Source organism: Aliiroseovarius sp. S253 (assembly GCF_049800855.1).
Taxonomy (GTDB): Bacteria; Pseudomonadota; Alphaproteobacteria; order Rhodobacterales; family Rhodobacteraceae; genus Aliiroseovarius.
The window spans coordinates 394,404-450,980 of the sequence record NZ_JBNAFW010000002.1; the positions used below are offsets into that span (position 1 = coordinate 394,404).

Here is a 56,577-nt window from a genome sequence, read left to right on the forward strand (position 1 = left end):
GTCACCCGCGACAAGCCAGACCACACGACGGCCATTGTTCGCCATCCCGGCATAGTCGGTCAGCGCGGCGTCATCTGCAGACATCCGAGTCGCATCTCTGCGGGTCAGCGCCAGAATGTCAGCGTTGGCCGAGGCATCGTGGATGATCACATCGGCACGCTGCATCACCGACAGCGCGCGAAAGGTCAGTAGATCCTGTGCGCCTGATCCGATGCCCACCAGCCAGATCCCGCCCTTCTGATCCGGGTCTTCGCCAGTCAAAGACTGGTCGATCAGCTCTTCGGCTCGGACCTCGTCGCCCGCCAGGAAGGCATCGCCAATCGAGCCTTCGATCATCTGTTCCCAGAACCGACGACGGGCGCGGCCTCCGGTTACATGTGTCTCTATCTTGCCCCGAAAGCCGCTAAGAAAGCTCGCAAGACGGCCATAGCCGGAGGGCAGAAGCGACTCGATCCGAGCACGTAGGATACGAGCGATGACGGGCGCGGCGCCTCCAGTCGAGATGGCGATCGTAACGGGGCTGCGATCTACAATGGATGGCGTGATGAAATCGCACAAAGGCTTCACATCCGCCACGTTCACCAGCGCACCTTCAGCCTTGGCGGCGGCGTGAAGGAACTCGTCCCGCTCGGGAATGTCGGACGCGCCATAGGCGATGATGCAGCCTTTGAAATCGTCCTTTCGCGGCAGACGCGCATGATGCGTCACACCCGGTCGCTGCAGCAATCCCAGAAGTTCATCCTGCGGGTCTGGTTCAAAAACATGCACCACAGCTCCGGCGTCCAAGGCACGTTCAACACGCCGAGCAGCGGTTGTACCGCCCCCGTCTATGACCACTTTTCGGCCCTTTATATCCAGAAATACTGGCAGATGATCCATATCGCGCCTCCGATGAGTTGCGTGTGATATGCACCTACTTGGGAAATATTTCCATAGATTCGCCAAAACTGACCCCCCGAAAAGGACAGGACATCCACTGATCCGCATATGGAGGGTCGTTGTTCCAATATAGGCAAATTTTATGGTCTGTTTTTGCGGTGCTTCAGAGGGCATCGCCGAGTCGCCAGCACCCAGAATCTGGATATAATCGCAAGAGCTTCTGGACCTACCGCACCCCCGGTCCAAATCGGCATTTTAGGAATAAGACCAACAGGATCGCGCCAAAGACGCGTCAGCCAACCAAGCCGCAAAAACGGCCAAGGAAAAGCAACACGTGATGAGTAAACCGGAAAACATCCAGATCGACACTTCTCCGACCGTCTCGGACGAGGTACGCAAGACGACCTGCTACATGTGCGCCTGCCGATGTGGGATCAACGTACACATGAAGGACGGCAAGGTCGCCTATATCGAAGGCAACCGCGATCACCCTGTGAACAAGGGCGTTTTGTGCGGCAAGGGATCGTCCGGGATCATGCAGCATTACGCGCCATCGCGTCTGCGGGCGCCGCTGAAGCGGGTTGGCCCGCGCGGATCTGGCGAGTTCGAAGAGATCTCGTGGGACGAAGCGCTAGAGATGGCCGTTGGCTGGATGGGACCGCTGCGCAACGAAGACCCGTCGAAACTGGCGTTCTTCACCGGGCGCGACCAAAGCCAAAGCTTCACCTCGTGGTTCGCACAAAGCTATGGCACGCCGAACTACGCGGCGCATGGTGGATTCTGTTCCGTCAACATGGCGGCCGCGGGTATCTATACGATGGGCGGCGCGTTCTGGGAGTTCGGCCAGCCCGACTGGGACCGCACCAAGCTGTTCATGTTGTTCGGTGTCGCGGAAGACCACGACTCGAACCCGATCAAGATCGGTCTGGGCAAGCTGAAAGAGCGCGGCGCGCGTGTGATTGGCGTGAACCCGATCCGGTCGGGGTACAACGCGATTGCGGATGAATGGGTGGGGATCACCCCCGGCACGGACGGGCTGTTCATTCTTGCGCTGGTGCACGAGCTGTTCCGTGCAGGTCAGGTCGATCTGAACTATCTGTCGCGCTATACCAATGCGGGCTTCGTGGTGAATGAAGAGCCTAATACGGCGGAAACCGGCCTTTTCTTACGTGGCGCAACAGGCAAGCCTCAGGTCATCTGTCGCGAGACCGGAAAGCTTGCGGACTACGACACGCCCGGCGTGATGCCCGACCTTGCCGCCACCTATCGCCACGCAGGCCAAAGCCATCGCCCGGTGTTCCAGCTGATGGCCGAACGCTATCTGTCAGAGGAATACGCCCCCGACGCCGTGGCCGATCGCACCGGCATTCCCGCAGACAAAATACGCTCTATCGCAGCAGAACTTGCCCATGTGGCCTTCGAGGAAGAAATCGTTCTGGATCAGCCTTGGACCGATTGGAAGGGCGAGAAACACGACAAGATGATCGGCCGGCCGGTCAGCTTCCACGCGATGCGCGGGATTTCAGCGCATTCGAACGGGTTCCAGACCTGTCGCGCGCTGCACGTGCTGCAAATCCTGCTGGGATCGGTCGAGGTACCGGGCGGTTTCCGCTTCAAACCGCCCTACCCCAAACCCTATGACGCCCACCCCACCCCGCATGTCGGGGTGACCGTTGGTGGGCCGCTGGACGGGCCGCATCTGGGATTTGTGCGCGGGCCCGAGCATCTGGCGCTGAAAGACGACGGCAGCCCAGCGCGAATCGACAAGGCGTTCACGTGGGAGAACCCGATGTCCAGCCATGGGCTGATGCATATGGTGATCTCGAACGCACATGCCGGTGATCCGTACAAGATCGACACTCTGTTTCTGTACATGGCCAACATGGCGTGGAACTCGTCTATGAACTCGTCCGAGGTGATGCGGATGCTCACCGACAAAGACGATAACGGTAATTACGTCATCCCGCATATCATCTATTCCGACGCCTATAGCTCGGAAATGGTGGCCTATGCGGATTTGATCCTTCCGGATACGACCTATTTGGAGCGTCACGACTGTATCTCTCTGCTGGATCGCCCGATCTGTGAAGCGGATGGAGCAGCCGATGCAATCCGCTGGCCGGTGGTCGAACCCGACCGCGACGTGCGCGGGTTTCAGACGGTTCTGATCCAACTCGGCGTCAAGATGGGTCTGCCCGGTTTTGTGAATGAAGATGGGTCCGCCAAGTACGAAGATTACGCCGATTACATCGTCAACCACGAGCGTCGCCCAGGCGTCGGACCGCTGGCCGGATGGCGCGGACCGGACGGCAATGGAAAGGGCCGAGGAGAGCCTAATTCAGCCCAACTCGATAAATATATCGAAAACGGCGGCTTCTGGGTTAACCACGTCCCCGAGAACGCCAGCTTCTATAAACCGTGGAACAAGCACTATCAGGAATGGGCGGTGAAGCGCGGGATTTTCGACGTGGAATCGCCCTATGTCTTCAGCCTGTATGTCGAGCCGATGCGCAAGTTCCAGCTGGCAGCCGAAGGTTTCGGAGACCGCCAGCCCCCTGATAATCTGCGCGCGCGGATCGGCGAGACGATGGATCCGCTGCCGATCTGGTACGAACCGTTTGAAGAGGGCAACGTCGACATTGACGAGTACCCGATCCACGCCCTGACCCAGCGGCCGATGCATATGTATCACTCGTGGGGCACGCAGAACGCGTGGCTGCGTCAGATTACGGGTAAGAACTTCCTGTATCTGCCCACCAAGATCTGGAAGGAACATGGATTCAAAGACGGCGACTTTGCCACCGTGTCGTCCGTGCATGGCTCGATCACGGTGCCCGTCGCACATCACGCGGGGCTGAACGGCAACACGATCTGGACGTGGAACGCCATTGGCAAGCGCAAGGGCGCTTGGGCGCTGGACGAAGACGCGCCCGAGGCCAAGGATGGCTTCCTTCTGAACCACCTGATCAGCGAGCTTCAGCCGCCCAAGGGCGACGGTCTGCGCTGGACGAACTCGGATCCGATTACGGGGCAGGCGGCGTGGTTTGATCTGCGGGTGAAGATCGAAAAATGTGAGACTAAACCAGCGGAATCCCAGCCTGCGCATCCGCCGATCAAGTCCCCGGTCGGCAAAGGCCCCAAGACAGTGGCGAGGAAGATCTGATGACTGCTTTGCCTGAAAAAACCAACAAAAAGCTGGGTCTGGTCATCGACCTTGATACCTGTGTGGGCTGCCATGGTTGTGTGACCGCCTGTAAGGGCTGGAACACGCAGAACTATGGCGCGCCGCTGTCCGATCAGGATGCCTATGGCGCGGATCCATCGGGCACATTCCTGAACCGCGTGTTCAGCTATGAGGCCGAGAAATCCGGCTGTGCGTCGCAAACCGTGCATATGCCGCGATCCTGCTTGCACTGTGAAGACGCACCTTGTGTGACTGTGTGCCCGACCGGCGCCAGCTATAAGCGCGAAGAAGACGGGATCGTCTTGGTAAACGAAGATCGCTGCATTGGCTGTGGCCTTTGTGCTTGGTCCTGCCCCTATGGCGCGCGCGAGTTGGATCGCGACGCGGGTGTCATGAAGAAATGCACCCTGTGTGTGGACCGGATCTATAACGAAAACCTGCCCGAGGAAGACCGCGTGCCGGCCTGTGTCCGTACCTGCCCTTCTGGCGCACGCCATTTCGGAGATCTGGGCGATCCGGACAGCGACGTGTCGAAACTGGTTGCAGATCGCGGCGGGTTTGACTTGATGCCGGATCTGGGCACTAAGCCCGTAAACAAATACCTGCCACCCCGCCCCAAGGATCAGCTGGAAACAGCCCCCCTGAACGCGGTCGCGGATGAACCCAAAGGGTTCCTTGGCTGGCTGGACAAAGCGCTCGACAAGCTCTGACGGAGGAAACGGATGCATCCCGCACCCAGTGTTATCATTTTTACTACTTTTTCCGGGCTTGGCTTTGGGCTTTTGGCCTGGATGGGCCTTGGCATTCCCGAGGTCGGCGGCATGACGTTGCTCGCATTCTTTGTGATTGCATATGTGCTGGCGGCGGGTGGGCTTCTAGCCTCGACCTTCCATCTGGGTAACAAGAAGAACGCGATCTACGCCTTTAGCCAATGGCGAACCTCATGGCTAAGCCGCGAGGGCGTGGCTGCAGTTGTGACCCTCGTTCTCTTCGGTCTGATCGCTCTGGCGCGGATCTTTGTCGGCGCTGAGATGGCATTTTCCGGTGCAGTAGGCTCTGTTTGTGCGATCATCACGGTCTTCACGACGTCGATGATTTACACCCAGCTCAAGACGATCTCGCGTTGGAATCAACCTCTGACACCCGTTCTATTCCTGCTGCACGCCATCGGCGGCGGAGCCCTTCTGGCTGGCGAAGCTACGATTGCCGGGTTCCTGTTGGCCGCACTAGCCATGGTCATGTGGCTGCACTGGCAGCAAGGTGACGCACGCGCGGCCAATCGTGGCACGCTGGGCGATGCCACCGGACTGGGCCATTTGGGCGAAGTCCGTATGTTCGAAAGCGGCCACACCGGCGGCAACTATGTACTGGACGAGATGGTCTATCGCGTCGGTCGCAAACACGCGCAGAAGCTACGCATGATCGCGCTGGGTCTTGCCGCGGTTCTGCCTGCTGCCATCCTATTGCTCACCCCAGCCGGGCACGTCACCGCCTTCATCGCGCTTGCCCTGCATATCGCGGGCGCAATCGTGGGTCGTTGGCTGTTCTTCGCCGAAGCCGAGCATGTTGTGGGCCTTTATTACGGCAAGTAAGCCTTTTCATTGAACCTTCATCCCCGTGGGCCTATCACGGGGAAAAGCATTAATGAGGGCGATATGGCCAACCATCTTTACAAGCGCGACCTTCCCGATGGGCTGGACCTTGGTCCGGTCGTAGCCATCGACTGTGAAACCATGGGTCTGAACCCACATCGCGACCGTCTGTGTGTGGTGCAGATGTCGGGCGGGGACGGCAACGCCCATATGGTGCAGGTCGAGAAAGGCCAGACCAGCGCGCCCAACCTTGAGCGGATGCTGACCGACCCCAATGTGCTGAAGATTTTCCACTTTGGCCGCTTCGACATTGCCGCCATGCTGAACGCGTTCGGCGTGATCACAGCGCCTGTCTATTGCACCAAGATCGCCTCGAAACTGGTGCGGACCTATACGGATCGCCACGGGCTGCGGAACCTGCTGGATCAGCTATTGAAAGTGGATATCTCGAAACAGCAACAGATGAGCGACTGGGGCGCGGTAGAGCTGACTGAGGCTCAGCTGGATTATGCTGCATCGGACGTATTGCACCTGCACCGCCTGAGGGAAGAGCTGGACATGCGCCTGGCCCGCGAAGGTCGGACCGAAATGGCGCAGGCCTGTTTCGACTTCCTGCCGATGCGCGCTCAGCTAGATCTGGCCGGTTGGCCCGAACAGGACATCTTTGCGCATTAAGCGGCTGACTTGGAATCTGGCGTATTCGCGCTAGATAACAAACAACCCCAACGGAAGGCCCTGCATGTCCGGCACCGGCATCACATATACCCGTCTTGTGAACTGGCTGAAGATCATTCTGCCGGCCGCTGCGCTTGTGCTGTTGTCGTTGATGTTTCTGGTATCGAAATCCGTCGATCCGACCACGTCGCTGACTTATGCTCGGATCAATCTGGAAGAGCTGACGGGCGAGCAGAAGATCACCAATCCAAAGTTCTCGAGCGTGACCGAGGACGGCGCAGCGATCCAATTCAAGGCCGCCAGCGCGGCACCAGATGCCGAACGCGCCAACCATTTCAAAGCCTTAGAGCTTGTGGCGGATATCGAAACTCCGGACGGTGCGCAGGTGAACATCAAGGCTGCTCAGGCAGATATTGATGGGGAAGAAAACCGGATCGATCTGTCGGGTGGCGTGTCTTTGCACACCTCGACCGATTACTGGATCTCGACCGAAACGCTGACCACCTCGATGGATTCTACCTATATCGCCAGCAACGGACCCGTCGAAGCGACCGGCCCAATGGGTGATCTGTCGGCAGGCGATGCGGTCATTTCCCAGTCGGAAGGTGAAGGCGGCGGATATGTTCTTGTTTTCAAGGACGGGGTGAAGCTGGTATATGATCCGAAAGACAAGGGGGAACCCCGGTGATCAAACGCAGCACTTTCTATGCGCTTCTAATGGCGCTTTGCCTGCCTGTCGCGGCTTTCGCGCAGGCCAATGTGGCGTTTGGCGGACTGAAGCATGACAGCAGCTTGCCAATCGAGATCTCGGCCGACCAACTGACCGTGGATCAGGCCAGTGGGGCTGCGACATTCCAAGGCAACGTGGTGATCGGTCAAGGCGACATGCGGCTCAGCGCGGGTAAAGTGCGCGTTGAATACGTGACCGGAGCCGACACAACTGGCGAGATTTCGCGCCTTCATGCGACCGGCGGCGTAACCCTTGTGAACGGTGCGGAAGCTGCTGAGGCGCGCGAAGCGGTCTATACAATTTCCACTGGCATGGTCGTGATGACCGGTAACGTGATCCTGACACAGGGCCAGAATGCGCTGTCGTCTGACAAATTGACCGTGAACCTGAATACGGGCGCAGGTCAGATGGACGGACGCGTAAAGTCGATCATCCAAACCGGGGCGAACTGATGACCGCCCCCAATCTGACAGTTGAACAAGGCGATGCCGGACTGCGCATCATCGGATTGCGAAAAAGTTATCGCAAGAAACCGGTGATCCGCGAGGTAAACTTGGAACTGCACCGGGGCGAGGTCGTTGCTTTGCTGGGACCAAACGGTTGCGGCAAATCCACGACGTTTTACGCGATCGCTGGGCTGATCACACCCGAAGCCGGACAGGTCATCATCGACGGACATGACGTAACGCTTTTGCCGATGTACCGCCGCGCACGCCGAGGTATCGGATACCTTCCGCAGGAAATGTCGATCTTCCGCGGAATGAGCGTCGAGGACAACATTCTGTCGATCCTCGAGATCTCGACCAAAGACCGACACAAGCGCCGTGAGCGGCTAGAAGAGCTGCTGAACGAGTTCTCGATCAGCCACCTGCGCCGCACGCCCGCGATGGCCCTGTCAGGCGGTGAACGCCGCCGCTGTGAAATCGCTCGACTCTTAGCATCGAATCCCAAGTATTTGCTGCTGGACGAACCCTTCGCGGGCGTCGATCCCATCGCGGTCGGCGAGATTCGCACGCTGGTTCATGACCTGAAAAACCGTGGCATCGGCGTGTTGATCACCGACCACAACGTGCGCGAAACGCTGGAAATCGTGGATCGCGCTTATATCCTGCATGACGGTCATGTTCTGATGAGCGGAACCACCGATGAAGTGGTGAAGGATGAAAACGTCCGCCGCGTCTATCTGGGACAGAATTTCTCGATCAACTGACGAAATTGACTCCCGGTCGCTTGACAATCCCCACCGACTCGTCGCCAAATGAAGGTGATGCATGAACACGCAACCCTTCGTTCGTGCCGCGCCCATCTTGGGCTCGCACATTTGATCGCCCCGGACCTTATCGGGCGGACAAATCTCTGCAAAAACAAAACATCCCTATGTTTTAAAACGTTTTTCTCGTCTTACGCACCTGTTGCGTAGGGCTTTAATTCCTACAACGACCAAAGGAGATAGGATGCAATATCAAATCAGTGGCAAGCAGATCGACATTGGTGAAGCCCTTCAGGTTCACGTGAAAGAAGAACTTGGTGGCATTGTTCAAAAGTATGCTGAACGCCCCACCGATGCGCAGGTCATCTTCTCGAAAAGCGCACATGAATATGTCTGTGAAACCATTGTTCACCTGTCCACTGGGCTGACGGCTCAGGCAAAGGGTCACGCGACCGAAATCTATGCGGCATTCGACCAATGTGCCGAAAAAATGGAAAAGCAACTGCGCCGTTATAAGCGTCGGTTGAAAGACCATCACCGTGACCGCGTCGATCCGGTTGAAGTTTTCGGAGGATCCTCGTATATCCTCGCCAAAGAAGAAGGCCAGGAAGAGGCAGCGGACGCTACGCTCCAACCCATGATCATCGCCGAAATGGAAACGCGCATCCCGTCGCTTTCCGTTGGCGAAGCCGTCATGCAGATGGAGTTGGCCCACGCCCCCGTACTGGTTTTCAAGAATGAGAAAACTCAGGGCATGAATGTCGTCTACCGTCGTGAAGACGGAAATGTCGGCTGGATTGATCCGGTAAACAACGAAGCGTAGGCCCCCCGCCTTGGCGGGCGGGAAATTGGTCAAAAATGGAACTTGCGAACATTTTGGCGCCGTCCGCCGTAAAGGTTATTTCGATGGTGTCGTCCAAGAAGCGCCTATTTCAGGACTTGGGCGACATCGCCTTTGACTGCTACGGCATCAACTCGGAAGATGCCTTTGCAGCCCTGTCCGAGCGTGAAAACCTTGGACCGACAGGTGTGGGGCGCGGTGTTGCGCTGCCTCATGCGCGTCTTGCCGGTGTCTCGGAAGTGACGGGGTGTTTCGTGCGTGTCGAGAAGCCATTTGAATTCGACGCAGTAGATCGCCAACCGGTGGACCTGATTTTTGCGCTGTTCGCGCCCGAAGGATCTGGTGTGGACCATCTGAAAGCGCTGGCATTGGTGTCTCGATCGATGCGGGATGCGTCGATTTGTGCGAAACTCCGCGCGAATACGGATACCACCGCCCTGCACGCGCTTTTGACCGATAGCCTGTCAAACAAGGCAGCTTGATCGCAAGCCGTCAGCGTTTGTCCCAAGGCTTGAAGCCGAACATCATATAATCCCGCTGATGAGCCGCCTTCACCGCGGCTTCGACGTCATCATCATAGATCTGAGCAAGTTCGAACGGCGTGTCGATTTGAGGCGCTGGCATGTTGGGTGCGGCGAGGCCCACATCCTCTGCAAGCGAGGCCAACCCGCCTTCAAGCTCTTCTTCCCGAACGATACGGTCGGGCAACTGAAACTCTGAGAACCCTTTGATAACAGACGATTGGGTCGCCCAGGTTGCATCAACACGAATGCCGGTTTGACCTGCCAGATTTCGTCTTACGAAATCCGCGAAGGCAATAAAGGCTGTGCGATGTGCAGCTTTGTCCCAATCAGCCCCGGGCAGATGTTCGGGCAGGGGTATGTCGTAGTTCTCGCGCAATGCAGTCTTGATCTCCCAGTACGTTTCGGGACCATCTTGCAGAAAATGCGTGCAAAAAGCCGCATGAAGCCGCGCAACGGGGTGACGCACCACCGTGAAGGTCCGGTGCCCTTTATTCCTATTTTTCCATTGGCGTAGCGATTTCTGAGTGAACTCAGAAGACAGGTCTCCGAAGCTGTGCATCCAGTTCCGCACTTGTTCGACCGGCCCACCTTTGATCGGCAAGAACATAAGCGGAGCATTCTCTGCGGTAACATAGGTCGGCACTGCCGGCGGACGGCTTGGTTCGAAGTTTGGCACTTTGCCAAGGTCGAACAGATCAATATTTCGAACTGTCTCGACCAGCTCGTCCATGTTGCGGACTTTATCTGCAAGTGACTCTGGGTTCTGCTTCTTGAACTTCCCAGAAAACTTTTTGATCTCGTGTTCAGCGCCCAGAAACTTCCCCAGACCATTGATACAATCGATATCCTGAGTGTCTTCGTAATCGATGTAGAACGCCGTTTGACCGGTTTTCTGTAGTCGGTTTTTGATCTTCAGCTGGAAAGCTTTGTATTCATAAAAGAAGTTCTCGAATTCACTGGAATCAAAGCGAACGCGAAACTTCTTGGCATCCTTGCCATTTGTCAGCGCCCATTGCTGGGTGGCCCAAGCGATCCGGCGGCTGACATAGCTTTCAACCTGATTGCGCGTCAGCACCACCTTGGCGCAGCGCGGATCGTCGATCACTTCCTCAAAAATGCGCATGTCATGGTCGTGAAAGAACCTGAAACCGGAAATGCCGTCGGTGTTTTCCTTCATCTGTTCCAGCAAGTGCAGAGGGTTCTTGTCACGCTGCTTCACGGTGACGCCGAACAGCTCTTTCAGTTCGGGATTCACCATGAAATAGGGATTGAACGCCTCGCCATAGCATTGAATCCCGTCGAACTGGTCCAGATTGCTTTCCAGAAAGTTGGATCCGGTGCGCATCTCGGCGAAGATCACGAAGCAGTCGAATTTTTTGGTCATATTACTTAGTCACCAAATAGGGCGCAGCATTCGCTGGCTGAACAGGTTCGGGTGCGTAGTCGGTGGGAAAATCTCCGACAAGGTGCGGGTGCATCCCCTGGTTCTTCAGGTTTTGCAGAAATTGCCCAAAGCCGCCCAAATGGACCATCTCGGGTGTTTCGGTCAATTTGGGTCGATCTCGGGTAGATAGCTGATCCACGACATCCTGAAGCGGCTCGATCGGGTTCAGGACAAAATCGGACAGAGTTTGGATATTGATCCGTGCGCGGGCATGACCAGATCTTAGGACGCGCAGGTGTTCGCTTTCGATTTTCTGAAGACGTGCAGCTTCGCGGCGAATGTCCGAAAACTTGCCTTCCGAGAAAAACAGAGGCACAGCCCACGCACCCGTGATGACATGGATGCGGGCGTTGGCATCGCGCGTGATGTCCCACCCAATGTCTTGGTTGTCGGCTGGACCGAACTGGAAACACTGGCGTTCCCCACGCGTGTTCCAGATCAGATTGGTCAAGAAGCCGCTAGCATTGTAGTCGCGCACTTTCACCGAGGAGCAAAGCGCCCCGAAATATTCGGTCTCGCCACCCTCAAAATGCACTCCATCCGGGGCGAAAAGATGCCCGTGCACGCGTGCTTTGCCATAGCTGGACAGCCACGGCTCGAACCCGTGGAACAGTTCGGTAAAGCCTTCCAGAACAACATACGGTTCAGCGGTCAGACTGTTGCCCCATCTTTGATGTGGAAAGCGGCTTTGCATGATCAGACCGGTCCGCCCATTGGTTCGTCTGTCCAATGCTTTGGAAAAAATTCGGTCGATCTTACCCGGATTGGGCTCGGCCTCTGCGCTTAGGCTAGGGGCATCAGACAAGAAGGTATCATAGAGCCGATCAGCATGCGGCCAAATTTTACGTGCTACAAAGCAATCAGATCGCCGCAGAAGCTGTAAGTGATCGTCGTAAAACACATGCGGCTTGCCCTGATAGTCGAACTTCGACAGCGTTAGCGAACGGCTTTCGATTTTCTTCGAATGCTGGCGGGATAGGGTCTGATAATAGCTTTCATCCGGGATCCAGACCCGGCGGAAATACGCGTCGTTCACCGCGCGTCGTGGATCGTTCAGGATCGCCGAAAGGGTATCACGTGTCAGACACCACCACTGACTGCCCAGATGCGGAGAGATACCCAACGGGATCCGACGCCGATAACCGTATCGCCTTTGAAGCCGTACATAGCCGTCAAACAAGCGACGCCGGCGCTTCCATGAGAACGGAAACCGCAAGGTGAACCTTTCCGTATTCAACCCACCAACGGCCCAAGGCACGTCCTCGGTTGTGACGCTTTCGATGAAATCGGTTCTGCGCCGGGCGGCAAGATAAGCCGTCAACTCGGCGATCGGACGCAAGGGCAGGCAACTACCCGAGGCCAGAAGCACGTGCTGTACATCGGGAAACCGCTCTAACATCAGTTCCGATGCGGTCTGACTGGCTGCAACGAGCGACCACGTCCCCCATTCGCAGCGATGGCGATCGCAAAACAGGACATTGTCACGATCTGCCAAGCTTTCGACAAATCGGTCATAGGTATCGTTGTCCACGCGCTGATCAACGTGCAGCACCACGGGACAACCATGATCCGCCCAATGCCGGGCCAACTGGGTCGCGCGGTGCAGTGCATCATGCACGATCATGACGACGCCCAAGCTCATGCCCAGTTCCCCTTGGACATCAGGCCCAGTACTTCAAGCTGTCGCCAGTTAATGTATTCTTCGCTCCACTTGCACCACAGGATAGGGTCCTCGGCGATCAAGCTGCTATAGGCGCGATATTCGTCGCTATTGGCATAGTGCTGGCGTCGTTGCAGCTCTTCCTTAGATTTTTCCTGGAAGGTGTCCAGAAACTTGGTGTGGAGTAGACACCCCGACGCCTTCTCGCCTCCCGCTTCATCATAAACCAGATTTAACCCCCGCGGCAAAAGCATGTGGGTCGAGCTGATATAGGTATACGATCGATCCCACTTAATCAGTGGGATCTTGTTTAGCGCCGGAGCGCGTTCGGGCTTTTCATCAAAAAAGACCCGTGCGCGTACACCACCTTGAATCCACAGGTTCCGAAAACGTGCGTTTTTCCGAATGGTGTAGTTTCCGCTGTCGAACCAGCGTGTGATTTCAAGCGGATTTTGGCCGGCCTCATAGGGTTCAGCCCCAATTGAGCCTTCGGGATACATATCCAGAAGCATAGCGCCAAAGCTTCGGATCTCGCTTGCGTCCAGCCAATCGATCAATGCGCGCAGGGGGCGTGTGTCGCAAAACGGATAAACCAAAAGCTCATCCGTATCGACAACAAGACACCAATGGCCGTGCCCATATTTGCGTTGCAACCAGTTCAGCCAATCCACGCCAAACTTTGCGCGCTTATAGCTGGCTTCAGTCGTCCAAAGTGACACATCATCCTGTTGCGCCAGATACTCGCGCGACCCGTCATCCGATCCGTTGTCGACGATTACAAAATGGTTCACGCCCAGATCGCGATAGTATTTCAAGAAATAGGGCAATCGAACCAACTCGTTACGAAGGGTCGAAAAGACAAGGATGTCAGAGGAAGCAATTTGTGAGGTGCGATCTTGCACGCATGTCAGCTCGCGCCGTTTTCGAAACGCGCGGATTTGGTGGCGCTTGCGCTTAAGCCTTAGGCGATATGAAGTCCAAGCGCCCAAATCACGTCCTGTCTATTTGCACCTGTTGTCTGCGCGCGCGTATTCTTGTCCCGCTCTAAACCCGAGCTGCGCGCGTCTCGTTATTGCTTTTATATCCAGTATCTTAAACTTCTGCCATACGCCGCGTAAATCCTTCCTGAAAAGGAAGCGACAATGTCAGGTCCAATCTCCGGCCGACATCAGGCCAAGACGCACCAACTGCTGCCAGCCTTGGAAGCGATGGGCGTGCGGGTGCCAAAGATCCGGCGCATCCCCGATCGCGTCATAATAGGCGTCAAACTGGTCAGGCTGACCGAAATGCTCGCGCCGGCCTTTCTCTTCCTTCGACCGTTCGATCACGCTGGGCAGGAATTTGGTGTGCAACAGAACGCCAGATAGCTGTTCTTGTCCGGTGACCGCAGGCGGGCCATCCCATTCCAAGTTCAGGCGAGGTGGCAGGATCGAATGGGTCGAGTTGGCATAGGCATAGCGACGCGACCATTTAATCAAAGGGATTTTGTTCAATGTGGGCCCACGCGTGGGGTTTTGCTGAAAGAACACACGTTCACGTGCGCCGCCCTGCAGCCACAAGTTTTGCATCGGGTGCTGCCGGACCGCACGAAAGGGGCCATCATCAAACCACGGAAGAGCCTCGACCGGATTGGCATCAGCGCCAACTGATCCAGCACCCAGCGGACCTTTGGGATAGAGATCCAACATCAACGCGCCCAGCGCCTGCGCGCCTGTCGCATCTAACCTTTGCGTCAACGCCGAAAGGGTGCGCTGGTCGTGATGCGGATAGATCAGCAGCTCGTCCACATCGACGGTCAGGCACCAATGATCATGTCCATATCGAAACTGTAGCCAAGTCAGCCAATCCACACCGAACCGAGCGGACTTATAGCTGGCATCGGTGCGCCACACAGACACATCGGGCTGGTCAGCAAGATACACGGCACTTCCATCCGTGCAATCATTAGCCACGATAAGAAAATGACCGACACCTAAGCGGCGGTAGTGCGACAGGAAATGGGGTAGGCGCTGCATTTCGTTACGCAGCACGACAAAGGCCAGAACCTGATCTTTCTGGATCAGGTCCGTGCGGTTCGCAGTCTGGGTCAATTGCCGCCGAGATCTAATCGACCGCCATAAAAGGCGTCGACGTTTCTGGCGCATCCGATACGAGACCATCAGGCCGGAAACGCCACCCGTCATACAGGATTACTCGGCAGCTTTGTTCTGGGCCATCAGGTCGTGCAGATAGCTGGTGAACTCGTCCCGCAGCTCTTCACGTGCCATGCCGAAAGCCACCGTGGCCTGAAGGAATCCGGCCTTCGAGCCGCAGTCGAAACGCTGTCCGCGGAAGCGATAGCCAAAGACGTCGCGCCCCTGTGCCAGCTCTTCTGCGATGGCGTCAGTCAGCTGAATTTCTCCACCCGCACCGGATTTCTTTTCGTTCAGGCTGCGCAGTACATCCGGGGTCAGGATATAGCGGCCAATCACAGCCAGATTGGACGGTGCTTCGTCGATCGAGGGTTTTTCAACCATGCCGCGGGTCGATACCAGTTCGCCCATATCCTCTTTCACATCCAGAACACCATAGGCGCTTGCCTTTTCGGGCGGGACTTCCATGGCCGCGACCATGCATCCGCCAGTGTTCTCGTACGCATCAACCATCTGCTGCAAGCAGGGCTTTTCAGCGGCAATAACATCATCGGGCAGGATTACGGCGAAGGGCTCGTTCGCGATCAGGCGGCGTGCACACCAAACCGCGTGACCCAGACCCAATGCCTTATGCTGGCGCATATAGGCGATGGCGCCAGATTCCATGTTGGTGTCTTTCAGAACCTCAAGAAGCTCATCTTTGCCCTTCTTGCGCAGTTCCTGTTCCAACACGGGCGAGTTGTCGAAATAGTCTTCCAACGCGCCTTTTCCGCGCGAGGTCACGAAGATGAATTCTTTGATGCCAGCGGCGCGGGCTTCGTCAATCGCGTATTGGATCAGGGGCCGGTCAACCAGCGTCATGATCTCTTTCGGAATTGATTTCGTGGCAGGCAGGAACCGCGTTCCAAGTCCTGCTACGGGGAAGATCGCTTTGGTAACCTTACGCTTCATTAAATTCACCTTTGTGTACTTTGCAGCAGTACCTTTACCCCGCCATCGTCTGGTGAAAGGCCAAGGGCATCATATCAGGACTGTGCTTATTTTATTCATTCTCTAATTGATAATTCTGAAAACATCATGGTCTTTTTTTGCCATTCTAGGGCAAGGTCTGATTTTTCTCGACTCTTTTCCAGAAGGCCAAGGCGGGTGCGAGGCTACTCAATCCCAAGTTCCCGCAAGATAGCTTCGATCCGAGGGACGTCTTCTGGGTTGTTCAGCTCCCAAAACTGGCGGGATCTGGCATCAACCTCGACACATTGGATGGGCTTTTCGCGCTCAAGAAAGCGAAGCTGTTCCAACCCTTCAAGCTGTTCCAATGGCCCTGCAGGCCAAAGTGGATAGGCCGCAAGGGTCGAGGGGCGATAGGCATAGACCCCAACGTGGTGATACACTGGGGTTTGATCGTGATCCGACCAGCCATTTCCCTGCGTATAGGGGATCACTTCTTTCGAAAAATAGAGCGCCTTGCCCTCGGCCCCAAATACGGCTGTGGTCGCGCCAACCCGTCCCGCTTTACGGTCCTCTAGAAAGCCATCCAGAGCCCGCCCATCACACCGCAGAACCGGGGTCGCGACCTCGGCTGTGGGGTGGGCTTCAAGCGCGGCGACCAGTTCTTCGACGAACCACGGAGGGGTCAGGGGGGCGTCGCCCTGCAAATTGACGATGATGTCGAATTCTCCGCCCAGCGCGGTCAATGCTTCGGCGCAACGCTCGGTCCCGTTCTCGCAAGTGTCCGAGGTCATAACGACCTCGGCCCCAAAGCTTTCCGCCTCGGCCCGGATGCGGTCATCATCGGTGGCCACCACGACCCGATCCACGCCGCGCACCGCCTGCGCGGCCTCCCAGCTGCGGTGTATTAGGGTCTTTTTTTGGCCCGTCGCCCCCCGCAAGGACGCAAGCGCCTTACCCGGATACCGAGTTGAAGCGTAACGCGCCGGGATGACAATCAGCGTCGCCATCTGGGATCAGGCTTTCTTCAGCTCAACACCCGGCGCATAAGCAATGAAGAACGGGTTTTCATAGATCGGCTTGCCATAGGTCAGCGGCGTGTGGTCATCAAAGCGTACGACATCTCCGCCCGCGCCCTTCAGAACGGCATGGCCTGCTGCAGTGTCCCATTCCATCGTACGACCGACGCGGGGATACAGATCAGCCTCGCCGGTGGCGACAAGGCAGAACTTCAGCGAACTACCTGCCGATTTGCTGTCTTTCACACTGTATTTGTTGATGTAATCCTCGGTCGCTTGGTCGCGGTGCGATTTCGAGGCAACGATGAACAGCGCGTCATTGTCGGGTTTCGAGACATTGATCGGCGACAAAGTGCCCACCGTATCTTTTTGGAACGGCCCTTGCTCTTCCACGCTTTCGCCACCAGCGCGGGTGAAGAACATGCGACCTTTGGCGGGAGCATATACCACGCCACGGACCGGGGTGCCGTCTTTGACATAGGCGATGTTCACGGTGAAATCGCCGCGACGGTGAATAAACTCTTTCGTGCCGTCCAGAGGGTCCACGATCAGGAACTCGCTTGCCTGTTCGCTGTGGCTGTCGGCCTGTTCTTCCGTGACCAAAAGCACATCTGGGAACGCCGAACGCAATCCGGCCGAGATCAGAGCATCTGCCGCTTCATCTGCTGCCGTCACAGGGCTGTCGTCCGACTTGGCACGCACGTCGAAATCGTCCGAGTTGTAGATCTCCATGATCACGTCACCCGCTTCCAGGGCCAGCACACGCATAACAGTTTCCAGACGCTCAAAATCCAAGGCGAAACTCCTTAAATAAGGCCAGATCCGGCCCTGTTGATAACATTTTGCCCGCCCCTTATGATCAACCAGTAAAGGATCATCAAGAATTCCCTGCTAAAAAAGCACTGCATCACCGTTCAAGGTAGCGCCATGTTCGAGCCAAAGAAGAAACAATCGCGCCTATCCGCAGCGCTTTCGATGTTCGAGGTCATCTTCCACATGACCGCGCACAGCATTCGCAGCACGCATACAAATGCCTTCGCGGCATTGGCGCTGAATATGCTTCAGGTGATCATAATGGTCGCGGTTTTTTATGTCATGCTGACGTTGATCGGACTTCGTGGCGCCGCGCTGCGTGGTGATTTCCTGCTGTATATCATGTCCGGGGTTTTCATCTTCATCACGAATGTCAAAGCCATGGGCGCGGTTGCAGGATCCTCAGGCCCCTCGGACCCGATGATGCAGCACGCACCCATGAACACATTTGTTGCCATGGTGTCCGCTGCGCTGGGATCATTGTATATTCAGATCCTCAGCATCATCGTCGTGCTGACCATCTATCATATCGCGTTCACACCGATCGAGGTTCATCAGCCAGTTCAAGCATTTCTGATGGTTGCCCTGGCTTGGTTCAATGGTCTGTCGATTGGTCTGATCTTTCTGGCCTTAAAACCATGGTTCCCGCAGTTCACCGGGATCGCGCAGACGGTTTATACGCGAGCGAACATGTTCGCCTCTGGAAAAATGTTTGTCGCCAACTCGGCACCCTTCTATCTGGTTGCAATGATCAGCTGGAACCCACTGTTCCATATTGTCGACCAGACACGTGGCTTCGTCTTCATAAACTATAACCCGCACTACACGAACTGGATGTATCCTTTGATTTTCTCGGTCGTGTTTACGTTGCTAGGTTTGATGGCTGAGAACTATTCGCGCAAACATGTATCGGCCAGCTGGGCTGCCCGCCAATAACCTCGATTTAGGGCTTTCCGGCTGGGAAAGTGCCAAAATCGCGCAAATCCTCAAATTGACTCGTCTTTTTTGCGCCAATAGGGGCACAGGACCGCTTGCAGGGCGGTTTTAGCCTACTTATATACGCCGAGACGCCGGAGAAGGATCGCTCCTGAACCGGTAAAATTCTGGGATCTGGGGCCGATGCTTTGCAAGGTCGGTCCTGACAACATCGCCTATAGAGAGGATTTTGCGCATGGCCAAAGTCATCGGTATCGACCTCGGCACCACCAACTCGTGTGTTGCCATCATGGACGGCTCGCAGCCGCGAGTCATTGAGAACGCAGAAGGTGCACGTACCACGCCTTCGATCGTCGCCTTCAAAGATGAAGAGCGTCTGGTAGGCCAGCCGGCTAAACGTCAGGCTGTCACCAACCCCGACAACACTGTCTTCGCCGTGAAGCGTCTGATCGGACGCAACATGAACGACCCGGCTGTCGAAAAAGACAAGAAGCTGGTTCCTTACGCCATCGTAGATGGCGGCAACGGCGACGCATGGGTTGAGGCTGCCGGCGAAAAGTATTCGCCCTCGCAGATCTCGGCCTTCATTCTGGGCAAGATGAAAGAAACGGCAGAAAGCTATCTGGGTGAAGAAGTCACTCAGGCCGTGATCACCGTGCCCGCATATTTCAACGACGCTCAGCGTCAGGCCACCAAAGACGCCGGCAAGATCGCTGGTCTGGAAGTGCTGCGGATCATCAACGAACCGACAGCTGCTGCTCTGGCCTATGGTTTGGACAAAGAAGAAACCCAAACCATCGCGGTTTATGACCTTGGTGGTGGTACCTTCGACGTGACCATTCTGGAAATCGACGACGGCCTGTTCGAAGTGAAGTCGACCAACGGTGACACGTTCCTTGGTGGTGAAGACTTCGACATGCGCATCGTTCAGTATCTGGTCGATGAGTTCAAAAAGGAAAACCAGGTCGATCTGTCGAAAGACAAGATGGCTCTGCAGCGACTGAAAGAAGCCGCTGAGAAAGCCAAGATCGAACTGTCGTCGGCTTCGCAGACCGAAATCAACCAGCCGTTCATCTCGATGGGCGCTGATGGTGCACCGCTGCACATGGTCATGAAGCTGACCCGCGCCAAGCTGGAAAGCCTTGTTTCGGACCTGATCAAGCGTTCGATCAAGCCCTGTCAGGCTGCTCTGAAAGACGCTGGCCTGTCGACTGGCGACATCGACGAAGTGGTTCTGGTAGGTGGTATGACCCGCATGCCGCGCGTGATCGAAGAGGTCTCGAAGTTCTTCGGCAAGGAACCCCACAAGGGTGTAAACCCGGACGAAGTGGTTGCCATGGGTGCTGCCATTCAGGCCGGTGTTCTGCAGGGCGACGTCAAAGACGTTGTTCTTCTGGACGTGACCCCGCTGTCGCTGGGCATCGAAACGCTGGGTGGCGTGTTCACCCGCCTGATCGACCGCAACACGACGATCCCGACCAAGAAGTCGCAGATCTTCTCGACCGCGGAAGACAACCAGAACGCCGTGACCCTGCGCGTGTTCCAAGGCGAGCGTGAAATGGCTGCGGACAACAAAATCCTGGGCCAGTTCAACCTGGAAGACATCCCGCCCGCACCGCGTGGCCTGCCTCAGATCGAGGTGACCTTCGACATCGACGCCAACGGCATCGTTGAAGTGGGCGCCAAGGACAAAGGCACCGGCAAAGAGCAGAAAATCACCATCCAAGCGTCGGGCGGTCTGTCGGATGACGACATCGACGCAATGGTGAAAGACGCTGAAGCCAACGCCGAGGCCGATAAAGAGCGTAAAGAGCTTGTCGAAGCCCGCAACCAGGCCGAAAGCCTAATCCACTCGACCGAAAAGTCGATGGAAGAGCATAACGACAAGGTCGACCCGACCACGATCGAAGCCATCGAGCTGGCAATCGCCGCGCTGAAGGACGATCTGGCCAAGGAAGACGCATCTGCTGACAAGATCAAGGGCGGCGTTCAGAACGTGACCGAAGCGGCCATGAAGCTGGGCGAAGCGATCTATAAGTCGCAGCAAGAAGAAGCTGCGGGGGAAGCCTCGGAAGAGGCTGATGGCCCCTCGGCCGTTGACGATGACATCGTCGACGCTGACTTCGAAGACCTTGACGACAGCAAACGCTAAGTCGCTTAGGTGAATGGCGGGGCGGCAACGCTGCCCTGCCTCCCTCCCAAAGGGAGACGACCCCATCATGGCAAAACGTGACTATTACGACGTTCTTGGTGCCGATAAAGGTGCTTCGGCGGACGAGCTGAAGAAAGCCTATCGCAAGAAAGCCAAAGAACTTCATCCAGATCGGAATTCCGACAATCCCGACGCCGAGTCTCAGTTCAAAGAAGTGAACGAGGCCTATGACGTCCTGAAGGATGCCGAGAAGAAAGCAGCCTATGACCGCTTTGGTCACGCCGCTTTTGAAGGCGGAATGGGCGGACGCCCTGGTGGCGGACATCCCGGCCAAGGCGATTTCGCGAGCGCGTTCTCGGACGTGTTCGACGATCTTTTCGGCGACTTCATGGGTGGCCGTGGCGGAGGCCGTGCGCGTGCTCAACGCGGGTCGGATCTGCGCTATAACCTGCGTGTGACGCTGGAAGAGGCGTTCTCTGGCCTGCAGAAAACCATCAACGTGCCGACTTCGGTCGCCTGTGATGAATGTGATGGCACGGGCTCTGAAAGCGGTGCCGACCCCACCATGTGTCCGACCTGTCAGGGCATGGGCAAGGTCCGCGCGCAACAAGGTTTCTTTACCGTTGAACGCGCTTGTCCGACTTGTCAGGGCACCGGTCAGATGATCCAGAACCCTTGTAATTCCTGCCACGGGGCAGGGCGCAAGGAAAAGGAACGCTCGCTGTCGGTGAACATCCCGGCTGGTGTTGAAACCGGCACCCGTATTCGTCTGGCTGGCGAAGGCGAGGCAGGCATGCGCGGTGGGCCTTCTGGCGATCTGTATATCTTCATCGAAGTGGCGGACCATGCCATTTTCGACCGCGAAGGCACACACCTGCATTGTCGCGTCCCTGTGTCGATGAGCGCAGCTGCGCTGGGCGGCGATATCGAGGTTCCGACCATCGACGGTGGCCGCTCGCGCGTGAAGATCCCGGCGGGCAGCCAATCGGGTCGCCAGATGCGTCTGCGGTCCAAGGGTATGCCCGGCCTGCGCGGTGGCCCGAATGGTGACATGTATATCGAGCTTGCCGTGGAAACACCGGTCAACCTGACCTCTCAGCAGAAAGAACTGCTGCGCGAGTTCGAAAAACTGTCGGAAGAGAACAACCCTGAAAGCTCGAACTTTTTTACGAAAGTCAGAAGTTTCTGGGACAGCATGAAGGGCTGATTGCCCGATCAGAAGTCTAACCGCCCCGGTGTTGCATAAACGCCGGGGCGTTTTTGTTTCTGGACGACATTAACCTTTCATTCACCAGTTTTGGGGCAGGCTGAGCCCATGACTGAACACAGTGATTTCCAATTCGCCGAGATGCCGCAAAGCTTGTTCGAAACGGACGAAGCTCCGATTGTGCCGATTGATCTGAAGGCCGGCAAAATGCCGTCCTATATCAAAGATCACCGTCAACGATTGCGCGCGCGCTTCAACGAAGGCGGCGCACAGGCGATGCCGGATTATGAACTGTTAGAGCTGTTGCTGTTTCGATCCATCCCGCGCCGCGATGTAAAACCCATTGCGCGCGAACTATTGGACATTTTTGGTGACTTCAATCGTGTGGTCACAGCCCCAGCCGACCGTCTACGCGCGGTTTCGGGCGTTGGGGACACCGTCATCACGGACCTGAAGATCATCGAAGCCGCCGCCCACCGCATGGCGCGATCCAAGGTAATTCAGCGGCATGTGATTTCCAGCTGGGACGCAGTTCTGGACTATTGCCACACAACGATGGCGCATCGCGACACCGAACAATTTCGGGTGCTATTCCTAGACCGAAAGAACGTCCTGATCGCGGATGAAGAGCAGGCTAAAGGCACTGTGGATCACGTACCGGTTTACCCCCGCGAAGTAGTGAAACGAGCCTTGGAGCTGAATGCCTCGGCCCTTATCTTGGTACATAACCACCCGTCTGGCGATCCGACCCCATCAGACAGCGATATTCAGATGACGGCACAGGTGAATGACGCGGCGAAAGCTCTGGGAATTGCCCTGCATGATCACCTGATCATTGGAAAATCGACCGAGTTGAGCTTTCGGTCTGAAGGGTATCTGTAGGGTCTAGTCGACCCAGATCTCGACCCGACGGTTAACGCTCCGCCCCCAGGCGCTGTCATCGCAGGCCATGGGCATTGCTTCACCAAAGGCGTCAATCTGCATGTCAACGCGGGCGGGATTGAACGCTTCCAGCTGGGCCAGAACCAGATCGCGGACCGCACGCGCGCGGCGCTCTGACAGGGATCTGTTCTGCTCGGCCGCGCCCTGACCGTCGGAAAACCCAATGAAAGACAAGCGCTTACCGTCAAACCGTCCGCTTTCCAGTGCTTCGGCCAGCAAGGCCACGTTTGAGCGCGATGGAGCATCCAGCAGGGTCGAGCCGCCTTCGAAACGGAAACTAATCGACAGGCGTTCAGATCCGGTCAACGTGCTGGTCATGCGCTGAAGCTCGGTCAGAGCAACTTCTTCCCCCGCGGTGGTAATCGCATTTGCCATCCGATCCCCCTGTGCGCGGATGGGCTGCCGGGTCAGTGCCTGATCCACAAAGCCAGCCCGCCGCGTTACAAACTGCGCGCTATCCGTACGCAGATAGGAAAGAAATTCACGCCCGATCTGGGGCAAGCGGCGCTCTGGCAGATACAGGAACATCGGCATGGTCAAGGGATAGTCTTCAGACTTGATCGACGCGCGCGAAGCATGGACCGAGAATCCGCAACTTCCCGAAAGCTCAACCACCTCACCACTGCCACGCTGAGTAAAGGTGGTCATGGCGATGCCAAAAGGATCGCGCGCAATGGCGTCGGAAAGGGTGCGGCTTGTGGGATGGATCACAACGCGGTCTGACAGGGTAACGCCCTGCGCCGCGATTACATCCTGCATAAAGACCGGACCAAATCCTTCTTCGACATCCATCATGTAGGGTGTGATCGGGGCATCTTCGCCACCCAGCTCAGACCAATTCGTGATCCTGCCGGCATAGACCGCCGCAAGCTGCGAAATTGAGATCTTGGTAACCGGATTGCCCGGCGACACGATAGGCACCAGTGCGTCCAAGGCCGCTACGCGGCTTTGGCGTGCGATGCGCAGATCACCCAGCCCGGCATCTCGTGCAAGGCTACGTTCGCGGGTGGTGGCCTGCCGCATTGATAGAACCATGTCCGCCTGTTGGCTAAGAAGATCGGCAAAGCCCTCTGAACTGGTTGTCAGCTTAATGGTAAAGCGCGCGACCTCTTGTCCGGTGCCGCCTTCCAGAAGCGTATAGAGCGTTCCAACCCCCTGAATTTCCTCGCGTTTCAAAGCGTATCCATTGCGCAGCGCGAAGCCTTCGACCAGTGCGGGGAACAGGACTGCGCCCATGTTATGCGCCCCAGAGATCGTGAGCTCTGCCACGAAAGGTCCAAGACTTGGACAGCCCGGTCCTTCACAGCTGACACCCGAGCTGTCGACCGTCAGGATCCCAAACTCGGTATCTACGCGATAGAACTCTCCATCGAAGGTCAAAAGATGGCCGGTCAGTTCGATCGAACCATCGCGCGACGTCAGCGTGACGTCCTGCGCATTGGCTGCGGAACTGCCAATCAGCGCGATCGCCAACATCGCACCGAATAGGCGTGTAAGGATATTTGGAACAGTTCGAGTCACAGGGGGACCATAGGTGTTTCGGCGTCCAGCGCCAGAGCTTCCCGACGTGAACGTAGATTTTCCAAGTTAGGGCGTGGCCAATCCGACAACGTCAAACGCTATTGGGAAGGCAGAGACATTACCGCGCTCACAATGTCCGGCGCAATCAATTTGGCCCCTGCAGGGCTGAGGTGATCGTCGTCCAGATACAGGATATGCTCCGGTCCCGCATTCATGCACCGCGCAGTATCGGCATCGCAAAAGCGCTGATGCACAGGCGCAACCGCGATTTTCTCTGACTGTTCATCAAGGGTCGCGAACATGTCCAGCAAGGGTTTTGTACGCTTGTTATAGGCAGCATGGGGCGTTGATAGTGTCTGATCTTCATTGCCCTCGAAATACATTCGCTTGGCGATCAGCTCGGGCACATTCCATCCGGCTTCTGGGATTGGTGCGACAAGGACCAAATTGAAACGGTTACTTAGACCCTCAATCTTGGCACGTAACATATCGATTTGCGGGATCTGCGAAGTAGCGGTCAGATCACGCACATCCATGCGGATACCATGTTCGATCCCACCTTCGTCGTTGTCGAAGCGCGTACCGTTCAGATAGGCCGGATAACGAGCGGCAAGGACTAACGTGTCCACACCAGTTTCTCTGGCATGCATCAAAATTGCATCGATAAACTCAGCACATTCATGGGCGGTGGATTTATGCACCCGCTCCATATTTGGCAGAGGAATGCAGCCACCATAGGATCCGACATACACGTCGCGCCCGCTTGCGTTCAGAGCTGCCACAACCTCGCCAGAGACTGCCGCAACATGACTGTCGCCCAACAACAGAACCGAGCCCGATGCGTTCGGAACCGCAAAGTGACACTCCGGTTTCGGCACATACCACGTTTTCCGTTCATCAAAATTGCAAGTGCGGTCAATCTGGTCCGTGTTCAACTTCAAAACTGCACGCGCGGCGGGTGAAAACCGGTCGGGAAGCCCTTTGTTCATATGCCCCCATGCGCCGATGCCCGCGATCAGGACAAGCCCTGCAATGCTGGTGGCAAAAACGCCTGACTGCGTTTTCAACCGCGTCTTTGGCCCCGCACGGAAGGGCTGTTCAACAAAACGCCAACTGAGCGCTGCAAGGATCAACGACAGCACCGCCAGACCAAGCATTAAGAAAAGGCTGGGTTCGGTCAGGCTGCGAATACGGGCGAAGGCGAACATGGGTTGATGCCACAGATAGGCGCTGTAGCTGATCAGGCCGACCGCGACGAAGGGTTTGGCGGACAAAAGTGCGGCGACCCGCGTGCCCTGCGTGCCAAAGAGGATAATCAGCAACACGCCGATCACAGGCAGCAGAGTGTATAGGCTGGGAAAGGGCGTCGTATCGTCAAACAGGAAAACGGACAGGGTGATGGCAAGAAGTCCCAGTGCGGCTGCTGCATCGTTTCCGGGAAGGGCGCGACGGTGCAGGGCGAAGGCGCAGAGGGAACCAGCCAAAAGCTCCCACACGCGGGCAGGGGCTAGAAAGAAGTTCGCAGCAGGGTGGCCGCGCCAGCCCCATTCGGCAAGGCCAAGACTGATCAGGGCTATCAATGTGAGGATCCAGATCACCGCGCGCCGACCAAGCTTCCACAACACGAATAGCAGAATGGGGAAGACCACATAAAACTGCTCTTCAATCGCCAAGCTCCAAGTGTGGAGAAGCGGTTTCAGGTCCGCTCCGGCTTCGAAATACCCGCTTTCCATCCAGAACAGGAAATTCGACGAGAACAGGCTAACCGCCACAAGGCTTTGGGAATAATCGCGAAGTTGCGCAGGAAGCATCCACAGAATCGCAAAGGGAATGGTGCAGACCACAACAAAAAACAGCGCAGGAAGAATACGGCGCGCACGACGTTCATAGAACTTCAGAAGGCTGAAGCGCCCACGGTCGATGTCTTCGATCAAGATCGAGGTGATCAGATAGCCGCTGATGACGAAAAAGACGTCGACGCCGACAAACCCACCTTCAAAAAGGCCAATGCCCGCGTGAAACAGGATGACCGGCAAAACGGCAACCGCACGCAAGCCATCAATCTCGGGCCGGTAAATCATAAATCAACAATATCCTGTCAAATGCCGCATTACGATAGGTCAGCTATCGGCGGTGCTGCAAGAGATTGTTGCTGCAAGCTGTTGTCGCGCCGCTTGAATGCGGCGCGACCTTATCAGGCCAGTCTGCCGTGGCAGTGCTTGAACTTTTTGCCGGACCCACAAGGGCAGGGGTCGTTGCGCGACGGGTTACCCCATGTGGTGGGATCGTTCTCGTCAAAACCTTCGGCGGCGTTCTCGGAAACTTCGGCGGCTTGTGCCAGCGCTTGCTGCTGCTGAAGCATCTGCTGCATCATGGCCTGCTGCTCTTCTTCCGTCATTGGGCGGATCTGAGACAGCTTCTGCGTCACATCGGACCGCAGACCATCCAACAGGCTCTCAAACAGCTGGAACGCTTCGGTTTTGTATTCGTTCAGCGGATCACGCTGAGCATAACCACGGAACCCAACGACCGAGCGCAGGTGATCCAGCGTCAGCAAGTGTTCACGCCACTTCGAGTCAATCGTCTGCAGGATCAGCTGCTTTTCAATCGAGCGCATGGTTTCGGGCCCGAAATCAGCGGCCTTCTTCGCCATGAACACGTCCGAGGCATCGTACAGGCGTTCGCGGATCGAATCGTCATCCACGCCTTCCTCGGCGGCCCAATCGACAACAGGCTCTTCAAAGCCCAGCTGCTCGATCACCGCAGCCTGAAGCCCGTGGGTGTCCCACTGATCGGCATAGGATTTCGGCGGCATGTACTGATCGACCAGATCATCAATCACCTGATGGCGCATGTCGCCGGCAATCTCGGACAGGTCTTCAGCTTCCATGATTTCCAGACGCTGACCAAAGATCGCCTTACGCTGATCGTTCATCACGTCATCGAATTTCAGAAGCTGCTTACGAATATCGAAGTTGCGACCTTCGACTTTGGCTTGCGCGCGCTCAAGCGACTTGTTCACCCACGGGTGCACGATTGCTTCGCCTTCCTGCATGCCAAGCGTCGACAGCACTTTTTCCAACCGCTCCGAGCCGAAAATGCGCATCAAGTCGTCTTCCAAGGACAGGAAGAAGGCCGAGCGGCCCGGGTCACCCTGACGGCCCGAACGACCGCGCAGCTGGTTGTCGATCCGGCGGCTTTCGTGACGTTCTGTGGCCAGAACAAACAGACCGCCCGCATCTTTCACCGCTTGTTCGTCAGCTTCGTGTTCCGCTTCGATCTTGGCGCGGATATCATCGGGGTTGGCATCCGGGTTCGCAGCGATGGCTTCCATCACCTTGAACTCGACGTTGCCGCCCAGCTTAATGTCGGTCCCACGACCCGCCATGTTGGTGGCGATGGTCACCGAACCCAGCTTGCCGGCGTCGGCAACAATCTGCGCCTCGCGCTCGTGTTGGCGGGCGTTCAGAACGTCGTGCTTGATCTTGGCTTGCGTCAGAAGCTGAGACAGCTCTTCCGATTTGTCGATCGAGGTCGTGCCGACCAGAACCGGTTGACCCTTTTCGTTCGACTGGTGGATTTCTTTGACGATGGCGTCGAATTTCTCGCGCTCGGTGCGATAGACGGCGTCATGTTCGTCGATCCGGGCAATCGGACGGTTGGTAGGCACTTCGACCACACCAAGGCCATAGATCTCGGCAAATTCATCTGCTTCGGTCAGGGCCGTACCGGTCATGCCGCCAAGGGTACCATACAGTCGGAAATAGTTCTGGAACGTGACCGAGGCCAACGTGACGTTCTCCGGCTGGGTTTTGCAGCCTTCTTTGGCTTCAATCGCCTGATGCAGACCTTCCGACAAACGGCGACCCGCCATCATACGGCCGGTGAATTCGTCGATCAGAACCACTTCGCCGTCACGAACGATATAGTCCTTGTCGCGGGTGAACAGCTTGTGGGCGCGCAGACCTTGGTTCACGTGGTGAACAATCGTGGTGCTTTCCGGATCATAGAGCGTCTGGCCTTCAGGCAACAGGCCGCGAGCGTGCAGCAGCTCTTCCAAGAACTCGTTGCCTTCCTCGGAAAAGGTAGCGCCACGGTTCTTTTCGTCGATGGTGTAATGCTCTTCCGTCAGCTCGGGGATCAGCGCGTCAACGGTGACATAGAGTTCCGAGCGATCCTCGGACGGGCCCGAGATGATCAGCGGCGTCCGCGCTTCGTCGATCAGGATCGAGTCGACCTCGTCCACAATCGCGAAGTTGTGTCCGCGTTGGGACATGTCCTTCAGTTCGGACTTCATGTTGTCGCGCAGATAGTCAAAGCCGAGTTCATTGTTGGTGGCATAGGTAATATCGCAGGCATAAGCCCCGCGCTTTTCGTCATCTGCCTGATGCGGATAGACAACGCCGGTGGTCATGCCCAGCGCAGCATAGACCTTGCTCATCCACTCGGCGTCACGTTTGGCAAGATAGTCGTTCACGGTGACGATATGCACGCCCTTGCCAGATAGCGCATTCAGATAGGCCGGGAAGGTAGCCACAAGGGTCTTACCTTCGCCGGTTTTCATCTCGGCAATGTTTCCTTGATGCAGGAAGATCCCACCCATCAGCTGCGTATCAAAGGCCCTAAGACCCAGCGCGCGCTTGGCGGCTTCGCGACAGTTCGCAAAAGCTTCGGGCAGGATCGCATCCAGCTTTTCGCCATCCGCCACGCGTTTCTTCAATTCTTCGGTCTTGGCGACGATGCCGTCATCCGTCAGGGCGGCGAACTCGTCCTCAAGCGCGTTGATCTTTTCGACAATGGGTCGTGTGGCCTTGATCTTGCGATCATTGGGTGTGCCAAAGACTTTACGCGCGATTTTTCCAAGCATGTTTTTTGTGCCTCAATGCGGTTTAACGCTGGTTTGACCAGAGGAAACTTGCCCGTCCCGATCCAGCCACCTATCTAAGTGCTCAAGAACCCACGCTCTTAAGCCCTTAGCGATGTAAGCGTCGGGTGTAAAACTGTCAATGTTGCCGGGGAAACCGGCCTGTTTTGAAGGATATTTTCATGCTTTATCGCCACGCGGCCGCCTTTAGCTTTGCCCTTTCGCTGACTTTGGGTGCTCCGGCCTTTGCGCAGGAAACCGCAACCGAAGAGGCCGTACCCATGGTCGAGGTTCAAGCCGACACCGTTTTGGCGACCGTAAACGGCGAAGAAATCACCGTCGCCCATGTCATCGCAGCCCGTCAGGGGTTGGCACAGCAGTTTCAAACTCTGCCTGATGATGTCCTGTTTCCGGGTCTGGTCGAACAGCTGATCCAGCAAACCGTTCTGGGGCAGGCCGTTGAAGAAATCAGCCGCCGGGGCGAGATCATTCTGGAAAACCAGCGACGCGAGATCGTGGCCTCCGAAAAAGTAGACAGCATTGCCTCCGAAGCTGTGACAGACGAGGCGCTGCAGGCTGCTTATGACGCACAATATGCGGATGCAGAGCCGTCGAAAGAGTTCAGTGCCGCACATATTCTGGTGGCCACCGAAGACGAAGCAAAAGATCTGATCACCAAGTTGGAAGGTGGTGCAGATTTTGCCGAACTAGCGAAAGAGTTCTCGACCGGTCCGTCCGGCCCCAATGGCGGAGATTTGGGCTGGTTTGGCCCTGGCATGATGGTGAAACCGTTTGAAGATGCGGTTATGGGACTTGAGAATGGCGCGGTATCCGCCCCCGTACAGACCCAATTCGGCTGGCACGTAGTCAAGCTGAACGACACCCGCATGGTTGGTGCGCCCGAGCTGGAAGAGGTTCGCGAGGAACTGGTCGCTCTGGTTGAAAACAACGCAGTCGATGCCGCCCTGCAAACGCTTCTGGACGGCGCGACGATCGAGCGCACTGAACTGGAAGGGATCGACCCTGCCGTCACGCGTGATATGACACTGCTGGACAACTGATCTTAGGGGACAAAGATGGGCAAGACGGCGAAGATCAAAAAGCTGAAAAAGAAGGTTTCCAAGCTGAAGGCCAAACTGGTCGCAGCGAAGGACCACACACATAAGGTTTCGCCGCTTGCGCCTGCAAGTTTTCCCGACCTGCCCGTTATTGCTGGGGCCAAGTTCTCGGCCGCGAAGGCAGGTGTAAAATACAAAGATCGGCTGGATGTGATGCTGGCCGAGCTTCAACCGGGCACCGCAATTGCTGGGGTGTTCACCAAATCAGCTACGCGCTCTGCTCCGGTTTTGGACTGTCAGGCCAAGCTGGGCGGCGCTTCGGACAAAGGGGCGGCCTTCTTGGTCAATGCTGGCAACTCCAATGCCTTCACCGGGGCGACCGGGGACGGGTCGGTTGCAGCTATTACTTCCGCCGTTTCAGGTGCTTTGAACGTACCCCAAGACCGCGTATTCACGGCCTCAACCGGTGTGATTGGTGAACCGCTGCCCCATGACCGCATCACTGCCAAGATTGACGAGCTGAGGGGGCTTCTTGTCCCTGATGCGATGCAGGACGCCGCCCAAGCGATCCGCACCACCGACACTTTCCCAAAAGGCGCTAAGGCCGAGGTGAAGATCAGGGACCGGATCGTGCATATCGCAGGGATCGCCAAAGGCTCGGGCATGATTGCACCGGATATGGCGACCATGTTGGTGTTCATCTTTACAGACGCGAAGATCGCACAGGATGATCTGCAGGCGATGCTGTCGGAGCTAAACGAAGACAGCTTCAACGCCATCACCGTGGACAGCGACACCTCGACCTCTGACACGCTGCTGTTGGCGGCGACAGGTGCGTCGGGCGTTGAGGTCGACCAGACCAACGCCGCTTTCCGCAAAGCTCTAAACAACGTGATGCTAGATCTGGCCCATCAGGTCGTGCGTGACGGCGAAGGCGCCACGAAATTCGTCGAGGTCCGCGTGACCGGCGCGAAGTCCAATGCAGACGCGAAGGTGCATGCGCTGTCCATCGCCAACTCGCCCTTGGTGAAAACTGCGGTGGCAGGCGAGGACCCCAATTGGGGCCGTGTTGTCATGGCCATCGGTAAATCCGGCGCCTATGCCGACCGTGATCTTCTGACGATCAGGTTCGGAGACATTCTGGTCGCCGAGAAGGGCTGGGTCTCGCCGGATTATCAAGAAGAGGCCGGCGCAGATTACATGAAACAAGACGATCTGCTGATTGACGTGGATCTTGGCGTAGGTGACGGCCAAGCAACCGTCTGGACCTGCGACCTGACGCATGCGTACATCCAGATCAATGCGGATTATCGCTCGTGAAGACTGTCCTTGTTTCCGCCGTCGCCCTAATCGACCCGGACGGGCGTGTCCTGCTGGCACAACGACCCGAAGGCAAGTCCATGGCCGGTTTGTGGGAGTTTCCGGGCGGCAAGATCGAGCCCGGCGAAACGCCAGAGGCAGCTTTGGTGCGCGAGTTGCACGAAGAACTGGGCATAGAGACCTGGAACTCCTGCCTCGCGCCCTTGTCCTTCGCCAGCCACAGCTATGATGACTTTCATCTGCTGATGCCGCTGTTTGCCTGTCGGAAATGGAATGGTACACCGACCCCACGTGAGGGGCAGGTGCTGAAATGGGCGCGGGTGAACCAATTGCGTGATTTCCCGATGCCGCCTGCCGATATTCCCCTGATCCCGATTTTGCGAGATCTCCTCTAGCACTCAGTAAGTTTACCTAAGGTTTACCGACGACATGGTATCCTGAACGTGTTCAGATTCCTTGTTGGGGGTATCTCATGCTCAGAACCATCATGATTGGTAGCTACAGTATGGTGCAGGGCCAATACGTAAAGACGCTCGCGGATGGGCGTATTGTTGTCCGTGTCGGACACCACCTTCATATCGGCTGGCCTGTAACTGGCGACATGGCTGCCTGATCCGCCGCACTGCTCACAAACAAAAAGGGGACGGAAATCCGTCCCCTTTTCTTTATATTTCAAGCCGCTTGGCCAATCGCAGGGATTAGTCCAGCGAGCGTTCGACTTCTTCACGTTCGAAGATCTCGATCACGTCATTCGGACGGATGTCGTCATAGTTTTCAAACGCCATACCGCATTCCTGACCAGACAGAACCTCTTTCACTTCGTCTTTGAAGCGTTTCAGGGTCTTCAGCGTACCTTCGTGGATCACCACGTTGTCGCGCAGCAAGCGTACACCAGCCGAACGGCGGGCGACGCCCTCGGTGACCAGACAGCCAGCAACTTTGCCAACGCCCGACACTTTGAAGACTTCGCGGATTTCCGCGTAGCCGATGAAGTTCTCGCGAACTTCTGCCGACAGCAGGCCCGAGGCCGCCGCTTTCACGTCATCCACAAGGTCATAGATGACCGAGTAGTAGCGGATCTCGACGCCCTTTTGGTTGGCCGAGTTACGGGCCGAAGCGTTCGCACGAACGTTGAAGCCGATAACCGGTGCGCCCGAGGCTTCCGCCAGACCCACATCGGTTTCAGTGATCGCGCCAACACCATAGTGCAGCACGCGAACGCGGACTTCGTCGTTGCCGATCTTTTCCATCGCCTGAACGATGGCTTCGGCGGAACCCTGAACGTCGGCTTTAACCAGAATGGGCAGCTCGGCCACATCCTTGTCGGCTTTCGCCTTCGCCATCATCTGTTCCAGCGTGGTCGCAGCACCAGCAGCGGCGCGTTTGTCCTTGGCGGCTTGTTCACGATACTCGGCAATCTCGCGTGCCTGAGCTTCGGTATCTACCACGTTCAGAACGTCGCCTGCTTCGGGTGTGCCGTTCAGGCCAAGAACCTCGACCGGAACCGAAGGACCTGCTTCTTTCACGCGATCGCCATGATCGTTGACCAGCGCGCGGACCTTACCCCACTGCTCGCCCACGACGAAGATATCGCCCTGTTTCAGCGTACCGTTCTGAACCAGAACGGTGGCAACCGGACCACGGCCCACATCAAGTTGGGCTTCGATCACAGCACCAGATGCAGCGCGCGTCGGGTTGGCTTTCAGTTCCAGAATTTCCGACTGCAGCGCGATGGCTTCCAGAAGTTCATCCAAGCCCTGACCCGTGATGGCCGAAACTTCGACGTCCTGCACTTCACCCGACATCTTCTCGACGATCACTTCGTGCTGAAGAAGCTCAGTACGAACTGTATCAGGATTGGCCTCTGGCTTGTCGCATTTGTTGATCGCAACAATCATCGGAACACCAGCCGCTTTGGCGTGGTTGATGGCTTCGATGGTCTGCGGCATGACGCTGTCGTCAGCAGCCACAACAAGAACAACGATGTCCGTCACCTGCGCACCACGGGCACGCATCGAGGTAAACGCCGCGTGACCGGGCGTATCCAGGAAGCTCAGCGTCGTGCCGCTATCAGTCGTAACCTGATAGGCGCCGATGTGCTGCGTGATACCGCCAGCTTCGCCAGCCGTTACTTTCGCATCGCGGATCGCATCCAGAAGCGAGGTTTTACCGTGGTCAACGTGGCCCATAATCGTGATGATCGGGGCGCGGTCTTTCAGGTCTTCCTCTTTGTCTTCTACAGAGTCGATCACGTCTTCAACGTCAGCGTCGGAAACGCGGACGATCTTGTGACCGAACTCTTCAATGATCAGCTCGGCGGTGTCAGCGTCGATGGCTTGGTTCTGCGTAACCATCATGCCCATTTTCATGAGCGACTTCACCACATCTGCAACACGTTCGGCCATACGGTTGGCCAGCTCGGACACGATAATGGCTTCGGGGACTTGAACGTCGCGGATAACCTTTTCCCGCTCGACATTCTCACCCATAGCTTTCTGGCGCGCACGCTCTTGCTTACGGCGCATCGACGCAACCGAACGCTGACGACCGTCGCCGCCACGCATCGCTTGGTTCAGTGTCAGTTTACCCGAACGACGACCATCATCGCGGCCGCCTTTGTTGCCACGGTTCTGGCGCTCGTTCGCACCACCGCGATCATCTTTCTTACGCGGGGCGGACGAAGGTTTACCGGCGCCACGCTGTTCAGCCGCCTGTGCAGCAGCAGGATCCGCTGCCGGAGCAGGGGGCGCCTTCGAACGGGTTTTGGCTTCTTCAGCTTCGCGTTTTTTGCGGGCTTCTTCCTCGGCCTTGGCTTTCAGCGCTTCTTCACGCTCGCGCTCGGCGCGTTCCTTGGCTTCGGCTTCTTCGCGACGACGCTTGCGCTCTTCATCGCGGGCTTTTTCTTCAGCGGCGCGTTTTTCAGCTTCCTCAGCCTCGCGGGCTTTGGCAGCCTGAAGCGCCTTCATGCGGCGTTCCATTTCCGCATCCGAGATGCCAGCAGGACGCTTGCGCGGATCGCCACCGGCAGGGGCTGCGCCCGCACCACCAGCTGACGCACCCGGCTTGGGCACGACAACGCGCTTGCGTTTCGTTTCGACCACGACGTTCTTGGTGCGCCCGTGGCTGAAGCTTTGCTTCACCTGGCCGGGGCGGCTTCCGCGTAGGCCAAGGGTCTTTTTGCCGTCATTATCGCTCATCTGGTCTTCGTACCTTTCCGGCGAGCCTTCCCGCCGTCGTTGTCTTGCACAACACGCATCGCTGTCAGTTTCTGGGCTTCCTCTACAACACGAGAGGCCAAACCGCCAGACGCAAGCGCGCCATGTATCACATTTTCACGTCCAAACGCCAAACCCAGCTCGTCGCCGGTCAGACATTCAATAAACCGTCCCTCTTCGCGGGGCGGTCTGAGTTTCGATTTTCCGCGCTCGGACCCGTCCGAGGCTTGGATCAAGACTTTGGCCTGATCTTTCATCAGCCAGTCTTTAACTTTCTCATACCCAGCGATCGCTTGACCCGCTTTGCGCGCCATTGCGATCAGATGCACGACCCGATCAACATAGCTGCGCTCGAGCATCTCAAGCAGGCCGTCAGGCACAGTGACCGGCTTGCGCGCTGCGCGCGAAAACAGGCCCTTCTTAATCGCCGTAGCAATCGCCGCGCGGTTTGCCGCGACATAGATCCCACGACCCGGCAGCTTGCCCAACAGGTCAGGCACCACCATGTCATCCGGCCCCACCACAAAGCGGATCAACCCGGCCTTTGGCTGGGTTTCTCCGGTTGCGATGCAACGCCGTTCGGGCTCTTCCGGCCGCTTTTTATGTACACCACGCGTCATGCGTTGCCCTCTGAGACCTGAGATCAGGCCTCGGCCCCTTCTTCAGCGGCTTCGGCATCGGTTTCTTCACCTTCAGCGGCTTCTGCTTCCAGTTCAGCCGGGTCAACCCAGCCCAGAATGATACGCGCGGTCATGACCATGTCTTGCGCTTGCTCAAGGGTCACGCCGAACTTTTCAAGCGAGCCATCATCCTTGACGCGTTCGCCATCCACGGTGGTCCACCCACCAGCCAGCTCCCAGTCGGCACAGGTTGCGAAATCTTCCAGAGACTTCACGCCGTCTTCGGCCAGTGCTTCAACCATCTGAGCGGTCAGACCTTCGAACGCGATCAGGCTGTCTTCGACACCCATTGCGCGGGCGTTTTCCAGCGCCTTAGCGGCCTGTGCTTCCAGATACTCGCGGGCGCGGGTCTGCAGTTCGTTCGCAGTACCTTCGTCCACACCGTCGATGACCAACAGCTCGTCGACTTCGACATAGGCGACTTCTTCCAAGTTGGTGAAGCCTTCAGATACCAATAGCTGGGCAAAGAACTCGTCCAGATCAAGGGTCTCCATGAACAAAGCGGTGCGTTCGGCGAATTCTTTCTGACGACGTTCGCTTTCTTCAGCTTCGGTCATGATGTCGATATCAAGGTTCGTCAGTTGCGAGGCCAAACGTACGTTCTGACCACGACGGCCAATGGCCAACGACAGCTGTTCATCTGGAACAACGACTTCGATCTTGCCAGCTTCTTCGTCCAGAACAACTTTGGACACTTCAGCAGGCTGAAGCGCGTTCACAAGGAAGGTCGGCTGATCTTCATTCCACGGAATGATGTCGATCTTCTCGCCCTGAAGCTCGTTCACAACGGCCTGTACGCGCGAACCACGCATACCAACACAGGCACCAACCGGATCGATCGAACCGTCATAGGAAATCACAGCGATCTTAGCACGCGATCCGGGATCACGGGCAACGGCTTTGATCTCGATGATGTTGTCATAGATTTCCGGCACTTCCATCTTGAACAGCTCGGCCATGAACTCCGGAGCGGTACGCGACAGGAAGATCTGCGGGCCACGGGCTTCGCGGCGAACGTCCTTGATGTAGCAACGAATACGGTCGTTCGGGCGATAGCTTTCGCGGCCGATTTTTTCGTTGCGGCGCAGGATGGCTTCGCCAGCACCCACGTCCACGATGACGTTGCCGTATTCTTCGCGTTTGACCTGACCGTTGATGATGGTGCCGGCACGATCCTTGAATTCTTCGTACTGACGATCACGTTCAGCTTCGCGTACCTTCTGCAGGATCACCTGCTTGGCGGATTGGGCAGCGATACGGCCCATTTCGACCGGCGGAACTTCTTCGCTGTACACGTCACCCACTTCGGGGTTCTCCATATACTGCTTAGCCTGATCAACGGTGAACTCGGCCTGATAGTTTTCCAGCTCTTCATCGGCGACGACGGTGCGCACGCGGGTGAAGGTGGCGCGGCCAGTCTTACGATCGATGGTCACGCGAATGTCCATTTCCGCGCCGTAGCGCGACTTGGCTGCACGGGCCAGGCTTTCTTCCATCGCTTCGATGACCAACGAAGGGTCGATCATCTTTTCGCGGGCTACGGCCTCGGCGGTTTGCAAAAGCTCAAGCTGGTTAGCAGAAGTAATTGCCATTCTCAGTCCTCCTCGGAACCGGTGATTTCTTGAATTTCGTCAAATTGGGCTTCGTCGATCTGGCCCGCATCCTTGCGCTGACGCAGCGCCTCGCGGATCAGTTCGTCGGTCAAAACCAGCTTGGCGTCAGCCAGCCAATCAAAAACGAGGCCAATGGTGACCTCTTCGCCCTGGTTCTCGATCTCGATCAGAACCTCGTTTCCTTCTACGCCCGCAAGGTTGCCCTTGAAGCGCTTACGCCCGTCGATCAGTTCAGACGTTTCGATCTTGGCGACATAACCTGACCACGCACTGAAATCCTTCAGACGAGTCAGTGGGCGGTCGATGCCGGGCGAACCGACTTCAAGCGCATAGTTGTCTTCAATCGGGTCTTCCACATCCAAGATCGCGCTCAGCGCGGTCGAGATCTGGGCGCAGTCATCTACTTCAATCCCGCCGTCAGGACGCTCGGCCATGATCTGCAGCGTGGGCGTATTGCCGCCCATCAGACGCAGACGTACCAGTTCGAACCCCATGTCTTCGATCACGGGGCCGACAATCTCGGCCAGTCGACGGTCAATCGCGGATTTTGCAACAAGGTTGCTCACACGTATCTCCAAAACAAAAAAACGGGCCAGCGGGCCCGTCGGATTTTTCCGGTGGAGCTTTGGGGGTGGAGGCCAAAGCACCGCTGTTGAAAAGGGATATAGGGGAAAGCGGGTGAGTCTGCAAGGGACAAGAATAAGGCGAGATTTCCCGCACAATGTGGGCAAATATTAAACCCCCAATGCCTCACGCATGGTTGACAGCTTTTCCATCGTTGTCACCAGCTCGTCGGCAATCCCGCGTTCCGACAATGCGTGTCCGGCCAGATGGATCATCCGCAGATCGGACGCGGGCCAACGGCGGTGCAGTTCCCACGACATCTTCGGCGGGCAAATCATATCGTGGCGTCCCTGCACGATGGTGCCAGGGATGTGAGCGATCCGCTCCATGTCGCGCAGGATCTTGCCGTCTTCGTCCAGAAAGGCGCCGTGCCGAAAGTAATGATTTTCCAGCCGCGCAAAGGCGCGGGCATATTCCGCCGGGCTGTCAATCGTCACGCCGACATTGTGGATCGAGGCCAGCGCGTTTTCCCACCCTGTCCAAGCACGAGCAAATCGGGCTTCCTCGGCGTAGTTGCCCGAGAACAGACGGCGATGATAGGCGCTGATCATGTCGTGACGCTCTGCCTCGGGGATCAGGTTCTCAAAGCGATCCCAAAGCTCGGGCCAGAACCGCCCAGCGCCGCCGCCGTAAAACCAATCCAGCTCGGACTTTGTCGCCAGAAACACGCCGCGCAGCACCAGATGCGCCACGCGCGACGGGTGCGCCTGCGCATAGATTAGGGACAGCGTCGCCCCCCAGCTTCCGCCGAATACGATCCAGCGATCAATGCCCAGCATCGCGCGAATTTGTTCGATATCACGCAGCAAATGCCATGTGGTGTTGTGCTCGATGCTTGCATGAGGCCGCGACCGCCCGCAGCCGCGCTGGTCAAACAGAATGATGTGATAAAGCCTCGGGTTAAAGAACCGCCGCATCGCCGGGGATGACCCGCCACCCGGACCACCATGCAACACCACCACAGGAATACCTTCTGGATTGCCGGATTGTTCGACATAGATCTTGTGGCCGTCGCCCACATCCAGCATATGCCGGTCAAACGGGTCGATCGGAGGGTAGAGCCGTGCGGCTGCGCTGTTTTTTCCTGCGGCCTTATCCATAAACCCTCTATATAATGACCACGACGCGCCTGCCATCAGAAAGAAGGTATCCGATGACTGCCGAAAACCAGACCACCGTCGATCCCGCCGAAGTCGCGAAGTTCGAAGCGATGGCCGCCGAATGGTGGGATCCCACAGGCAAGTTCAAACCGCTTCACATGATGAACCCTGTGCGTCTGGATTATATCACAAACCAGATCGCTGCCGAATTTGGCCGGGATTTGAACGACGTCGAACCGTTCAAGGGTCTGCGCCTGCTGGATATCGGTTGCGGCGGCGGGCTGTTGTCGGAACCGATGGCGCGTCTTGGAGCCACCGTTATTGGCGCGGACGCGGCGGCGGGCAACATCCCGGTCGCTCAGGTCCATGCCGAGCAGATGGGGCTGGACATCGATTACCGCAATTGCACCGCCGAAAGCCTTGCTGACGCGGGCGAGCAATTCGATGTGGTTCTGAATATGGAAGTGGTCGAGCACGTGGCCGATCCGCTGGCCTATCTGACCGCTTGCCAGCAACTTCTGAAACCAGGCGGACTGATGGTCGCTTCGACCATGAACCGGAACCCGAAAAGCTATATGGTTGCAATCATCGGCGCCGAACACATCATGCGCTGGCTGCCCAAAGGCACCCACGAATGGTCGAAATTCATCACCCCGGACGAGTTGGCCGATTTGATCGCCGCCGCAGGCCTGAACGTGGTGGATCGCATGGGTATGGTCTTTAACCCACTTGCGTGGAGCTGGTCCCTGTCGTCCCAAGATCTATCGGTGAACTACGCCATGACTTCGGTGAGGCCGAAATAGGCTCTATTTTGGCGGCCGATAGGCAGCGATCGTGGTCTCGGCCAAGGTAAATCCGGCGCGACGATACAACCGTCCAGCATCACTGTCCGCATTCGCCACGATAACCGGAAGCGCATCAGGCGCGCGGGTTTTGGCCCAATCCAGGCAGGCACAAAGAAGCGCCGAGCATATCCCGCGTCGGCGATATGCCTCGTGTGTTTGCACGGATTGGTACCGGATCAGCCGGTCGTCATTGAAGATGCCCATGTCACCCGCAAGCGTGTCGCCGTCGAAAGCGCCAAACCACTGACCCAACCCTTTCGCAATCTGCTCTTGTCGCGCGACCGTTTTGTTTTTCAAAAAGGTGTCTAATCCAGCCTCGGGCACATCATTCTTCAGTAGATCCGCACGGCCGATAGCCTCGCTTTGTTGCCAATCAGATGCAGACACCAAAGGCCGGATGTTTATCCCCACTGGCATGTCAGCACGCTTCAGTTCCTGTCGCAACGCAAGCACATCGCCCTGTTCCACACGCAGCCCGGTGCATTCAAAAACGTCTTTCACAGACTGAATGCTCAGGTCGGGAATATCCCAACTGATGCAGATGTGTTTGGCCTCGGGGATGTCTGCATGGAACTGTGCAATCAGATCGTCTGCAGATTTCGGTGGCTCATAGAAAACGACGCGGTTTCCAAACCAATAGTTAGGTTCATCTGGCGTGCGCTGAACAAACCGATCGTCAAACTTCTGAATATCGGTCTGGCCAACTTGAACCATTAGGTCGGTGGCAAACTCAAGCGAGTTCATTCGACGTCGCTGAGGATTTGGCGCATCTCACGCAGAACAGGCAGCACATTACGCACGTTTTCAGCCCCGATCTGTTTCACCATGTTTGAGATAATAGGCGTGATCGCCGCCAGCGCCGCATCCCGCGCAGCCTTGCCCGAGGGCGAGATCGTGACGAATTTGCGTCGCGCGTCATCCCAATCTGGCCGGATATGCACATGCCCCGCCCATTCCAGTTTGTTCAGAGTGTTGGTCATTGCACCCCGCGTGACATGGAACGATTTGGCCAGTTGCGCGGGGCTTTTTTCTTCGCCCACGCGGGCCAAGTGATTCAGCACGGAAAAATGGCTTAGCTCCATACCCTTTGGCAGCGCTTTCGACAGACGGTTGCGCGCCAGCTGGTCGGCCATGAACATCTCGCTGAACAGGGCAACAGACAGGGTTTCGGCAGAGCTTTCGGACATCAGGGGCCTTTGAATTCTCGATCATGCGTCAGGGATGGAACGCGTTGGCGCGACCTTCCCACGTCTGCAAGGTCAAGATCAACCATTGTGATGCCCGGTGCGACACCAGCGTCGGCCAAAACTTCACCCCATGGCGACACCACCAGCGAATGGCCATAGGTTGCGCGCTTCGGGCTATGCTGCCCGCACATCGCCGGGGCCAGAATGAACACGCCGTTTTCGATCGCGCGGGCGCGCAGAAGGCTTTCCCAATGCGCAGCACCAGTGACAGGCGAAAACGCAGCGGGCACCGTGATAATTTGCGCACCAGCCTTGGCCAATGCGCGATAGAGATGCGGAAAGCGCATGTCATAGCAGATGGTCATGCCAATGGGGCAGAACTCAGTCTGGGCGACGGTCGCGCGACCTCCTGGACGATAGCCCGCGCTTTCACGATAGCTTTCAGTCGCGTCGATCTGCACGTCGAACATATGGATCTTGTCGTACCGCGCGACGATGTCCCCAAGCGGAGAGATCATGAAAGACCGGTTTGCAAAGCGTCCGTCCGGATCATCCGTTTTCAGCGCCAAGGATCCGATCAACAGCCAAATGCCCAGCGCGTGTGCTTCGTAGCGTAGGGCGGCAAGCGTCGGATCTTCGGATTCGTGATGAAGAACTTTATTTTGGTGCCGGCGGCTGGTCGAGATGATGTTCGACACTTCAGGCGTCAGAACAAACTCGGTCCCGTCCTGCGCCGCTTTCCGCACCATGTCGCGCAAAGGCCCAAGGTTCGCGGCCGGATCATCCCCGGCCGTAAACTGGATCAGCGCGACACGCATGGGTCAGCCCGCCAGCAGCGGATCAAGCTTTCCGCTGCGCTCAAGGTCGTACAAATCATCGCACCCACCCACATGGATATCGCCGATAAAGATCTGCGGCACCGTGTGACGCCCATTGGCGCGCGACATCATTTCCTGCTTGCGCTCAGGTTTCATCAGCACGTTGATCTCTTCAAATTCAACGTTCTTACTGTTCAAAAGGCGCTTAGCTGCGTGGCAAAACCCGCAGAGCGGCGAGGAATAGATAGTGACAGGCTGCATCAGGGGCTCCGTACGAGGTATCTGTGAATAGGTTTACAGCCAGTTAGGCATCCCGCGCAACGCGCGCAAGGGATAGCACCTTCACGGATTCGGCACCGGCGCGGGTTGCTGCATGCGCCGCCGCATGAAATGTCGCGCCCGAGGTCATTACATCATCCAGCAACAGCACATCGCGCCCCTGCAAAATAGCACCGTGTTTAGAGTGCGCACTGATGGCGCGATCCATGTTGGAAAAGCGATCTTCAACATTCATCCCATCATGCATGGCGGTCCGACGAAGGCGGACCAGAGCCTGAGGCGCATGCTCCAATCCGGTTTCACGCGCTAAAGCCCGCGACAGCTCGGCCGCTTGGTTGTAGCGTCGCTTCAGTCGTCGGGTCCAATGAATGGGAATGGGTACGATCAGCAGGCCGTCTTGCATGATATCCTCGCCCGCGCGGGCCAGCCACGGGGCAAAACTACGGGCAAGCTCGGGACGGTCGCCGTGTTTCAGGGCAAGGATCATACGGCGCGCATTGCCACGGTAGAGCAGGGCGGATCGCCCCTGTTTCCACGGGCGCTGCCGCGTCATGCACGCATCGCAATGCACGATGCTTCCATCGTCTTCGCCGGGCAGGGGTTCTCCGCATAGGTCACAGGACAGGCCCGTAATGAATGGTGTTTCCCGCCAGCATTCCGCACAAAGCGCAAAATCCGTATCCGTCGGCGCATCACAACTGACGCATTGCGGTGGATAAATCAGATGCAGTGCTGATTGCATTTTCGCCCCTTCCAACTATGGTCCGCCGCCATGAGACTGCCTGACGACACACCGCCAAAGCTGACCAACCGCGCCCAACTGGCGCAAAATCGCCGCCGCGCGACAGCGGACGGCATGTTCCTGCAAGAACTGGCCGCGGACGAGGTGAAGGATCGCCTGACAGAGGTTAACAGAACGTTTACCAAGCCTGCGATTGTCACCGGTTTCCCCGAGGTGTGGGCCGAAAGCTTCCCCGACGCGGTGATCGTGCCCGATGATGACATCCTGTCGCTGGAGCAGGGCGGGCATGATCTGGTGATCCACGGACTGTCGCTCCATTGGGCGAACGACCCGGTGGGGCAGATCATCCAATCCCGCCGCGCCCTGATCAATGACGGGATGTTCATGGGCGTGATGTTTGGCGGGCAAACCCTGTCCGAACTCCGTGCCATTTTGTCCGAGGTCGAGGTCGCCCGCACCGGAGGTCTGTCCCCGCGCGTGGTCCCGATGGGCGAGATCCGCGATCTTGGTGCGTTGCTTCAGCGTTCCGGACTTGCGCTGCCCGTCGCCGACAGCGCTGTGCGGCAGGTGACATATGCTGACGCTTACGCCCTGATGCGCGACCTGAAAGCGATGGGAGAGCGAAATGCGCTGGAACAGAGACTGATGTCCCCCCTGAACCGCGCCTTCTTTGACGATGTCAAAACCCGCTATGCCCAGCACTTCCCAGCAGATGACAACCGCATCACCGCCAGTTTCGAAATGATCTTTCTGACCGGCTGGGCGCCCGATGAAAGCCAGCAAAAACCCCTGCGCCCCGGTTCCGCTGCGACCCGTTTGGCGGATGCCTTGGGCACGGACGAGACCAAATTGTCCGATTGACCTGAAATATATTCTGTTTAAGTGATCTGAGACGCGAACAAGGACGTAGCCATGATTATGCAAAAGCCCACGGATCATCCCAAACTCCCCGCCCGCAAAGTCGGCGTTCTGTTCGCCAATCTCGGCACGCCTGACGGATATGACTATTGGCCGATGCGCCGTTATCTAAGCGAATTTCTGTCGGACAAGCGCGTGATCGACTATCCCGCATGGAAATGGCAGCCAATCCTTCAGACCATCATTCTGACGAAACGCCCAAAATCCTCGGGCGAGGCGTATAAATCGATCTGGAATGAAGATCTGAACGAAAGCCCTTTGATGACGATCACGAAGGCGCAAATCACTAAGCTTAGAGCCGCATTGGAAGCCAAACACGGCGCTGAGGTCATGGTGGATTTCTGCATGCGTTATGGCAATCCGTCGACCAAGTCGAAGGTACAGGAAATGGTGGCTGCCGGCTGTGACCGGATCCTCTTTTTCCCGCTTTATCCGCAATATGCTGGTGCCACGATGGGCACCGCAAACGACCAGTTCTTCCGTGCGCTGATGGAAGAAACCTGGCAGCCTGCCGCCCGCACGATCGAGCCTTACTTCGACGATCCCGCCTATGTCGACGCTTTGGCGCAGTCCGTGGAAAACGGCTATGCCGCGATGGACAAGAAGCCGGACCTGCTGGTCGTGTCATATCACGGGATGCCAGAACGCTATCTTCAGCAGGGCGATCCCTATCACTGCCAATGTCAAAAAAGCACGCGCCTGCTGAAAGAGCGTCTGGGCTGGGATGAAAGCGAGATCACCACGACCTTCCAGTCGGTCTTCGGGCCCGAGGAATGGCTGAAGCCCTATACGGTCGAGGAAGTCGCCCGTCTGGCAAAAGCTGGCAAGAAGAACATCGCCGTCATCGCGCCCGCGTTCTCCGCCGATTGCATCGAGACACTGGAAGAAATTCAGGAAGAAATCCAAGAGGCCTTCATCGAGGCCGGGGGCGAAAGCTTCACCTACATTCCCTGCCTGAATGACGATGACGCCCATATCGACGCACTGATCGGCGTGGCCGAGCGTAATTTGGGCGGCTGGCTGGGTTGAACCGCCTCAAATCCGCAAGAACCGCTGCTTCGCACAGGCCAATGCTTGTGCGCCGCTTTCCCCATGTCCATATAGGATGAAACCGAATTTGGAGGCGATATGGCGGAGAACGAATTTCCCGGCTGGCACGGCACGACAATCATTGGCGTGCGCAAAGGTGGTAAAGTAGTTGTAGCGGGTGATGGTCAGGTCAGTTTGGGCCAAACCGTTATTAAAGGCACCGCACGCAAAGTGCGGAGGTTGTCCCCCGGCGGGTTTGATGTCGTGGCTGGATTTGCGGGATCGACAGCGGATGCATTCACTCTGCTGGAGCGTCTGGAAACCAAGCTGGAAGCGACACCCGGCCAACTGGCCCGTGCCTCGGTCGAGCTGGCGAAGGACTGGCGCACCGACAAATATCTGCAAAAGTTGGAAGCCATGCTGATCGTCACCGACGGCAAGGACCTGTTCGTGATCACCGGCGCGGGCGACGTGCTGGAACCGGAACATGACGTGGCCGCGATTGGGTCAGGCGGAAACTTCGCCCTCGCCGCCGCGCGTGGCTTGATGGAAGGCGATCTGGATGCCGAAACCGTCGCGCGCAAAGCCATGGCGATCGCCGCCGATATCTGTGTCTATACCAACGGAAACCTGACGGTTGAGGAGATCAGCCAATGACCGATCTGACCCCCCGCGAGATTGTATCCGAGCTTGATCGCTTCATCATCGGCCAGAACGACGCCAAGCGCGCCGTTGCTGTCGCCCTGCGCAATCGCTGGCGTCGCAAGCAGCTGGCGGATGACCTGCGTGACGAAGTCTATCCCAAGAATATCCTGATGATCGGACCCACCGGTGTCGGCAAGACCGAAATCAGCCGCCGCTTGGCAAAACTCGCCCGCGCGCCGTTTCTGAAGGTCGAGGCCACTAAATTCACCGAAGTCGGTTATGTCGGCCGGGACGTCGAACAGATCGTGCGCGATCTGGTGGACGCCGCCATCATCCAAACCCGCGAACATATGCGCGAAGACGTGAAGACCCGCGCGGAAGAAGCCGCCGAGGATCGCGTGATCGAGGCCATCGCCGGCTCTGATGCCCGCGACGCCACCCGCGAGATGTTCCGCAAGAAGCTGCGTACCGGCGAGCTGGACGACCACGAGATCGAGCTGGAGGTCGCCGATACCTCAAACCCGATGCCAATGATGGATATACCGGGCCAGCCGGGGCAGGGCATGGGAATGCTGAACTTGGGCGACATGTTCGGCAAAGCTTTCGGACAGCGCACCGTGACAAAGAAGCTGACGGTGCGTGACAGCTATGAAGTGCTGATTTCGGACGAGGCTGACAAGCTTCTGGATGACGAAACAGTCACTAAATCGGCGCTAGAAGCCGTTGAGCAGAACGGCATCGTCTTTCTGGATGAAATCGACAAGGTCTGTGCGCGCACCGAAAACCGGGGTGGCGATGTCAGCCGCGAAGGCGTGCAACGCGATCTGCTGCCGTTGATCGAAGGTACGACCGTTTCGACCAAACACGGCGCGGTGAAAACGGATCATATCCTGTTCATCGCCTCGGGTGCGTTCCATGTCGCCAAGCCCTCGGACCTGCTGCCGGAACTTCAGGGCCGTCTGCCGATACGCGTTGAATTGCGCGCGCTGACGGAAGAGGACTTCGTCCGCATCCTGACCGAGACCGACAACGCGCTGACCCGCCAATACACGGCCCTGATGGGGACCGAGGATGTAACGGTTAGCTTCACCGATAACGGCATCGCGGCTTTGGCCAAGATCGCAGCCGAGGTGAACCAAAGCGTTGAAAACATCGGTGCGCGGCGGCTTTACACGGTGCTCGAACGTGTTTTCGAAGAGCTCAGCTTCTCGGCGCCTGATCGGGGCGGCGAAGAGGTGGTCGTGGACCAAGCCTTTGTCGACAAACATTTGGGTGCGCTCATGACATCGACCGACATCAGCCGCTACGTGCTTTGACGGGCTAGTCAGAAAGGGCCTCCTCGGTTATCCAATGGATATTCCCGAGGAGGCTGCCCCGTGCGATTTCTAGTTTTTTCTGTTGTTTTGGTGCTAACCGCCTGTGCTCCTCGCGGTACGATCACGTACCTTCCTGGCGCAGGGCAGGTTGGTGATCTGCAAAGCATCTTTGTCGCCTCAACCCGAGAACTTGACGAAAGCGGCGCGCCCACCAGCAATCGGGGCGGCGAGCTTTTGTTTGGTCAGGTTGGCGTATCGATCCCGGACGATCGCGAACCAGGAGAGATCAACTGGCCCGGTCGCAAGACGCCTGATCCGGCCGCGCACTTCCTTGTCGACAACTACGAACGATTTGCCTCGCAGCGTGCGTTTGAAACCGCGATGACGCGCTCGTTGCGCGGGCGCCGCGGTGAAGAACGCACGGCAACCGTCTTTGTCCACGGATTCAACAACCGCTTCTCGGAAGGGCTCTATCGTTTTGCGCAGTTGAACGCGGATTTGGATCTGCCGTTCCTGCCCGTGCATTATTCCTGGCCCAGCGCCGGACACCCTTTGGGCTATGGATATGACCGTGACTCGATGCTTTATGCGCGTGACGGGCTTGAGGCCACCTTGCGTTCGGTATCAAAATCCGGCGTAGACGAGGTTCTTCTGGTCGGGCATTCGATGGGCGCGCTTTTGTCGATGGAAGCTCTCCGCCAGATGGCAATCGCCGACGGTCAGAAAGGGCTAAGCAAGATTGGGGGTGTTGTCCTGATCTCGCCGGATATCGATCTGGACCTGTTCCGCCAGCAGGCAAAGCGCATCGGGAAGCTGCCTCAACCCTTCTATATCTTTACTTCTTCGCGCGATCGGGCGCTGAAACTGTCAGCGACTCTGACCGGCCAAACCACGCGTCTTGGCAACAATACCGACGTGAAGGAACTGGCCGAGCTTGATGTGACGCTTGTTGACCTGTCTGCATTCAGCGATGGCGAGGCGGACCACAGCGTCGCCTTTGCTTCTCCTGCATTTCTCCGCTTGATCAACAGCATTCCGAACCTGTCTGCCGCCATCAGTGACAGCCCCACTGTCCGGCCGGGCCTTCTGCCGGGTACGGTGTTGGTGGTTCAAAACGCGACGCGATTGGTTATTCCGAACACCGCGCCTTAACGTCGCCTGCGCAGATAAACGTAGTAGGCACCCTGCCCGCCATGTTTCAGATGCGCTTCGGTAATTTGCAGGACGTGCTGACGTAGTGGTGCGGTGTTCAGCCAGTGTGGCACTTGATGGCGTAAGACGCCGTGGCGCACAGGGATCGGACCGCCATCATCCTTGTGTTTGCCCTTGCCGGTGATCACCAGAACAAGTCGGCGGTCGGCATCGATTGCGTTCAAGATAAACCGTGTCAGCACCGGATGCGCCTGCGCAATCGTCATTCCGTGCAAATCGATCCGTGCCTCTGGCGCAAGGCGGCCCTTTTTCATTTTGCCAAAGGTGTTGCGATCCATTGCCACAGGATGCGTGGCAACGTGGTCGCGCATCGAAGGGGCCAGATCATGCGGGCTTCCTGGCTTCTTTGCCCGCTCGCCAACGCGGAATTTAGGATGCGTTACTTTGACCGGTTTCAGCGGTTGTCGAATAGGTTCTGCTGGAACGGGATCTGTTTTTCCCAAAGATGGCTTCGGCGGGCGCAGCCGGATCGTGCTTTCGGTTACCTTTTGCCAAAGCGCCTTATCATCGTCGCTCAGATTTTTGGGTCGCCTCGCCATGTCACTGATCCTCGGGCAACAGGGCATAGGCGCGCTGGATGGGAAGCAGCACGTACATGCGCCCATCATCTTTGATCTGGCCCGCCAGCTTTCCGGCCTGATCCCCAGTCCCCCAGAATATATCCGCCCGCTGGGCACCTTTGACCCGCGAACCAGTATCCTGCGCCACCATCAATCGGCGGAACGGCTCGGCCCCGTCCTTTTCCAGCCAGACCGGGGCGCCCAATGGCGTGTATTTCGGATCAATCGCAACGGACCGGTGTGCGGTGATCGAGCGGTTCATTGCCCCAAGCGGTCCCTTGCTGGCGGACACCGCCCCAATTTTGCGGAAGAAAACATAAGACGGGTTCGACATCAGCAGATCATGCCCAGCTTCCGGGTTGCGGCGCACCCAGTTCCGGATCACTGCTTGCGAGACTTGGTGTTCGTTATACACCCCGCGCCGGACAAGCTCTTTCCCAAGTGATCGAAAGCTGTGCCCATTAGATCCGCCATAGCCAAGCCGAATGCTGCCACCATCCGGCAGACGAATCCGGCCCGAGCCCTGAATTTGTAGGAACTGAAGGTCAACCGGATCGGAGACCCACGCGATCTCAAGCCCGCGTCCCTTCATTATGTCGCCTTCTTCGATGCTGCGCCGGGGCAACCAGGACTGGTTGTTCGTTACCTCGGGGGGCTTTGCATAGACCGGATAGCGATAGACCGAAGTCTCATACCGCGAGCCTTTAAGCTCGGGTTCATAATACGCAGTGAACAGGGGTGCTTTGCCGTCTTCGATTAGCAGAGGGCGGAAAAACAGCTCGAAAAAAGCTTTTCCGTCGTCCTGCGTCTGCGCCAAGGCACAGATCGGGCGCCATTGTGGTTCATCCAGATCCCGGCAGGTATCCAGAAACACGCGCAATGCGTCTTGATGGTTGTCATCTTCCCAACCATCAAGCTCTTCAAATGGAACTAATGTGATGCGCGCTTCGTCAAGTCCCGCAAAGGCGGGCATGGCCAAAAGGGCCAGCGCAAATGCCAGCCCCCGAAACATCAGCCACCCGTGGCGACAAGGTGCCAGTTCGGGTTGTCCGACCCCATGACACGGGCGAAGGTCCAGACGTCTTTCTGGCGTTTCACTTCGTTGGGGTTGCCTTCGATGATATCGCCACCCTTGTCGCGTACAACCGAAGTCAGCTCGCCTACGAACTTCACAGTGATCTCGCCTTCACGCGTGGCGGTGTCAAACGCGGCTTCTTCCAGCTTCAGCTCACGGATACCGACAAAGTTCGCCTCGACCGACAGGCCTTGCTCTTCACGCGCTTCGACAACGCTGGCGAAGGTTTCATAAACCTCGTCCGACAGGAACGGCTTAATCTGCGCCATGTCTCCCGCTTCGAACCCCATCAGGATCATTTCATAAGCACCGCGCGCGCCGCCCAGAAACTCGCCAACATTGAAGCTGGGTTCATTTGTCTTCATGGCGGCCAGCGCCAAGGCCGACGGGCTGCCTTCTTCGGCGTGGTCAAGAATGTCTTGATCCGGGCCGCCTTCGATCACTTCAAGGCTGCTGCGATCCAGCCGGCGATCATCCTGACGCGGCACGACGGGTTTTTCGAACCCTTCGCGTGTGCCAAGCACATCGCGCAGGCGCAAAATCAAAAACAGGGCAATACCGGCCAGTACAAGAAGCTGGATCAGGGAAGAGCTCATGGATACCTCTTTTCAAGCGCCATATGGAAACGCGTTCATCGGTGACATATGTAGGTGCAGTACCGGGCCAAGTCCACCGGTCACACGAAAAGGAGATCTTTTGCCATGTGGCTTTTTGCGTTGTTCATCGCCGTTCCCTTGATCGAGATTGCTCTGTTCATTCAGGTAGGCGGTGCAATCGGTCTGTGGTGGACCCTTGGTATCGTCGTGTTGACGGCAATTGTTGGTACCCAATTGATGCGGGCGCAAGGCGCTTTGGCCATGTCGCAACTGCGTGACAGTTTCGGGCAGTTGAATGATCCGACCGAGCCCTTGGCGCATGGTGCGATGATCTTGTTTTCCGGCGCGTTGCTGCTGACACCCGGTTTTTTCACCGATTTCGTTGGTTTTGCCCTGCTGGTCCCAGGTGTGCGCAGCGCCGTGTTCAACTGGGCGCGGTCGCGGGTGAAGGTTCAGACGTTCTCGATGGGGGGAATGGCTGATCAGGATGTTCGCCGCCAGCCCGGACAGGAAGAAGACGTGATTGATGGAGATTTCACCGATGTGACACCCGAGAAGCGTCCGACCCGCCACGGCGTAGAAGGTCCGTCAGGCTGGACCAAACACTGAGATCGAATGCTTCGCCATATAGATCTGCAGCCACGGGGTGAATTGATCAGGGTTCTCCGCGATTTTCGTCTCTAGTTCGGCGCGATCCAGCCAGTCCACAGCCTGAACCTCGTCCGGGTTCAAGTCCAGATTGGGCCGGGTTTCGCAATGAATGACGAACAGATCGACCACCTCGTGCTCGATCAGCCCACCGCCCACATCGGCGCGATACTCTAGGTTTTCGACCCAAATCGGATCGACACCTTTGATCCCAAGTTCTTCATCCAGCCGCCGAATTGCGCATTCACGCGGATCTTCGTCCCAATGCGGGTGGGTGCAACAGGTGTTCGCCCACAAGTTTGGCGTGTGATATTTCTCGGCCGCGCGCTGTTGGATCAGCACCTGATCCTCGCAAATCAGAAATACTGACACTGCTTTGTGCCGAAGCCCTTTCACATGCGCTTCAAGCTTTTCGACCGGGGTCAGGGTGCCATCCACCCAAGTGGGGATCATCGTCGTCATGCGGCGCTGATAGCCCCAATTTCGTTCTGACGAAACCCTTTGTTGAGGGTCCCTGCCCAACCTGCTAAGGACATTTCCGACAGTTTTTCCTGAAGGAGACAGACATGGCCGACGAAGCCGCAACGCAGACGCCCCCCGCACAGCCCAAAATGCAAGTTCTGGGTCAGTTCATTCGCGATATGTCATTTGAAAACATTCTGGCGCAAAAAGGCGTACAGGGTGAAGTTCAGCCTGACATCAACGTCGAAGTCGCGCTGGATGCCAAGAAACGCCCGACAGATCACCAGTTTGAAGTGATCACGAAATACACGATCGGCTCGAAGAACAAGGCAAACGGCGAACAGCTGTTCCTGATGGAGCTGGAGTATTCGGGCATCTTCCACGTTGAAAACGTACCGGAAGAGCAGCTGCACCCGTTCCTGATGATCGAATGCCCGCGCATGCTGTTCCCGTTCGTGCGTCGCATCGTGTCGGACATCACTCGTGACGGTGGCTTCCCGCCACTGAACCTGGATACCGTCGACTTCCTGGCCCTGTACCGTCAGGAAATCGAACGCCGCGCCGCAGCTGAAGCGGCAAGCGCACCCGTAAGCTAAGCCAAACCGAAGTCGAATAATCGACCTCGCTTAAGAAGTTACTGAAACTTCTTCCAAATTGCACCGTCGCCCAGCTTTTCCACAAAAGCATCATGGGCGGCGGTTTCTTTTTGGTGGATCCGCGAGGGCAACGGTTCCGGACGCGGGCGCGGACGCCAATCGTCATTTGCACCTCCGACACCCGATGACGCCTGATTTCCTGCCAGAACAAGGTCGGGTTGGCGGCCTCCGATCAGCTCCAGATAGACTTCAGCCAGAATTTCACTGTCCAAAAGCGCGCCGTGAAGCGTCCGCGACGAGTTGTCGATCGCATAGCGGCGGCAAAGAGCATCCAGCGAAGCGGGCGCGCCGGGAAATTTGCTGCGCGCCATGGCCAGCGTATCCAGTGCTTGCTCCCACGGGATTTGCGGAAGGCCCATCCATTTCAGTTCAGCGTTCAGGAACTTCATGTCGAAACTTGCGTTATGAATGACCAGCTTGGCATCCCCGATGAAGTCCAAAAAGGCTCGCCCGACTTCTTTAAAGATGGGTTTATCTTTAAGGATCACTTCGCCCGGTTCGGCGGGGCGGGGGCTTGCTAGAAGGTCAGGGCCAATGCCGTGCACGCCAAATGCCTCGTCCGGCATGCCGCGTTCTGGGTTGATATACTGGTGATAAGTCCGCCCGGTGGGCATGTGGTTCATCAGCTCAAGACACCCGATTTCCACAATCCGGTCGCCACTTTGGGGATCAAAGCCGGTGGTTTCGGTGTCGAGTACGATCTCACGCATCCAACTTCTCCTTCACATGGGCGATTACTTCATCCACTGCGGCACGTGCGCCGTCCATTGTTTCGGTTGGAATGATCACATCCGCACGGGCACGTTTGTCAGCATCGGGTACCTGTTTGGCCAGAATAGTCTCGAATTGCGCTTCTGTCATGGAGCCGCGTTCCAGAACGCGGGCGCGCTGAATATCAGCCGGCGCCGAGACGACAACGACCAGATCCACGTGTTCATGCGCGCCGATTTCGAACAGAAGCGGCATGTCCAAAAGGACGATCTGGGATTGTGTTGAGGCCAAAAAAGCCACTCGGTCCTGAGCGACCAGAGGATGAACGATCTCTTCGAGTTTTTTCAGCGCATTCGCGTCTTTCGACATCCAGTCTTTCAGCGCATCACGGCTGACGGCGCCGTCAATGATCGCGGCGGGGCAGACATCGCGGATCGGCTCAACTGCAGCACCACCGACGTCATAGATCCGGTGTACCGCCGCATCCGCGTCCCAGATCGGCACGCCTGCGTCGGCAAACATCTTCGCGGTGGTAGATTTCCCCATCCCGATCGAACCTGTCAGCCCGATGATATACGGCCCGCTCATACGCCAAGAACCGCGTGGCGAAGGGCATCATCGACAACCGGTCGCGTGCCGAACCAGCGTTCGAAGCCAGGGACTGCCTGATGCAGCAACATTCCAAGACCATCGACCACGTGACAGCCGGCATCCTCGGCCTGTTGCAGGAAATCGGTTTTCAGCGGCGAATATACCAGATCATTCACGACAGCGCCGGGCATCAGCCCATCCAGCGGCACGCGGAATTCGGGTTTTCCGGTCATTCCCAATGACGAGGTATTCACTACGGTCACTGCACCATCCAGCATATTTCCCGCCTTGACCCAGTCATACACAACAATCCGCGCACCGAATTCTGCACGCAGTGCATCTGCGCGAGCGCGGGTGCGGTTGGACAAACGAATCTCGGGCACACCAAGTTCGATAAGCGAAGCCAAAATGGCGCGCGCCGCACCGCCAGCGCCGAAAACAGCGGCTGGCCCCGTTTCAGGCGCCCATTCCGGTGCGGATTGGCGCAGGTTCTGTGTAAACCCGTAGCCATCAGTATTGTCCGCATGAATTTTACCATCGTCGCGGAAGATCAGCGTATTCGCCGCCCCGATCAGTGCAGCACGGTCGGTAACAATGTCGGCCATCTTCAGGACGGCCTCTTTATGCGGGATCGTGACGTTTAGACCGACAAACCCAGCCTTTGGCAGCGTCCGAATAACCGTTTCCAGATCATCAACCTCGACCCGCATCGGAATGTAGTGGCCCGCGATCCCCATCGTGCGCAGCCAATGGCCATGCAACCTTGGTGACAGCGAGTGTTCGATTGGGTTTCCGATAACGCCCGCCAAGGGAATACGTGTGTCGCTCATATCTTCAGATCTCCTCGCACGATCAGATATGACAGAAGCTCGGTCAGGGGCAAACCCAACACGTTGAAATAGTCGCCGTCGACCTTGGCAAACAAGCGCACACCTTCTTCCTCAAGCTTGTAGGCACCGACCGAATGGCGAATGCTGTCCCAGTTTCGGTCAACGTAGTCTTCTATGTAACCACTTGATAGTTCTCGCATTTTTAGGCGGACCAAGCCCACATGACGCCAAATCGGCTTGCCGTCCTCGTAAAGCACTGCAGCAGACAGGAGCCGATGCACTTTGCCGGACATCGCCGCCAGTTGGGCGCGCGCTTCTTCGGGATCTTTGGGTTTGGATAAAACCTTTTGGTCCAGCTCGGCCACCTGATCACAGCCCAGAACCAGAGACCCCCAATGTTTCTCGCTGATCTTGCGGGCTTTGAACTCGGCCAGCGCGTCAGCAAGGTCGCGCGGGCTGGCGCCTTCAGCTTCAAGCGAGGCGCGGATCATCTCTTCATCGATGCGGGCGGGGATGATGTCGAAGTCGATACCTGCGTTGCGCAACAGATCAGCGCGGATTTGCGATGCGGACGCCAGGATCAGGGAAGCGGTCATGTGATAACCCTGTGGAAAAACTCTGTGTAATCCTGTTCTGGAATCGGCAGATAACTCGACCCTCACCGGAACAGCTGGATAAGTCCCACCTTTACTAAGATGGTTTTCACAATTCTTCCACTGTTGGTTTTTGTCAAACGCACCCCGTGGGCGAATCCCCAGCGCGTGAATTCATCCCTGTAGTTATCCCCAAGCTGTGAATCTAGAGACACCTGTGAAACAAAGCCGTAATGATTCCGTCCAGATTCCGGAACTTCACTTGTCCACCTGTGAACAAGTCACGGGATGGATCAATAATCCCCGTTATCCACAGGCCTAACAACAACATCATCTTTTCTTCTTCTTTATTTTATATATGAAGATCGAAGCGGTTACTCAGATAAGAGGCTTAGAATGGGTGAATTTCTGTCAGACGCGTATTTCTGGACGAAATCGCTTCATATCGTATCCGTGATCGCTTGGATGGCTGGATTGTTCTATCTGCCACGCTTGTTTGTCTATCATGTCGAGGTCGTAGGATCAGGCAATGAAACGGATGAGCTGTTTCAAACGATGGAGCGCCGGCTTCTGAAAGCCATCATGAACCCAGCAATGATCAGCTCGTGGATTTTTGGTCTGTGCCTTGTGGCCACGCCCGGTGTGGTTGATTGGTCATTGATCTGGCCGTGGACCAAAGGGATCTCGATCCTGGCGATGACATGGTTTCACATGTGGTTGGGCGCGCGGCGCAAGGATTTCATGGCGGGAACCAACACGCTGACCGGTCGTCGCTATCGCATGATGAACGAAGTGCCGACCGTACTGATGATCGTCATCGTCTTCTCGGTCGTGTTCAAATACTGATTTTGTTGACTCTCGGGCGTCCAGCGCGTATCTGACCTGCCAAGCAGGCCGTCCGGCCATGTCCTTTTCCCAACTTGACATCGACAGCGCACAAGCGCCGTCATGATCCATTTCCGAGCATATCTATGTCTGAAAACCGTCTGAATCTAGCCGACCTGAAAGCCAAAAGTCCCAAAGAACTGGTGACAATGGCTGAAGAGCTTGAGATCGAAAACGCCTCGACCATGCGCAAGGGCGATATGATGTTCTCTATCCTGCGTGAACGTGCGGATGATGAATGGATCATTGGTGGGGACGGGGTGTTGGAAGTGCTGCAGGATGGCTTTGGTTTCCTGCGCTCGCCCGAAGCAAACTATCTACCCGGTCCCGACGATATTTATGTTTCGCCTGATATGATCCGCCAGTATTCGCTGCGCACCGGTGACACGGTTGAAGGCGTCATTCAGGCCCCCGGTGAGAACGAGAATTACTTTGCCATCACCAAGGTCGAGAAGATCAACTTTGCTGACCCAGAAGATGCAAAGCACAAAGTTGCTTTTGATAACCTGACGCCGCTGTACCCGGATGAGCGCCTGAAGATGGAGATCGAAGATCCCACCATCAAAGATCGCTCGGCCCGTGTGATCGATCTGGTTGCGCCGATCGGGAAAGGCCAGCGTTCGCTGATCGTGGCGCCGCCGCGCACGGGTAAGACGGTGATCCTGCAAAACATCGCCCACTCGATCGAGAAGAACCACCCAGAGTGCTATCTGATCGTTCTGCTGATCGACGAACGCCCGGAAGAAGTGACGGACATGCAGCGCTCTGTCAAAGGCGAGGTTGTGTCCTCGACCTTTGACGAACCCGCAACGCGCCACGTCGCCGTATCCGAGATGGTGATTGAGAAAGCTAAACGCTTGGTCGAACACAAGCGCGACGTTGTGATCCTGCTGGATTCGATCACCCGTCTGGGCCGTGCGTTCAACACGACGGTCCCGTCCTCGGGTAAGGTTCTGACCGGTGGTGTGGACGCCAACGCTCTGCAACGCCCCAAACGTTTCTTTGGTGCGGCACGTAACATCGAAGAGGGCGGCTCGCTGACCATCATCGCAACCGCGCTGATCGATACCGGATCACGTATGGACGAAGTGATCTT

At 57.0% G+C, this 56,577-nt stretch carries 55 protein-coding genes (2 of these 55 running past the window's edge); 26 read left to right on the plus strand and 29 right to left on the minus strand.

The window, feature by feature from the left end; all coding sequences use genetic code 11:
• Positions 1-879: the 5' portion of an NAD(P)-dependent oxidoreductase gene (locus ACP15F_RS13420; protein WP_424941329.1), read on the minus strand. It extends 189 nt beyond the left edge of the window; 879 of the gene's 1,068 nt are visible here — the first part of the coding sequence; its start codon is at positions 877-879; the stop codon falls past the left edge of the window.
• 337 nt (positions 880-1,216) lie between these two features.
• On the opposite strand from ACP15F_RS13420, the gene ACP15F_RS13425 reads away from it, so the two are divergent.
• From ACP15F_RS13425 to ACP15F_RS13465, 9 genes are all read left to right on the plus strand, one after another.
• Positions 1,217-4,042, plus strand: coding sequence for a molybdopterin oxidoreductase family protein (locus ACP15F_RS13425; RefSeq protein ID WP_424941330.1), 2,826 nt, complete (start codon positions 1,217-1,219; stop codon positions 4,040-4,042).
• Positions 4,042-4,773 carry a 4Fe-4S dicluster domain-containing protein gene (locus ACP15F_RS13430; protein WP_424941331.1) on the plus strand — a complete coding sequence of 244 codons (732 nt, stop codon included), beginning with the start codon at positions 4,042-4,044 and terminating at the stop codon, positions 4,771-4,773. Before ACP15F_RS13425 ends, ACP15F_RS13430 begins: the two co-directional genes overlap by 1 nt.
• A gap of 12 nt (positions 4,774-4,785) precedes the next feature.
• A complete protein-coding gene (locus tag ACP15F_RS13435) occupies positions 4,786-5,655 on the plus strand; it encodes a dimethyl sulfoxide reductase anchor subunit family protein (RefSeq protein ID WP_424941332.1) in 870 nt (289 codons plus the stop codon).
• Between the two features lie 63 nt (positions 5,656-5,718).
• Positions 5,719-6,330 (plus strand): ribonuclease D, encoded by a 612-nt coding sequence (locus ACP15F_RS13440; protein ID WP_424941333.1) that lies wholly within the window; start codon positions 5,719-5,721, stop codon positions 6,328-6,330.
• 64 nt (positions 6,331-6,394) lie between these two features.
• Positions 6,395-7,018 (plus strand): LPS export ABC transporter periplasmic protein LptC, encoded by a 624-nt coding sequence (lptC, locus tag ACP15F_RS13445; protein ID WP_424941334.1) that lies wholly within the window; start codon positions 6,395-6,397, stop codon positions 7,016-7,018.
• Positions 7,019-7,047: 29 nt separating this feature from the next.
• On the plus strand, positions 7,048-7,512 hold the full coding sequence (lptA, locus tag ACP15F_RS13450; protein ID WP_424941639.1) for a lipopolysaccharide transport periplasmic protein LptA: 465 nt from the start codon (positions 7,048-7,050) through the stop codon (positions 7,510-7,512).
• On the plus strand, positions 7,512-8,270 hold the full coding sequence (gene lptB / locus ACP15F_RS13455) for an LPS export ABC transporter ATP-binding protein (protein ID WP_424941335.1): 759 nt from the start codon (positions 7,512-7,514) through the stop codon (positions 8,268-8,270). The genes lptA and lptB overlap by 1 nt, the downstream gene beginning before the upstream one ends.
• A 244-nt stretch (positions 8,271-8,514) precedes the next feature.
• Positions 8,515-9,093 (plus strand): ribosome hibernation-promoting factor, HPF/YfiA family, encoded by a 579-nt coding sequence (gene hpf / locus ACP15F_RS13460; RefSeq protein WP_424941336.1) that lies wholly within the window; start codon positions 8,515-8,517, stop codon positions 9,091-9,093.
• Between the two features lie 35 nt (positions 9,094-9,128).
• Complete coding sequence (locus ACP15F_RS13465) at positions 9,129-9,593, plus strand: PTS sugar transporter subunit IIA (protein ID WP_424941337.1); 465 nt, start codon at positions 9,129-9,131, stop codon at positions 9,591-9,593.
• Positions 9,594-9,603: 10 nt separating this feature from the next.
• On the opposite strand, the gene ACP15F_RS13470 is transcribed toward ACP15F_RS13465, so the two are convergent.
• The 7 genes from ACP15F_RS13470 to cysQ all read right to left on the minus strand — a co-directional run bounded on the left by ACP15F_RS13470 (position 9,604) and on the right by cysQ (position 17,606).
• The gene (locus tag ACP15F_RS13470; RefSeq protein ID WP_424941338.1) at positions 9,604-11,019 is read right to left on the minus strand and encodes a nodulation protein NodH; all 1,416 of its coding nucleotides are present in this window, start codon (positions 11,017-11,019) and stop codon (positions 9,604-9,606) included.
• A gap of 1 nt (position 11,020) precedes the next feature.
• Positions 11,021-12,721 (minus strand): beta-1,6-N-acetylglucosaminyltransferase, encoded by a 1,701-nt coding sequence (locus ACP15F_RS13475; RefSeq protein WP_424941339.1) that lies wholly within the window; start codon positions 12,719-12,721, stop codon positions 11,021-11,023.
• A complete protein-coding gene (locus tag ACP15F_RS13480) occupies positions 12,718-13,728 on the minus strand; it encodes a glycosyltransferase family 2 protein (protein ID WP_424941340.1) in 1,011 nt (336 codons plus the stop codon). The genes ACP15F_RS13475 and ACP15F_RS13480 overlap by 4 nt, the downstream gene beginning before the upstream one ends.
• A 156-nt stretch (positions 13,729-13,884) precedes the next feature.
• Positions 13,885-14,922, minus strand: a complete 1,038-nt coding sequence (locus ACP15F_RS13485; protein WP_424941341.1) for a glycosyltransferase family 2 protein — start codon at positions 14,920-14,922, stop codon at positions 13,885-13,887.
• A 6-nt stretch (positions 14,923-14,928) separates the two neighbouring features.
• A complete protein-coding gene (galU, locus tag ACP15F_RS13490) occupies positions 14,929-15,822 on the minus strand; it encodes a UTP--glucose-1-phosphate uridylyltransferase GalU (RefSeq protein WP_424941342.1) in 894 nt (297 codons plus the stop codon).
• 203 nt (positions 15,823-16,025) lie between these two features.
• Positions 16,026-16,829, minus strand: a complete 804-nt coding sequence (locus ACP15F_RS13495; RefSeq protein WP_424941343.1) for a 3-deoxy-manno-octulosonate cytidylyltransferase — start codon at positions 16,827-16,829, stop codon at positions 16,026-16,028.
• Positions 16,830-16,835: 6 nt separating this feature from the next.
• Positions 16,836-17,606 carry a 3'(2'),5'-bisphosphate nucleotidase CysQ gene (cysQ, locus tag ACP15F_RS13500; protein ID WP_424941640.1) on the minus strand — a complete coding sequence of 257 codons (771 nt, stop codon included), beginning with the start codon at positions 17,604-17,606 and terminating at the stop codon, positions 16,836-16,838.
• A gap of 159 nt (positions 17,607-17,765) precedes the next feature.
• On the opposite strand from cysQ, the gene ACP15F_RS13505 reads away from it, so the two are divergent.
• From ACP15F_RS13505 to radC, 4 genes are all read left to right on the plus strand, one after another.
• The gene (locus ACP15F_RS13505; protein WP_424941344.1) at positions 17,766-18,587 is read left to right on the plus strand and encodes an ABC transporter permease; all 822 of its coding nucleotides are present in this window, start codon (positions 17,766-17,768) and stop codon (positions 18,585-18,587) included.
• A 235-nt stretch (positions 18,588-18,822) separates the two neighbouring features.
• A complete protein-coding gene (gene dnaK, locus ACP15F_RS13510) occupies positions 18,823-20,739 on the plus strand; it encodes a molecular chaperone DnaK (protein WP_424941345.1) in 1,917 nt (638 codons plus the stop codon).
• A gap of 67 nt (positions 20,740-20,806) precedes the next feature.
• A complete protein-coding gene (gene dnaJ / locus ACP15F_RS13515) occupies positions 20,807-21,946 on the plus strand; it encodes a molecular chaperone DnaJ (protein WP_424941346.1) in 1,140 nt (379 codons plus the stop codon).
• Between the two features lie 108 nt (positions 21,947-22,054).
• Positions 22,055-22,828, plus strand: coding sequence for a RadC family protein (gene radC, locus ACP15F_RS13520; protein ID WP_424941347.1), 774 nt, complete (start codon positions 22,055-22,057; stop codon positions 22,826-22,828).
• A gap of 3 nt (positions 22,829-22,831) precedes the next feature.
• On the opposite strand, the gene ACP15F_RS13525 is transcribed toward radC, so the two are convergent.
• The 3 genes from ACP15F_RS13525 to secA form a co-directional block, all read right to left on the minus strand.
• On the minus strand, positions 22,832-24,409 hold the full coding sequence (locus ACP15F_RS13525; RefSeq protein ID WP_424941348.1) for a phosphate ABC transporter substrate-binding/OmpA family protein: 1,578 nt from the start codon (positions 24,407-24,409) through the stop codon (positions 22,832-22,834).
• Between the two features lie 98 nt (positions 24,410-24,507).
• Entirely contained in the window at positions 24,508-26,490 is a 1,983-nt protein-coding gene (locus ACP15F_RS13530; RefSeq protein ID WP_424941349.1) for an acyltransferase family protein, read from the minus strand.
• Between the two features lie 113 nt (positions 26,491-26,603).
• The gene (gene secA, locus ACP15F_RS13535) at positions 26,604-29,276 is read right to left on the minus strand and encodes a preprotein translocase subunit SecA (RefSeq protein ID WP_424941350.1); all 2,673 of its coding nucleotides are present in this window, start codon (positions 29,274-29,276) and stop codon (positions 26,604-26,606) included.
• 179 nt (positions 29,277-29,455) lie between these two features.
• Between secA and ACP15F_RS13540 the strand changes: the two genes are divergently transcribed.
• The 3 genes from ACP15F_RS13540 to mutT are packed head-to-tail and all read left to right on the plus strand — an operon-like array spanning position 29,456 to position 32,046.
• Positions 29,456-30,334, plus strand: a complete 879-nt coding sequence (locus ACP15F_RS13540; protein ID WP_424941351.1) for a peptidylprolyl isomerase — start codon at positions 29,456-29,458, stop codon at positions 30,332-30,334.
• Between the two features lie 15 nt (positions 30,335-30,349).
• Positions 30,350-31,651: a bifunctional glutamate N-acetyltransferase/amino-acid acetyltransferase ArgJ gene (gene argJ / locus ACP15F_RS13545; protein ID WP_424941352.1), complete on the plus strand. Its 1,302-nt coding sequence runs from the start codon at positions 30,350-30,352 to the stop codon at positions 31,649-31,651.
• On the plus strand, positions 31,648-32,046 hold the full coding sequence (gene mutT / locus ACP15F_RS13550; RefSeq protein ID WP_424941353.1) for an 8-oxo-dGTP diphosphatase MutT: 399 nt from the start codon (positions 31,648-31,650) through the stop codon (positions 32,044-32,046). Before argJ ends, mutT begins: the two co-directional genes overlap by 4 nt.
• Positions 32,047-32,349: 303 nt before the next feature.
• On the opposite strand, the gene infB is transcribed toward mutT, so the two are convergent.
• From infB to pip, 5 genes are all read right to left on the minus strand, one after another.
• The gene (gene infB, locus ACP15F_RS13555) at positions 32,350-34,848 is read right to left on the minus strand and encodes a translation initiation factor IF-2 (RefSeq protein WP_424941354.1); all 2,499 of its coding nucleotides are present in this window, start codon (positions 34,846-34,848) and stop codon (positions 32,350-32,352) included.
• Positions 34,845-35,486 carry an RNA-binding protein gene (locus tag ACP15F_RS13560; RefSeq protein ID WP_424941355.1) on the minus strand — a complete coding sequence of 214 codons (642 nt, stop codon included), beginning with the start codon at positions 35,484-35,486 and terminating at the stop codon, positions 34,845-34,847. The genes infB and ACP15F_RS13560 overlap by 4 nt, the downstream gene beginning before the upstream one ends.
• Positions 35,487-35,509: 23 nt before the next feature.
• Positions 35,510-37,138 carry a transcription termination factor NusA gene (nusA, locus tag ACP15F_RS13565; RefSeq protein WP_424941356.1) on the minus strand — a complete coding sequence of 543 codons (1,629 nt, stop codon included), beginning with the start codon at positions 37,136-37,138 and terminating at the stop codon, positions 35,510-35,512.
• Between the two features lie 2 nt (positions 37,139-37,140).
• Positions 37,141-37,725 carry a ribosome maturation factor RimP gene (rimP, locus tag ACP15F_RS13570; protein ID WP_424941357.1) on the minus strand — a complete coding sequence of 195 codons (585 nt, stop codon included), beginning with the start codon at positions 37,723-37,725 and terminating at the stop codon, positions 37,141-37,143.
• A 168-nt stretch (positions 37,726-37,893) separates the two neighbouring features.
• A complete protein-coding gene (gene pip / locus ACP15F_RS13575; protein WP_424941358.1) occupies positions 37,894-38,883 on the minus strand; it encodes a prolyl aminopeptidase in 990 nt (329 codons plus the stop codon).
• 53 nt (positions 38,884-38,936) lie between these two features.
• Here pip and ubiG point away from each other — a divergent pair, with 53 nt between their 5' ends.
• The gene (gene ubiG / locus ACP15F_RS13580) at positions 38,937-39,686 is read left to right on the plus strand and encodes a bifunctional 2-polyprenyl-6-hydroxyphenol methylase/3-demethylubiquinol 3-O-methyltransferase UbiG (protein WP_424941359.1); all 750 of its coding nucleotides are present in this window, start codon (positions 38,937-38,939) and stop codon (positions 39,684-39,686) included.
• A gap of 3 nt (positions 39,687-39,689) precedes the next feature.
• Here ubiG and ACP15F_RS13585 read toward each other — a convergent pair whose 3' ends face one another.
• From ACP15F_RS13585 to ACP15F_RS13605, 5 genes are read right to left on the minus strand one after another with little or no spacing between them, the layout of a single operon-like run.
• On the minus strand, positions 39,690-40,472 hold the full coding sequence (locus ACP15F_RS13585; RefSeq protein ID WP_424941360.1) for a GNAT family N-acetyltransferase: 783 nt from the start codon (positions 40,470-40,472) through the stop codon (positions 39,690-39,692).
• The gene (locus ACP15F_RS13590; protein WP_424941361.1) at positions 40,469-40,915 is read right to left on the minus strand and encodes a MarR family winged helix-turn-helix transcriptional regulator; all 447 of its coding nucleotides are present in this window, start codon (positions 40,913-40,915) and stop codon (positions 40,469-40,471) included. The genes ACP15F_RS13585 and ACP15F_RS13590 overlap by 4 nt, the downstream gene beginning before the upstream one ends.
• Complete coding sequence (locus ACP15F_RS13595) at positions 40,915-41,733, minus strand: carbon-nitrogen hydrolase family protein (RefSeq protein WP_424941362.1); 819 nt, start codon at positions 41,731-41,733, stop codon at positions 40,915-40,917. Before ACP15F_RS13595 ends, ACP15F_RS13590 begins: the two co-directional genes overlap by 1 nt.
• Positions 41,734-41,736: 3 nt before the next feature.
• Positions 41,737-41,994 carry a glutaredoxin 3 gene (gene grxC / locus ACP15F_RS13600; RefSeq protein WP_424941363.1) on the minus strand — a complete coding sequence of 86 codons (258 nt, stop codon included), beginning with the start codon at positions 41,992-41,994 and terminating at the stop codon, positions 41,737-41,739.
• A gap of 43 nt (positions 41,995-42,037) precedes the next feature.
• Positions 42,038-42,754: a double zinc ribbon domain-containing protein gene (locus ACP15F_RS13605; RefSeq protein ID WP_424941364.1), complete on the minus strand. Its 717-nt coding sequence runs from the start codon at positions 42,752-42,754 to the stop codon at positions 42,038-42,040.
• Between the two features lie 30 nt (positions 42,755-42,784).
• Here ACP15F_RS13605 and ACP15F_RS13610 point away from each other — a divergent pair, with 30 nt between their 5' ends.
• From ACP15F_RS13610 to ACP15F_RS13630, 5 genes are all read left to right on the plus strand, one after another.
• Positions 42,785-43,615: an SAM-dependent methyltransferase gene (locus ACP15F_RS13610; protein ID WP_424941365.1), complete on the plus strand. Its 831-nt coding sequence runs from the start codon at positions 42,785-42,787 to the stop codon at positions 43,613-43,615.
• Positions 43,616-43,666: 51 nt separating this feature from the next.
• Complete coding sequence (gene hemH, locus ACP15F_RS13615; protein ID WP_424941366.1) at positions 43,667-44,701, plus strand: ferrochelatase; 1,035 nt, start codon at positions 43,667-43,669, stop codon at positions 44,699-44,701.
• A 99-nt stretch (positions 44,702-44,800) separates the two neighbouring features.
• Complete coding sequence (gene hslV / locus ACP15F_RS13620; RefSeq protein WP_424941367.1) at positions 44,801-45,358, plus strand: ATP-dependent protease subunit HslV; 558 nt, start codon at positions 44,801-44,803, stop codon at positions 45,356-45,358.
• On the plus strand, positions 45,355-46,662 hold the full coding sequence (gene hslU / locus ACP15F_RS13625; RefSeq protein WP_424941368.1) for an ATP-dependent protease ATPase subunit HslU: 1,308 nt from the start codon (positions 45,355-45,357) through the stop codon (positions 46,660-46,662). Before hslV ends, hslU begins: the two co-directional genes overlap by 4 nt.
• A 60-nt stretch (positions 46,663-46,722) precedes the next feature.
• Positions 46,723-47,814 (plus strand): alpha/beta hydrolase, encoded by a 1,092-nt coding sequence (locus tag ACP15F_RS13630; protein ID WP_424941369.1) that lies wholly within the window; start codon positions 46,723-46,725, stop codon positions 47,812-47,814.
• Here the strand turns inward: ACP15F_RS13630 and ACP15F_RS13635 are convergent.
• The 3 genes from ACP15F_RS13635 to ACP15F_RS13645 are packed head-to-tail and all read right to left on the minus strand — an operon-like array spanning position 47,811 to position 50,105.
• Complete coding sequence (locus ACP15F_RS13635; protein ID WP_424941370.1) at positions 47,811-48,413, minus strand: Smr/MutS family protein; 603 nt, start codon at positions 48,411-48,413, stop codon at positions 47,811-47,813. The two genes, ACP15F_RS13630 and ACP15F_RS13635, sit on opposite strands and share 4 nt — an antisense overlap.
• A gap of 1 nt (position 48,414) precedes the next feature.
• Entirely contained in the window at positions 48,415-49,446 is a 1,032-nt protein-coding gene (locus ACP15F_RS13640; protein ID WP_424941371.1) for a murein transglycosylase A, read from the minus strand.
• Complete coding sequence (locus tag ACP15F_RS13645) at positions 49,446-50,105, minus strand: Tim44/TimA family putative adaptor protein (protein ID WP_424941372.1); 660 nt, start codon at positions 50,103-50,105, stop codon at positions 49,446-49,448. The genes ACP15F_RS13640 and ACP15F_RS13645 overlap by 1 nt, the downstream gene beginning before the upstream one ends.
• A gap of 105 nt (positions 50,106-50,210) precedes the next feature.
• Here ACP15F_RS13645 and ACP15F_RS13650 point away from each other — a divergent pair, with 105 nt between their 5' ends.
• Positions 50,211-50,714 (plus strand): FxsA family protein, encoded by a 504-nt coding sequence (locus ACP15F_RS13650; protein ID WP_424941373.1) that lies wholly within the window; start codon positions 50,211-50,213, stop codon positions 50,712-50,714.
• Here ACP15F_RS13650 and idi read toward each other — a convergent pair.
• Positions 50,694-51,215, minus strand: coding sequence for an isopentenyl-diphosphate delta-isomerase (gene idi / locus ACP15F_RS13655; RefSeq protein WP_424941374.1), 522 nt, complete (start codon positions 51,213-51,215; stop codon positions 50,694-50,696). The two genes, ACP15F_RS13650 and idi, sit on opposite strands and share 21 nt — an antisense overlap.
• A gap of 104 nt (positions 51,216-51,319) precedes the next feature.
• Between idi and secB the strand changes: the two genes are divergently transcribed.
• On the plus strand, positions 51,320-51,811 hold the full coding sequence (gene secB / locus ACP15F_RS13660) for a protein-export chaperone SecB (RefSeq protein WP_424941375.1): 492 nt from the start codon (positions 51,320-51,322) through the stop codon (positions 51,809-51,811).
• 38 nt (positions 51,812-51,849) lie between these two features.
• Here the strand turns inward: secB and dnaQ are convergent, their stop codons facing one another.
• From dnaQ to ACP15F_RS13680, 4 genes are read right to left on the minus strand one after another with little or no spacing between them, the layout of a single operon-like run.
• Positions 51,850-52,581: a DNA polymerase III subunit epsilon gene (dnaQ, locus tag ACP15F_RS13665; protein ID WP_424941376.1), complete on the minus strand. Its 732-nt coding sequence runs from the start codon at positions 52,579-52,581 to the stop codon at positions 51,850-51,852.
• Complete coding sequence (gene coaE / locus ACP15F_RS13670) at positions 52,574-53,170, minus strand: dephospho-CoA kinase (protein WP_424941377.1); 597 nt, start codon at positions 53,168-53,170, stop codon at positions 52,574-52,576. Before coaE ends, dnaQ begins: the two co-directional genes overlap by 8 nt.
• Entirely contained in the window at positions 53,167-54,003 is an 837-nt protein-coding gene (locus ACP15F_RS13675; protein ID WP_424941378.1) for a shikimate dehydrogenase, read from the minus strand. Before ACP15F_RS13675 ends, coaE begins: the two co-directional genes overlap by 4 nt.
• A complete protein-coding gene (locus ACP15F_RS13680; protein ID WP_424941379.1) occupies positions 54,000-54,599 on the minus strand; it encodes a Maf family protein in 600 nt (199 codons plus the stop codon). Before ACP15F_RS13680 ends, ACP15F_RS13675 begins: the two co-directional genes overlap by 4 nt.
• 393 nt (positions 54,600-54,992) lie before the next feature.
• On the opposite strand from ACP15F_RS13680, the gene ACP15F_RS13685 reads away from it, so the two are divergent.
• Together ACP15F_RS13685 and rho are read left to right on the plus strand one after the other, a co-directional pair.
• A complete protein-coding gene (locus ACP15F_RS13685; RefSeq protein ID WP_424941380.1) occupies positions 54,993-55,442 on the plus strand; it encodes a CopD family protein in 450 nt (149 codons plus the stop codon).
• 125 nt (positions 55,443-55,567) lie between these two features.
• Positions 55,568-56,577, plus strand: the 5' portion of a protein-coding gene (gene rho, locus ACP15F_RS13690; RefSeq protein WP_424941381.1) for a transcription termination factor Rho. Its footprint extends 262 nt past the window's final position; the window shows 1,010 of its 1,272 coding nt (coding positions 1-1,010); its start codon is at positions 55,568-55,570; the stop codon falls past the right edge of the window.

What these genes read in the sequence shown, in the direction of transcription:
- ACP15F_RS13595 (WP_424941362.1), bottom strand. Translation starts at nt 41,733, where the DNA reads ATGCGTGTCGCGCTGATCCAGTTTACGGCCGGGGATGATCCGGCCGCG.
- ACP15F_RS13425 (WP_424941330.1), top strand. Translation starts at nt 1,217, where the DNA reads ATGAGTAAACCGGAAAACATCCAGATCGACACTTCTCCGACCGTCTCG.
- ACP15F_RS13680 (WP_424941379.1), bottom strand. Translation starts at nt 54,599, where the DNA reads ATGACCGCTTCCCTGATCCTGGCGTCCGCATCGCAAATCCGCGCTGAT.
- hpf (WP_424941336.1), top strand. Translation starts at nt 8,515, where the DNA reads ATGCAATATCAAATCAGTGGCAAGCAGATCGACATTGGTGAAGCCCTT.
- secB (WP_424941375.1), top strand. Translation starts at nt 51,320, where the DNA reads ATGGCCGACGAAGCCGCAACGCAGACGCCCCCCGCACAGCCCAAAATG.
- hemH (WP_424941366.1), top strand. Translation starts at nt 43,667, where the DNA reads ATGATTATGCAAAAGCCCACGGATCATCCCAAACTCCCCGCCCGCAAA.
- hslV (WP_424941367.1), top strand. Translation starts at nt 44,801, where the DNA reads ATGGCGGAGAACGAATTTCCCGGCTGGCACGGCACGACAATCATTGGC.
- ACP15F_RS13435 (WP_424941332.1), top strand. Translation starts at nt 4,786, where the DNA reads ATGCATCCCGCACCCAGTGTTATCATTTTTACTACTTTTTCCGGGCTT.
- cysQ (WP_424941640.1), bottom strand. Translation starts at nt 17,606, where the DNA reads ATGCGTGTGCTGGCCCTGGAAGCGGGTGACGTGATCATGGAGATCTAC.
- ACP15F_RS13640 (WP_424941371.1), bottom strand. Translation starts at nt 49,446, where the DNA reads ATGTTTCGGGGGCTGGCATTTGCGCTGGCCCTTTTGGCCATGCCCGCC.
- ACP15F_RS13440 (WP_424941333.1), top strand. Translation starts at nt 5,719, where the DNA reads ATGGCCAACCATCTTTACAAGCGCGACCTTCCCGATGGGCTGGACCTT.
- ACP15F_RS13485 (WP_424941341.1), bottom strand. Translation starts at nt 14,922, where the DNA reads ATGACGGGTGGCGTTTCCGGCCTGATGGTCTCGTATCGGATGCGCCAG.
- ACP15F_RS13675 (WP_424941378.1), bottom strand. Translation starts at nt 54,003, where the DNA reads ATGAGCGACACACGTATTCCCTTGGCGGGCGTTATCGGAAACCCAATC.
- ACP15F_RS13635 (WP_424941370.1), bottom strand. Translation starts at nt 48,413, where the DNA reads ATGGCGAGGCGACCCAAAAATCTGAGCGACGATGATAAGGCGCTTTGG.
- galU (WP_424941342.1), bottom strand. Translation starts at nt 15,822, where the DNA reads ATGAAGCGTAAGGTTACCAAAGCGATCTTCCCCGTAGCAGGACTTGGA.
- argJ (WP_424941352.1), top strand. Translation starts at nt 30,350, where the DNA reads ATGGGCAAGACGGCGAAGATCAAAAAGCTGAAAAAGAAGGTTTCCAAG.
- grxC (WP_424941363.1), bottom strand. Translation starts at nt 41,994, where the DNA reads ATGCAGCCTGTCACTATCTATTCCTCGCCGCTCTGCGGGTTTTGCCAC.
- secA (WP_424941350.1), bottom strand. Translation starts at nt 29,276, where the DNA reads ATGCTTGGAAAAATCGCGCGTAAAGTCTTTGGCACACCCAATGATCGC.
- ACP15F_RS13585 (WP_424941360.1), bottom strand. Translation starts at nt 40,472, where the DNA reads ATGAACTCGCTTGAGTTTGCCACCGACCTAATGGTTCAAGTTGGCCAG.
- lptC (WP_424941334.1), top strand. Translation starts at nt 6,395, where the DNA reads ATGTCCGGCACCGGCATCACATATACCCGTCTTGTGAACTGGCTGAAG.
- ACP15F_RS13540 (WP_424941351.1), top strand. Translation starts at nt 29,456, where the DNA reads ATGCTTTATCGCCACGCGGCCGCCTTTAGCTTTGCCCTTTCGCTGACT.
- ACP15F_RS13590 (WP_424941361.1), bottom strand. Translation starts at nt 40,915, where the DNA reads ATGTCCGAAAGCTCTGCCGAAACCCTGTCTGTTGCCCTGTTCAGCGAG.
- ACP15F_RS13465 (WP_424941337.1), top strand. Translation starts at nt 9,129, where the DNA reads ATGGAACTTGCGAACATTTTGGCGCCGTCCGCCGTAAAGGTTATTTCG.
- dnaQ (WP_424941376.1), bottom strand. Translation starts at nt 52,581, where the DNA reads ATGCGTGAGATCGTACTCGACACCGAAACCACCGGCTTTGATCCCCAA.
- coaE (WP_424941377.1), bottom strand. Translation starts at nt 53,170, where the DNA reads ATGAGCGGGCCGTATATCATCGGGCTGACAGGTTCGATCGGGATGGGG.
- ACP15F_RS13685 (WP_424941380.1), top strand. Translation starts at nt 54,993, where the DNA reads ATGGGTGAATTTCTGTCAGACGCGTATTTCTGGACGAAATCGCTTCAT.
- ACP15F_RS13645 (WP_424941372.1), bottom strand. Translation starts at nt 50,105, where the DNA reads ATGAGCTCTTCCCTGATCCAGCTTCTTGTACTGGCCGGTATTGCCCTG.
- ACP15F_RS13430 (WP_424941331.1), top strand. Translation starts at nt 4,042, where the DNA reads ATGACTGCTTTGCCTGAAAAAACCAACAAAAAGCTGGGTCTGGTCATC.
- ACP15F_RS13505 (WP_424941344.1), top strand. Translation starts at nt 17,766, where the DNA reads ATGTTCGAGCCAAAGAAGAAACAATCGCGCCTATCCGCAGCGCTTTCG.
- dnaJ (WP_424941346.1), top strand. Translation starts at nt 20,807, where the DNA reads ATGGCAAAACGTGACTATTACGACGTTCTTGGTGCCGATAAAGGTGCT.
- ACP15F_RS13560 (WP_424941355.1), bottom strand. Translation starts at nt 35,486, where the DNA reads ATGACGCGTGGTGTACATAAAAAGCGGCCGGAAGAGCCCGAACGGCGT.
- infB (WP_424941354.1), bottom strand. Translation starts at nt 34,848, where the DNA reads ATGAGCGATAATGACGGCAAAAAGACCCTTGGCCTACGCGGAAGCCGC.
- ACP15F_RS13470 (WP_424941338.1), bottom strand. Translation starts at nt 11,019, where the DNA reads ATGACCAAAAAATTCGACTGCTTCGTGATCTTCGCCGAGATGCGCACC.
- ACP15F_RS13610 (WP_424941365.1), top strand. Translation starts at nt 42,785, where the DNA reads ATGAGACTGCCTGACGACACACCGCCAAAGCTGACCAACCGCGCCCAA.
- ACP15F_RS13495 (WP_424941343.1), bottom strand. Translation starts at nt 16,829, where the DNA reads ATGGCGACGCTGATTGTCATCCCGGCGCGTTACGCTTCAACTCGGTAT.
- radC (WP_424941347.1), top strand. Translation starts at nt 22,055, where the DNA reads ATGACTGAACACAGTGATTTCCAATTCGCCGAGATGCCGCAAAGCTTG.
- ACP15F_RS13650 (WP_424941373.1), top strand. Translation starts at nt 50,211, where the DNA reads ATGTGGCTTTTTGCGTTGTTCATCGCCGTTCCCTTGATCGAGATTGCT.
- ACP15F_RS13605 (WP_424941364.1), bottom strand. Translation starts at nt 42,754, where the DNA reads ATGCAATCAGCACTGCATCTGATTTATCCACCGCAATGCGTCAGTTGT.
- ACP15F_RS13530 (WP_424941349.1), bottom strand. Translation starts at nt 26,490, where the DNA reads ATGATTTACCGGCCCGAGATTGATGGCTTGCGTGCGGTTGCCGTTTTG.
- hslU (WP_424941368.1), top strand. Translation starts at nt 45,355, where the DNA reads ATGACCGATCTGACCCCCCGCGAGATTGTATCCGAGCTTGATCGCTTC.
- nusA (WP_424941356.1), bottom strand. Translation starts at nt 37,138, where the DNA reads ATGGCAATTACTTCTGCTAACCAGCTTGAGCTTTTGCAAACCGCCGAG.
- pip (WP_424941358.1), bottom strand. Translation starts at nt 38,883, where the DNA reads ATGGATAAGGCCGCAGGAAAAAACAGCGCAGCCGCACGGCTCTACCCT.
- lptB (WP_424941335.1), top strand. Translation starts at nt 7,512, where the DNA reads ATGACCGCCCCCAATCTGACAGTTGAACAAGGCGATGCCGGACTGCGC.
- ubiG (WP_424941359.1), top strand. Translation starts at nt 38,937, where the DNA reads ATGACTGCCGAAAACCAGACCACCGTCGATCCCGCCGAAGTCGCGAAG.
- lptA (WP_424941639.1), top strand. Translation starts at nt 7,048, where the DNA reads ATGGCGCTTTGCCTGCCTGTCGCGGCTTTCGCGCAGGCCAATGTGGCG.
- dnaK (WP_424941345.1), top strand. Translation starts at nt 18,823, where the DNA reads ATGGCCAAAGTCATCGGTATCGACCTCGGCACCACCAACTCGTGTGTT.
- idi (WP_424941374.1), bottom strand. Translation starts at nt 51,215, where the DNA reads ATGACGACGATGATCCCCACTTGGGTGGATGGCACCCTGACCCCGGTC.
- ACP15F_RS13475 (WP_424941339.1), bottom strand. Translation starts at nt 12,721, where the DNA reads ATGAGCTTGGGCGTCGTCATGATCGTGCATGATGCACTGCACCGCGCG.